General features: G+C 69.4%; 47 protein-coding genes and 1 tRNA gene (1 of these 48 cut by a window edge). 34 read left to right on the top strand and 14 right to left on the bottom strand.

The features are described 5' to 3' along the window. Positions 1-57 precede the first annotated feature (57 nt). Positions 58-1476 (top strand): efflux transporter outer membrane subunit, encoded by a 1419-nt coding sequence (locus SAOR_RS04785; RefSeq protein WP_123630435.1) that lies wholly within the window; start codon positions 58-60, stop codon positions 1474-1476. Positions 1477-1672: 196 nt separating this feature from the next. Next, positions 1673-2362 (top strand): ferritin-like domain-containing protein, encoded by a 690-nt coding sequence (locus tag SAOR_RS04780; RefSeq protein WP_123630434.1) that lies wholly within the window; start codon positions 1673-1675, stop codon positions 2360-2362. Positions 2363-2482: 120 nt separating this feature from the next. Here SAOR_RS04780 and SAOR_RS04775 read toward each other — a convergent pair whose 3' ends face one another. From SAOR_RS04775 to SAOR_RS04740, 8 genes are all read right to left on the bottom strand, one after another. Continuing rightward, entirely contained in the window at positions 2483-3037 is a 555-nt protein-coding gene (locus tag SAOR_RS04775; protein WP_185015551.1) for an NUDIX domain-containing protein, read from the bottom strand. Between the two features lie 2 nt (positions 3038-3039). Continuing rightward, positions 3040-5043 carry a transglutaminase TgpA family protein gene (locus SAOR_RS04770; protein ID WP_123630433.1) on the bottom strand — a complete coding sequence of 668 codons (2004 nt, stop codon included), beginning with the start codon at positions 5041-5043 and terminating at the stop codon, positions 3040-3042. After that, a complete protein-coding gene (locus SAOR_RS04765) occupies positions 5040-6002 on the bottom strand; it encodes a DUF58 domain-containing protein (RefSeq protein ID WP_185015550.1) in 963 nt (320 codons plus the stop codon). Before SAOR_RS04765 ends, SAOR_RS04770 begins: the two co-directional genes overlap by 4 nt. Beyond that, entirely contained in the window at positions 5999-6952 is a 954-nt protein-coding gene (locus tag SAOR_RS04760) for an AAA family ATPase (protein ID WP_123630431.1), read from the bottom strand. The genes SAOR_RS04765 and SAOR_RS04760 overlap by 4 nt, the downstream gene beginning before the upstream one ends. Positions 6953-7983: 1031 nt before the next feature. After that, a complete protein-coding gene (locus SAOR_RS04755) occupies positions 7984-8493 on the bottom strand; it encodes an FxsA family protein (RefSeq protein ID WP_123589641.1) in 510 nt (169 codons plus the stop codon). Between the two features lie 28 nt (positions 8494-8521). After that, positions 8522-11464, bottom strand: coding sequence for a valine--tRNA ligase (locus SAOR_RS04750; protein WP_185015553.1), 2943 nt, complete (start codon positions 11462-11464; stop codon positions 8522-8524). 69 nt (positions 11465-11533) lie between these two features. Next, positions 11534-11968 carry a DNA polymerase III subunit chi gene (locus tag SAOR_RS04745; RefSeq protein ID WP_123630429.1) on the bottom strand — a complete coding sequence of 145 codons (435 nt, stop codon included), beginning with the start codon at positions 11966-11968 and terminating at the stop codon, positions 11534-11536. A 10-nt stretch (positions 11969-11978) separates the two neighbouring features. Then, positions 11979-13484, bottom strand: a complete 1506-nt coding sequence (locus SAOR_RS04740; RefSeq protein WP_123589681.1) for a leucyl aminopeptidase — start codon at positions 13482-13484, stop codon at positions 11979-11981. Between the two features lie 200 nt (positions 13485-13684). Here SAOR_RS04740 and lptF point away from each other — a divergent pair, with 200 nt between their 5' ends. Further along, positions 13685-14785: an LPS export ABC transporter permease LptF gene (lptF, locus tag SAOR_RS04735; protein ID WP_123630428.1), complete on the top strand. Its 1101-nt coding sequence runs from the start codon at positions 13685-13687 to the stop codon at positions 14783-14785. Beyond that, positions 14782-15846, top strand: a complete 1065-nt coding sequence (lptG, locus tag SAOR_RS04730; RefSeq protein ID WP_123630427.1) for an LPS export ABC transporter permease LptG — start codon at positions 14782-14784, stop codon at positions 15844-15846. Before lptF ends, lptG begins: the two co-directional genes overlap by 4 nt. Before the next feature lie 6 nt (positions 15847-15852). Here lptG and SAOR_RS04725 read toward each other — a convergent pair whose 3' ends face one another. Both SAOR_RS04725 and SAOR_RS04720 read right to left on the bottom strand, forming a co-directional pair. After that, positions 15853-16278: an RDD family protein gene (locus SAOR_RS04725; RefSeq protein WP_123589636.1), complete on the bottom strand. Its 426-nt coding sequence runs from the start codon at positions 16276-16278 to the stop codon at positions 15853-15855. Next, on the bottom strand, positions 16275-17774 hold the full coding sequence (locus SAOR_RS04720; protein WP_123630426.1) for an amidase: 1500 nt from the start codon (positions 17772-17774) through the stop codon (positions 16275-16277). The genes SAOR_RS04725 and SAOR_RS04720 overlap by 4 nt, the downstream gene beginning before the upstream one ends. Before the next feature lie 122 nt (positions 17775-17896). Between SAOR_RS04720 and pcnB the strand changes: the two genes are divergently transcribed. From pcnB to SAOR_RS04660, 12 genes are all read left to right on the top strand, one after another. Beyond that, on the top strand, positions 17897-19195 hold the full coding sequence (pcnB, locus tag SAOR_RS04715; RefSeq protein ID WP_342782567.1) for a polynucleotide adenylyltransferase PcnB: 1299 nt from the start codon (positions 17897-17899) through the stop codon (positions 19193-19195). 13 nt (positions 19196-19208) lie between these two features. Continuing rightward, positions 19209-19721, top strand: coding sequence for a 2-amino-4-hydroxy-6-hydroxymethyldihydropteridine diphosphokinase (gene folK / locus SAOR_RS04710; RefSeq protein WP_123630424.1), 513 nt, complete (start codon positions 19209-19211; stop codon positions 19719-19721). Beyond that, complete coding sequence (locus tag SAOR_RS04705; RefSeq protein WP_123630423.1) at positions 19718-20365, top strand: deoxynucleoside kinase; 648 nt, start codon at positions 19718-19720, stop codon at positions 20363-20365. Before folK ends, SAOR_RS04705 begins: the two co-directional genes overlap by 4 nt. 17 nt (positions 20366-20382) lie before the next feature. Then, a complete protein-coding gene (gene panB / locus SAOR_RS04700) occupies positions 20383-21216 on the top strand; it encodes a 3-methyl-2-oxobutanoate hydroxymethyltransferase (RefSeq protein ID WP_123589632.1) in 834 nt (277 codons plus the stop codon). Between the two features lie 10 nt (positions 21217-21226). After that, a complete protein-coding gene (gene panC, locus SAOR_RS04695; protein ID WP_123630422.1) occupies positions 21227-22072 on the top strand; it encodes a pantoate--beta-alanine ligase in 846 nt (281 codons plus the stop codon). A 532-nt stretch (positions 22073-22604) separates the two neighbouring features. Then, a complete protein-coding gene (gene panD, locus SAOR_RS04690) occupies positions 22605-22985 on the top strand; it encodes an aspartate 1-decarboxylase (RefSeq protein WP_123630421.1) in 381 nt (126 codons plus the stop codon). After that, positions 22982-24616, top strand: coding sequence for a glucose-6-phosphate isomerase (gene pgi / locus SAOR_RS04685; RefSeq protein WP_123630420.1), 1635 nt, complete (start codon positions 22982-22984; stop codon positions 24614-24616). The genes panD and pgi overlap by 4 nt, the downstream gene beginning before the upstream one ends. Positions 24617-24875: 259 nt before the next feature. Continuing rightward, complete coding sequence (locus SAOR_RS04680) at positions 24876-26381, top strand: NAD(P)H-hydrate dehydratase (protein ID WP_123589628.1); 1506 nt, start codon at positions 24876-24878, stop codon at positions 26379-26381. Next, complete coding sequence (gene tsaE, locus SAOR_RS04675) at positions 26378-26842, top strand: tRNA (adenosine(37)-N6)-threonylcarbamoyltransferase complex ATPase subunit type 1 TsaE (protein ID WP_123589627.1); 465 nt, start codon at positions 26378-26380, stop codon at positions 26840-26842. Before SAOR_RS04680 ends, tsaE begins: the two co-directional genes overlap by 4 nt. A gap of 143 nt (positions 26843-26985) precedes the next feature. After that, positions 26986-28473 (top strand): N-acetylmuramoyl-L-alanine amidase, encoded by a 1488-nt coding sequence (locus tag SAOR_RS04670; RefSeq protein ID WP_221177774.1) that lies wholly within the window; start codon positions 26986-26988, stop codon positions 28471-28473. 380 nt (positions 28474-28853) lie between these two features. Continuing rightward, positions 28854-29651: a TSUP family transporter gene (locus tag SAOR_RS04665; protein WP_123630419.1), complete on the top strand. Its 798-nt coding sequence runs from the start codon at positions 28854-28856 to the stop codon at positions 29649-29651. Continuing rightward, positions 29642-30772, top strand: a complete 1131-nt coding sequence (locus SAOR_RS04660) for an NAD(P)/FAD-dependent oxidoreductase (RefSeq protein ID WP_123630418.1) — start codon at positions 29642-29644, stop codon at positions 30770-30772. The genes SAOR_RS04665 and SAOR_RS04660 overlap by 10 nt, the downstream gene beginning before the upstream one ends. Before the next feature lie 236 nt (positions 30773-31008). On the opposite strand, the gene SAOR_RS04655 is transcribed toward SAOR_RS04660, so the two are convergent. Continuing rightward, positions 31009-32466 (bottom strand): catalase, encoded by a 1458-nt coding sequence (locus tag SAOR_RS04655; RefSeq protein WP_123630417.1) that lies wholly within the window; start codon positions 32464-32466, stop codon positions 31009-31011. Between the two features lie 61 nt (positions 32467-32527). Further along, complete coding sequence (locus SAOR_RS04650; RefSeq protein WP_123630437.1) at positions 32528-32977, bottom strand: Fur family transcriptional regulator; 450 nt, start codon at positions 32975-32977, stop codon at positions 32528-32530. A 331-nt stretch (positions 32978-33308) separates the two neighbouring features. Between SAOR_RS04650 and mutL the strand changes: the two genes are divergently transcribed. The 9 genes from mutL to SAOR_RS04605 all read left to right on the top strand — a co-directional run bounded on the left by mutL (position 33309) and on the right by SAOR_RS04605 (position 42812). Further along, positions 33309-35117 carry a DNA mismatch repair endonuclease MutL gene (mutL, locus tag SAOR_RS04645; protein WP_123630416.1) on the top strand — a complete coding sequence of 603 codons (1809 nt, stop codon included), beginning with the start codon at positions 33309-33311 and terminating at the stop codon, positions 35115-35117. Beyond that, positions 35114-36046 carry a tRNA (adenosine(37)-N6)-dimethylallyltransferase MiaA gene (miaA, locus tag SAOR_RS04640; protein ID WP_123630415.1) on the top strand — a complete coding sequence of 311 codons (933 nt, stop codon included), beginning with the start codon at positions 35114-35116 and terminating at the stop codon, positions 36044-36046. The genes mutL and miaA overlap by 4 nt, the downstream gene beginning before the upstream one ends. 62 nt (positions 36047-36108) lie before the next feature. Beyond that, positions 36109-36369, top strand: coding sequence for an RNA chaperone Hfq (hfq, locus tag SAOR_RS04635; RefSeq protein WP_123589619.1), 261 nt, complete (start codon positions 36109-36111; stop codon positions 36367-36369). Positions 36370-36395: 26 nt separating this feature from the next. Next, on the top strand, positions 36396-37733 hold the full coding sequence (gene hflX / locus SAOR_RS04630; protein WP_123630414.1) for a ribosome rescue GTPase HflX: 1338 nt from the start codon (positions 36396-36398) through the stop codon (positions 37731-37733). 122 nt (positions 37734-37855) lie between these two features. Beyond that, positions 37856-39211, top strand: coding sequence for a protease modulator HflK (gene hflK / locus SAOR_RS04625; RefSeq protein ID WP_185015549.1), 1356 nt, complete (start codon positions 37856-37858; stop codon positions 39209-39211). Then, positions 39208-40089 (top strand): protease modulator HflC, encoded by an 882-nt coding sequence (gene hflC, locus SAOR_RS04620; protein WP_123630412.1) that lies wholly within the window; start codon positions 39208-39210, stop codon positions 40087-40089. Before hflK ends, hflC begins: the two co-directional genes overlap by 4 nt. A gap of 8 nt (positions 40090-40097) precedes the next feature. After that, positions 40098-40283, top strand: coding sequence for a DUF2065 domain-containing protein (locus SAOR_RS04615; RefSeq protein ID WP_123630411.1), 186 nt, complete (start codon positions 40098-40100; stop codon positions 40281-40283). Between the two features lie 23 nt (positions 40284-40306). Next, a complete protein-coding gene (locus tag SAOR_RS04610; RefSeq protein ID WP_123630410.1) occupies positions 40307-41485 on the top strand; it encodes an ATP phosphoribosyltransferase regulatory subunit in 1179 nt (392 codons plus the stop codon). A 31-nt stretch (positions 41486-41516) separates the two neighbouring features. Beyond that, a complete protein-coding gene (locus SAOR_RS04605) occupies positions 41517-42812 on the top strand; it encodes an adenylosuccinate synthase (RefSeq protein WP_123630409.1) in 1296 nt (431 codons plus the stop codon). A 95-nt stretch (positions 42813-42907) separates the two neighbouring features. On the opposite strand, the gene SAOR_RS04600 is transcribed toward SAOR_RS04605, so the two are convergent. Continuing rightward, positions 42908-42994, bottom strand: a tRNA-Leu gene (locus SAOR_RS04600). Between the two features lie 95 nt (positions 42995-43089). On the opposite strand from SAOR_RS04600, the gene rnr reads away from it, so the two are divergent. The 8 genes from rnr (at position 43090) to alr (ending at position 51123) form a co-directional block, all read left to right on the top strand. Next, positions 43090-45348, top strand: a complete 2259-nt coding sequence (gene rnr / locus SAOR_RS04595; RefSeq protein ID WP_123630408.1) for a ribonuclease R — start codon at positions 43090-43092, stop codon at positions 45346-45348. After that, on the top strand, positions 45345-46052 hold the full coding sequence (locus SAOR_RS04590) for a YiaD family glycine zipper/OmpA-like lipoprotein (protein WP_123589611.1): 708 nt from the start codon (positions 45345-45347) through the stop codon (positions 46050-46052). The genes rnr and SAOR_RS04590 overlap by 4 nt, the downstream gene beginning before the upstream one ends. A gap of 47 nt (positions 46053-46099) precedes the next feature. Then, positions 46100-46864: a 23S rRNA (guanosine(2251)-2'-O)-methyltransferase RlmB gene (gene rlmB / locus SAOR_RS04585; RefSeq protein WP_123630407.1), complete on the top strand. Its 765-nt coding sequence runs from the start codon at positions 46100-46102 to the stop codon at positions 46862-46864. Between the two features lie 500 nt (positions 46865-47364). Continuing rightward, entirely contained in the window at positions 47365-47727 is a 363-nt protein-coding gene (gene rpsF, locus SAOR_RS04580) for a 30S ribosomal protein S6 (RefSeq protein WP_123589609.1), read from the top strand. Between the two features lie 18 nt (positions 47728-47745). After that, positions 47746-47976, top strand: a complete 231-nt coding sequence (gene rpsR / locus SAOR_RS04575) for a 30S ribosomal protein S18 (protein ID WP_006914321.1) — start codon at positions 47746-47748, stop codon at positions 47974-47976. A gap of 9 nt (positions 47977-47985) precedes the next feature. Continuing rightward, the gene (rplI, locus tag SAOR_RS04570; protein ID WP_123630406.1) at positions 47986-48597 is read left to right on the top strand and encodes a 50S ribosomal protein L9; all 612 of its coding nucleotides are present in this window, start codon (positions 47986-47988) and stop codon (positions 48595-48597) included. A 109-nt stretch (positions 48598-48706) separates the two neighbouring features. Beyond that, positions 48707-50059, top strand: a complete 1353-nt coding sequence (gene dnaB / locus SAOR_RS04565) for a replicative DNA helicase (protein ID WP_123589607.1) — start codon at positions 48707-48709, stop codon at positions 50057-50059. Continuing rightward, positions 50056-51123 (top strand): alanine racemase, encoded by a 1068-nt coding sequence (gene alr, locus SAOR_RS04560; RefSeq protein ID WP_123630405.1) that lies wholly within the window; start codon positions 50056-50058, stop codon positions 51121-51123. Before dnaB ends, alr begins: the two co-directional genes overlap by 4 nt. A gap of 413 nt (positions 51124-51536) precedes the next feature. Here alr and SAOR_RS04555 read toward each other — a convergent pair whose 3' ends face one another. Next, the gene (locus tag SAOR_RS04555) at positions 51537-52526 is read right to left on the bottom strand and encodes an alpha/beta hydrolase (RefSeq protein WP_123630404.1); all 990 of its coding nucleotides are present in this window, start codon (positions 52524-52526) and stop codon (positions 51537-51539) included. 221 nt (positions 52527-52747) lie between these two features. Here SAOR_RS04555 and radA point away from each other — a divergent pair, with 221 nt between their 5' ends. Beyond that, positions 52748-52980, top strand: the beginning of a protein-coding gene (gene radA, locus SAOR_RS04550; protein WP_123630403.1) for a DNA repair protein RadA. Its footprint extends 1135 nt past the window's final position; 233 of the gene's 1368 nt are visible here — the first part of the coding sequence; it begins with the start codon at positions 52748-52750; the stop codon falls past the right edge of the window.

Below are 52980 nucleotides of genomic sequence, written 5' to 3'. Positions count from 1 at the left end.
GGCCGGGCCCCCCCCCCCCCCCGCCGATCGGCTGGCGCCGCCCGCCGGGGATAACCCATGAAGCATTACGTTCTGACGATCGTGATGTCGCTGTTGCTGGCCGCCTGTGCGGTCGGCCCCGACTATGCGCCGCCCGCCACGCCGCCGGCCGAGTTGCAGGCGGTCGAGCAGGGCGAATTCGTGGCCACCAGTCCCGAAGCGGCCTGGTGGAGCCAGTTCGACGACGCCGAGCTCGATTCGCTGGTCACGCGCGCGCTCGGCGCCAACCTCGATCTGCAAGTGGCGCTGAGTCGTGTCCGCACGGCCCGTGCCGTGTTCACCGGCGAGAAGTACGACTACGCGCCGCACGTGCCGCTCGGCGCGAGCTATACGCGTAGCGACCGCCAACAGCTCGGCTTGGGCGACCGCCCGATCGACACCGAGCAGTACAGCCTCGGCTTCGATGCGAGCTGGGAGATCGATCTGTTCGGCCATGTGCGCCGCTCGGTCGAAGCCGCCGGCGCGGACCTGGGCGCCGAGCAAGCCGCGCTGCGCGCCGCCGAGGTGACGGTCGCGGCCGAAGTGGCGCGCAACTACTTCGAGCTGCGCGGCGCCCAGCGGCGTATCGCCGTGGCCCGGGCCAACCTCGAAAACGCCGGCCAAACGCTGGATCAGACAAGCGTGCGCTACGAGATCGGCACGATTTCGCAGGTCGACGTCTACCGCAGCCGGGCCCAGTTCAAGGCGATCGAGGCCGCGATCCCGCCGTTGCAGGCCAGCGAGCGCCGGGCAGCATTTCGTCTCGCCGTCCTGCTGGGCCAGCGCCCCGGCGCGCTGGACGATGAACTCCGTCCAGCGCGTATCGCGACCTATGCGAAAGCACTGCCGATCGGCGATACGAGCGATCTGCTGCGTCGGCGTCCCGACGTACGTGCCGCCGAACGCCGTCTGGCCGCAGCGACCGCGCGGGTGGGCGTGGCCACGGCCGATCTGTTTCCCCGGGTCAGCGTGACCGGGTTCGTGGGCTTCATATCGGGCGATTCCGCGGACCTGTTCAACTTCAGCGCCGACGGCGCGCGTGCCTGGTCGGTCACGCCCACCGTCAGCTGGGCCGCCTTCGACTTCGGTTCGCTGCGCGCGCGCCTCAAGGCCCGCGAGGCGCAGGCCGAGGGCGCGCTCGCGGACTATCAGAAAGCCGTGCTCATAGCCCTCGAAGACACCGAGAACAGCCTGACCGCTTACGCCAAACAGCAGAGCCGACTCTACAGCCTGGTCGAACAGGCGCAGGCGGCCGGCCACGCCGCCGACCTGGCCGCCGTGCAATACCGCACCGGCAGCCTCGATTTCCTCGACTTGCTCGATGCACAACGCGAGCGGCTGGCGGCCGACGACGCGGTCGCTGCCGCGCAGACCGCGGTCAACGTCAGCGTGGCCGGCATCTACAAGGCGCTGGGCGGCGTCGGCCAGCCGGAGAACACCTACGTCATGAGCCGGTGATGAAGTCGGGCCGGTTCCTAAGACGCGCGGCCACGGCGTTGTTCGAGTATGGCCACGCGGCGCTGGACGAGCCGCTAACCGGTCGGTGGCTCGCGCGCCCGCAAGCGCGCGGCGCCCGCGCTGACCGACACCCGAAACCCGTTATTCGAAGCCCTGATCCGTACCCCTGTCTTTTCCCAACCGCTCGGAGATCGCCATGAAGCACCAACCCGCCCACACGCCCGCACCGCACCCCGGTGCCGAGGCGTTTCGCGCCGACACCAATCCGCTATCGGCTGCATCGCCGATCGGCCAGCGCCTGAAACGCGACATGGACCGCCTATTCGGTCGCGGCGAGCTGCGTATTCTCAGCCGCGGGGCTGACGAACCCGATGGTTCGTACGCCCTGGAAGGACCGCACGCTGCGCGATCGAGGCTGAATGCCCGCGCCGGCCGCATACTCAATCAGAGCATCGCGGATTGCCTGGATATGCAGAGCCAATGCCGGCAGGCCGGTTGGATGCTCGCCGACCCGGGGTACGCGTCGGAGCGTGTGCTGCTCACGAAGGCCATAGCGCTCATCGAGCGCCAGGTGGACCGTCTGGGGCGGCGTGTCGTCGAGCTCGGCGGCGCGGTCGAGGGCAGCGTCCGACAGGTCGCCGCTCGCTCCGGGCTGAACGAATACCCGGCCGGGGCCGACGATCTGCATGGGCATTTCGACGCGCTGGTGCTGGCGTTCGGCCTGGTCAGCGGGGCCATGCGCGAAGACTGCGGCGAACTGTCCGCACTGGGCGACGAGGCCAGTGGCGAAGTGCTCGGCCGTACGGCGGTACTGCTCACGCAATACCACGAACGGCTGGAAACGCTGCTGCCGGCTGCCGCCGCGATCGACGTGCTCGAGCGCTGACGGTCGCGCGGTCGGGCTGGCCGCATGGATCGCTCGTTCGAGCGGCGGGGCGGCGGTCGCGCTGTCCCGCCCGGCCGACGCCGTATCGGGTGGCGTCGTGTCCGAGGCGCCGTGGCGGCGCTAATCCATATCGACCGGCGCCTTCATCCACGCTTTCACCGCCTCCGGCAGTTCGCGCGGCTGCGGGTCGTAGCCCTGGCCGCGCAGCCAGTCGCGCACCGCGAGCCCGGTGCCGCCCGGCCAGTATTCGGCCTCCGAGCGGGCGACGTGGTGGTATTCGGCCAGTTCCTCGTTGAGCTGGATCTCGCCTTCGCCGACGAGGTGATAGGCCAGCAGCAGCTGATTCTTGCGCGCGAAACCGTAGGCGCCGACGAAGGATTCGATGCGCGCGTCCAGGCTCAGCTCCTCGGCGACCTCACGCACCACGGCGTCCTCGGGCGCCTCGCGCGGTTCGAGAAAACCGGTGACCAGGCCGTACATGCCGGCCGGCCAGAGTGCGTTGCGGGCGAACACCAGGGCGCCCTCGTGCTCGACGATGCCGGCGACCACCGGAATGGGGTTGTCCCAGAAGACATAGCCGCAGTCCGGGTCGGGGCACAGCGCGCGCTCGTGGTCGGCCAGCACGCGGCGTTCGAGCGGGCGGGCGCAGACGGGGCAGTAGCGGCGATTGTCCATGATCAGTCTCGGGGCTTGCGTGGGCGACGCGGATCGAAGGCGGCCGCGCGGGCGACGAACGCCTGCGTATCCGCCGAACCGGGATTGGCTGCATAACACAGCCGTATATAGCCTGCCACGATCGCACCCAGTTCGTCCGCGAGATCGGGGCGGGCACGCGCCACGCGCGCACCGTAGGCCTGCGGGCCCTCGTGGCGCGCCCGCGGGTAGCCTATGGCCGCCAGGCGATCGCAGACGCGCTGCCACTGCCGGGTCACCGGATCGGCGGCGCGCCGTTGACGCATCCGCCAGCCGAGCCAGAGCGCGAGCAGGCCGAGCAGCACCGCGACACCGAACGTCAGCGCGACGAGCGCGCCGCGCAGCCCGCCCAGACCGATACGCTCGAGCAGTCGCTGCTGCTGTTGCGGACCGTAGGCCAGGAACCAGCGGTTCCAGGCAGCGTTGACCCCGTCCCAGAGCATCTGCATCCGGTACCAGGCGCCCTCGTCGGCGCGCGCCATATAGGGCAGGGCCTGGCTGTCGGACAGCGAGCCCGCCACGCCGGCCTCGATGCGGCCGGGTGCGACCGCGGCCGTGGGATCCACCCGCACCCAGCCCCGGCCGTCCAGCCACACCTCGCTCCAGGCGTGGGCATCGGAGTTGCGCACCACCCAGTAGTCGCCGACCAGTGCGCGCTCTCCGCCCTGATAGCCGGTCACCACGCGCGCCGGCACGCCGGCCGCGCGCATCAGGAAGGTGAACGCCCCGGCGTAGTGCTCGCAGAACCCTTCGCGGGTCTCGAACAGAAAATCGTCGATGCTGCTGTCGCGGCCGGTGCGCGCCGGGCTGAGGGTGTAATGGAAAGGGTGTTCGCGAAAATGCGTCAGCGCGCGGTCGACGATCCCCTGCGGCGCGTCGGCCTGCGTGCGCCAGCGTCGGGCGGTGGCACGGGCCCGGGGGTTGCCGCCGGCGGGCAGCCGTGTGGCCCGTTCGCGTGCCGCCGCACCCAGCCGTGGATCGAGGCGGTAGGCCAGCGCCGAGCGGGCGTGATACCGAATGCGCTCGTCGATATCGTCCTCGGCGTACAGCGTCGCCCCGGGCGACATGCGGCTGCGGTGATCCGTACCCAGCGGCACGTCGAGCGCGATCAGCCAGGGGTGGCGGGTGGCCTCCAGCGTGATGTCGGCGCGTACGATCGCGTCCGCCACGGGCCGAATGTCCGCGGCGGGCAGGGCATCGGCTGCGGGGCTGCCGCGCCAGGTGCCGTCGTCGAAATCCCAGAACACCGGCCCGCGCCAGTAGCGCGCCGGCGCCGGGGGCATGTCGCCGGCGGGAAAGCGCACGCGCAGGGCCACGGCGTCCGAGGTCGCCAGCGACGAGATGCTGCCGGGTGACATGCGCTCCGACAGCCCGGTCGTCGCGCGGGCGCCGGCATCCGACGGCAGCCCCCAGAGCGGGCCCGGCACCCGCGGGAAGAGGACGAACAGCAATGCCGCCACCGGCAGCGCCTGAAGCAGCAGCCGTGCACTATGGGTGAACGCGCCGGTCGGCGCGATCTCGCTGCTGACATCGATGAACGCCGCGGTGATCAGCCACGTGCCGATCACCAGATAGACCGCCATCGCCAGACTCTGGGAGAACAGGAACTGCGTGATCAGCAGAAAGGCGGTCAGCGACAGGAACACCATGGCATCCCGGTGGCTCCGTATCTCGCAGAGCTTGAGCGCGAGGAGCATCACCAGCAGCGAGACGCCGGCTTCCTGGCCGCTGATGCGTCCGAAGCCGGCGAGCACGCTGCCGAGCGCCGCCGCGGCCAGGGCGAACCGGATCAGGCGGCCGGGCAGCGGCCGCGACCGCCAGGCCGCCTGGGCCTGCCAGACGAGCAGGGTCGCCGCGATCGCGCTCACCCAGGGCGGCAGGTGAAACAGATGCGGCAGCGCCACCAGCGCCAGACAGCCCGTCAGCCGCAGACGCTGGCCCCGTGCGGGCGCTGGTGGCCAGCTCGCGGTCGTCGCCGCCCGGCTCACAGCAGGGCCAGCGCGCGCAGACAGGCCTCGCGGTGGCCGCGGCCGGCATCGGGCGCCAGCGCGGTCCCGGGCAGACGCAGGCCGTAGGTCAGGCCGTCGCGCTCCGCGTCGAGCACCCAGCGCGCGAGCTGCGACAGCCGTGCCTCCGGGTCGCGGGCGCCGGCGTGCGCGTAGTCGAGCCAGAGGGTGTTAGCGCTGCGCCGTGTGTGCTCGTGGACGAGCAAGCCGTCGGTGCGGGCGCTGGCCTTCCAGTCGATCTCCCGGAGCGAATCGCCGCGGATATACGGCCGATGACCCAGAAACTCGTCGTTGCCGCGGGCCGGGGCCGGCGTGGCGGCGTCACCGTCGTCGGCCGGTGCGGGTCTGGGCCGAGGGCCCGCGGGCTGGGGATAGACCAGGGTCTGCGCGCTCGGCGCGAGCCAGCTCCAGGCCCGGAACAGTCCGAGCGGCACGATCGTCTCCACCCGCAGCCGCGGACACGCCAGGTGACCGCGGCGGGCGGCCGGCACGCTCAGCTGGAGATCGACCCGGCCGCCCGGCGCGATCACCGCGGCCAGATCCTCGCCCTCGATGCCGGGCGCGCTGATCCGGACGCCGCGACGCGCGCGCCGGGCCGTGTTGTCCAGGGTGATCTTGAAGCGTGCGTGACCGCCGGCGAAGACCGGTGCGGCGCTGACCCGCGTCAGCACCAGCCCGAGCAGATTGCGATGGGCGTGATGCATGGAGACGAGCGCGATCGCGGCCAGCCAGAACGTCAGCGCGAAGCCGAGACTGTTGCTGTAGTTGGTGGCGCCCAGCAGCATCACCACCAGCAGGACGGCGAATATCGCGCCGCTGCGGGTCGGGAGGATGTAGAGCCGTCGTCGGCCGATCGTCATGGGTGTCGATCGGGTCGGGGTGCGGCGGCGGATGAAGCCGGCGATCATGGCCTCGATGCGGCGGCTGAACACGCCCGTCATCCGGCGATCGCGTCCACCTGCTCCAGCAGGATCGTCGAGGGCGTGCGATCGCCGCCGTCGGTGGCGGTGAGCCGGTGATCGACGACCGCCGGCAGCACCGCCTGCACGTCCTCGGGCAGCACGAAGTCGCGCGCCGACAGCAGCGCCCACGCCTGGGCGGCGCGCCGCAGCGCCAGCCCGGCGCGCGGCGACAGACCCTGGACGAACACGCCCTCCCGGCGGCTGAAGCGCAGCAGTCGCAGCAGGTAATCGAGCACCGCGTCCCGCGTGGTGACCGCGGCGACCGCGCGCTGCCACTGCGCCAGCACGGCGGCATCGATGACCGGCGCCAACGGTTCGGCTCGCTCGGTTCGCCCGGCCAGCAGGCGCTTTTCCTCGCCCAGCGGCGGATAGCCGAGCGTGATCCGCATGAGGAAACGATCCAGCTGCGAATCCGGCAGGTTGAACGTGCCGCTCTGGTCGACGGGATTCTGGGTCGCGATCACGGTGAAGGGGCGGCCGAGGTCGCGGGTGCGGCCCTCGATCGTGACCTGGCCTTCGGCCATGGCCTCGAGCAGGGCGCTCTGGGTGCGCGGACTAGCGCGGTTGATCTCGTCGGCGAGGACCATCTGGGCGAAGATCGGCCCCGGCGTGAAGCGGAAATCCGCGGCGTTGCGGTCGAACACGGAGACCCCGAGGATATCGCTGGGCAGCAGATCGCTGGTGAACTGCACGCGCGAGAACGACAGGCCCAGCGCCTGAGCGAGGCCGTGCGCCAGCGTCGTCTTGCCCACGCCCGGGACGTCCTCGATGAGCAGATGGCCCTCGGCGAGTACGCAGGCCAGCGCCTGATCGATCTGGCGCGGCTTGCCCAGCACCCGTGTCGCCAGCGCTTCGCGCACGCGCTGGAGGCCGTCGGTGGTGGCGTCGTCGCGTTGGGCGGCACGCGCGGCCGTGTCTCCTGCGCTCATCGGCCGGTGCGTGCCGGACCGGTGAGGCCGAACGTGTCGCAGGGTGCGTGGGCAGTGGGCGCGCTTTCGTGGGCGAGGCCGGTTCCGAAGATGATTGCTGGCATGGCGGGCAAGCGCACGTCATCGCGTGCGGGCGGCGGATGTCATCACAGGTTATCGGCGAGTCGCGGCCTTCGCGCCATGCCTGTGCGCGTGTTTTTTTACCGGGCTCGGGTCGAGGACGCGGTCCGGGGGCGGGCGCCCGCGCTCGGCTGCAACGAACCCGCCGGCACGCGCCTCGGGGATTGACCTGGCGGCCCGGTATGTGAATGCCGTGCAAGACCGATCGACGGGCCGCGGCGTGTGACCCGGCGATCCTGATCTCGAGGTCGTGGGCCCGGCCCACTCCGGCGTTGGCGTTGGCGTTGGCGATGACGTGCCGCGTCGTGGCGAGCACTCCGACACACGGGCTCGCGAGCGCTGGAGCGTGTTCGGGGTTTTCTGCACGAGCGGCGCGGCGTTTCAATCGGCGCTGGTCGTCGTTACCCGGCGGCTGGGCCGTTGTCGATTATTGGCGTACCGTCCGGTAAACGCGGTCCGGACGCCCGGCGCGCGCTCAGGACGGTGCGCGGGTGCGCTCGAGCGAAAGGCTTGGGGTGTCTCGGGAGGCGGCCTCGTTCATCGTTATGCCAGCTTCGGGAGCGGGCCGGGGCCGTCCGGCTTGAGGCCGCCGGTGTGAGCGTTCCGGCATCGGGCTCGGACAGGCCTCGCGACGCCGGGCGCGAATAGCTGCCGGCGAGCCCGCAGCTGCGATATCGGGCGCAGGGCACGGTTCGGCGGCAGCGGCCGCAGCGAAGATCGCCTCGTGGACGAATCCGGGCGTCGCCACGCTAGCGCGGTGGGCGGTCGCCCGCGGTGGCGGCCGGGCCGCGCCTGTCCGCTGCGATGGGTATTGCCGGCCGGCGTGCCGGTCGCGCAGCGCGTGGCGTCGTACGCGCTCACGGGAAGCACGGCATATGGCGTCTCCGGTCGCCGTGCAGGGCGCGAGCGGCTCAGTCGTCGCGGTCGCGCGGGCCGGATCCGTCGCCGGATGCGGTGTCGTCGCCGCCGCGCCGGTAATCGCCCTCGAGCACCGACGGTCGATCGCGCCGGGCCTCGCCGTGGCCGGCGTAGCGTTCGTTGGTTGCGGTGCCGGCGCCGGGCTGGACGATCACGACCCGCGCCAGCAGCCGCCGTGCGATGCGCTCGCGCAGGCCCGGCACGAGCAGCAGAAAACCGAAGATGTCGGACACGAACCCCGGCGTGAGCAGCATGAAGCCCGCGAGCAGCAGAGCCGCGCCCTCAAGCAGCGGCAGGGCCGGGGCTTCGCCGCGCGCCTGGCTCGCACGGACGCGTTCGAGCGCGGCCAGGCCCTGACGGCGTACGAGCTGGCTGCCGACGAGCGCGGTCAGCACGACCAGCGCGATCGTGGGCAGCACGCCGATCGCGCCGCCGATCTTGATGAGCAGCCACAGCTCCAGAATCGGCAGGGCGATGAACAGAATGAGTAGTTTGACCGCCATGGCGGGGCCTCGTGGTGTCGGTGTCTGTCTATAGGGCCGCGATGCGCCGGCGTTGTTCCGCCAGTTCGGCGGCCTCGCGCTCGGCGGTGGCCTGCTGATCCCGCGCCTTGGCGACGACATCGGCCGGCGCCTTGGCCACGAACGACTCGCTGGCCAGCCGGCCGCGGATGCCGGCCAGGTCCTTCTCCAGCTTGGCGATGCGCTTGTCCAGCCGTGCCAGCTCCGCGGCCTGGTCGATCAGGCCGGCCAGCGGCACCCGCAGCTGCATGTCGCCGACCAGCGCGGTCGCCGACTCCGGCGTGTCCGCGGCCGCGATCTCCTCGATCGAGGCCACCCCGGCGAGAAAGTCGATCGCCGCGCGATGGCGGGCGAGGCGCGCCCGGTCGGTCTCCGAGGCGCCCACGGCCATGACCGGGATGGTCTGCTTGGGCGCGATGTCCATTTCGCCGCGAATCTGGCGCAGACCGCTGATGGCGCTCTGCAGCCACTGGATCTCGGCTTCGGCATCGGCGTCCATGCGGTTCGGGTCGGCCTGCGGGAAGGGTTGCGTCGAGATGCTCTCGCCGGCGGGGTCCAGCGCGGCGCCGCGGGCCAGCGGGGCGACCCGCTGCCAGATCTCTTCGGTGATGAAGGGCATCAGCGGGTGGAGCAGCCGCAGCGTGGCCTCCAGCACGCGCACCAGCGTGCGCCGGGTGCCGGCCTTGGCCGCGGCGCTGGCGTCGCCGGCGAGCACCGGCTTGACCAGTTCGAGATACCAGTCGCAGAAGCCGTGCCAGACGAAGTCGTGTATCGCCTTGCTGGCCAGATCGAAGCGGTACTGGTCGAACTGGGCCGTGACCTCCGCCTCGGTGGCCTGCAGCCGCGAGACGATCCAGCGGTCGGCCATGGACAGCTCCACGGCATCGTCTGCGGCCGGCACGAAGTCGTCGTCGACCTGCATGAGCGCGAAGCGCGCCGCGTTCCACAGCTTGTTGCAGAAGTTGCGATAGCCCTCGACACGGCCGAGGTCGAAGCGGATGTCGCGCCCCGGCGAGGCTAGGGCGGCGAAGGTGAAGCGCAGGGCGTCGGCGCCGTAAGCGGCGATGCCCTCGGGGAAGGCCGCGCGCGTGACCTTCTCGATCGCCTTGGCCTTCTGGGGCTGCATCATGTTCGCGGTGCGCTTGGCGACCAGCGATTCCAGGTCGATGCCGTCGATCAGGTCGATCGGGTCGAGCACGTTGCCCTTGGACTTGGACATCTTGGCGCCGTCGGAGTCGCGCACGAGCCCGTGCACGTAGACCTCGCGAAACGGCACGTCGTCCATGAACTCCAGGCCCATCATGATCATCCGGGCGACCCAGAAGAAGATGATGTCGAAGCCGGTGACCAGCACGGACGTGGGGTAGAAGGTCTCCAGCGCCCGGGTCTTCTCCGGCCAGCCGAGGGTGGAGAACGGCCACAGCCCGGAGGAGTACCAGGTGTCGAGCACGTCGGCGTCCTGGGTCAGCGGCACATCGTCGGCCAGGCCGTTGCGCGCGCGCGCGTCGGCCTCGTTCTTGCCCACATAGATGCGGCCGGCCTCGTCGTACCAGGCGGGGATGCGATGGCCCCACCAGAGCTGGCGCGAGATGCACCAGTCCTGGATGTTGCGCATCCATTCGTAGTAGGTCTTGTCCCAGTTGCCGGGCACGAAGCGGATGCGGCCGGATTCGACCGCCTCGATGGCGGGCCGGGCGAGCGTCCTGGCGTCGACGAACCACTGGTTGGTCAGCATCGGTTCGATGACGTCGCCGGAGCGATCGCCGTAGGGCTGCATGAGGGTCTTGTCCTCGACCGTGATCATCAGCCCTTCGGCGTCGATGGCCTCCACGATGCGCCGGCGCGCCTCGAAGCGGTCCAGGCCGCGGTAGGCGTCGGGCACCAGGTTGATGGCGTCGACCGTCATCGCCGCCGGCGTCTCGCCGGCGGCCACAATCCGCGCCGCCTCGGCGGCGGCCTCCGCGTAGGGGGCGCCGTCGTCGCGCAGATTCGCGCGCGAATCCATCAGCCGGTACATGGGGATGTCGTTGCGCTCGGCGACCGCGTAGTCGTTGAAGTCGTGCGCGCCGGTGATCTTGACCGCGCCGGAGCCGAAATCCGGGTCCGGGTAGTCGTCGGTGATGATCGGGATCAGCCGCCGCTGGGCCTTCGGCCCGACCGGGATCTCGCATTTCAGGCCGACGATCGGGGCGTAGCGGGCGTCGTCCGGGTGCACGGCGATGGCGCCGTCGCCGAGCATGGTTTCGGGCCGCGTGGTGGCGATCGAGATGTAGTCGCGGGTTTCGCGGAAGGTTTCGTTGCCGTCGTCGTCGGTCTCGATGTACTCGTAGGTCGCGCCGTTTTCCAGCGGGTACTTGAAGTGCCACATGTGGCCGGCGACCTCGAGATTCTCGACCTCGAGATCGGAGATCGCGGTGTCGAGCACCGGGTCCCAGTTGACCAGCCGCTGGCCGCGGTAGATCAGGCCCTTGTCGTAGAGCGCGATGAAGGTGTCGCGCACGGCCTCGGACAGGCCGTCGTCCATGGTGAAGCGTTCGCGCGACCAGTCCACGGAGGTGCCGAGCCGGCGCATCTGGCGGGTGATGTGGCCGCCGGATTCGGCCTTCCAGTCCCAGACGCGATCCACGAAGGTCTCGCGGCCGAGTGCGGCGCGGGACTCGCCTTCGGCTTCGATCTTGCGTTCGACCAGCATCTGGGTGGCGATGCCGGCGTGGTCGGTGCCCGGCTGCCAGAGCGTCGGGTCGCCGCGCATGCGGTGATAGCGGGTCAGCGCATCCATGAGTGTGTGCTGGAACGCGTGGCCCATATGCAGGCTGCCGGTGACGTTGGGCGGCGGCAGCATGATGCAGTAGGGCTCGCCCGGGGCATCGAAATCGGGTTTGAAGCAGCCGCGCTCCTCCCAGACGGGATACCAGCGCGCCTCGATGGTATGGGGGTCGAAGGTCTTGTCCATTTCCGCCATCGAAAAAAGCCTTTTACGGCCCGCCGAACGGGCCCGCGATTGGTTGAAGGGGGCGAGGCGCTAGCGCGCCGCGATCCGGTGCGTGGTCAGCGCGTAGCCGCGATCCTTGTAGAAACGATACAGCGAACGCGCCGCCGCGACATCGGCCGGCGCGACGATCTCGTTGTGACGCGCGAATCGCGAGAAGAACGTCCCCACGTCGCCGCCCAGGTTGACCAGCACGTCGTCGAAGCCGGCCGGCGGCTCGCCGGTGCCGATCACGACCGGCGTGAGGTCGTCGTCGGCCTCCAGCGCCGCCACCGTCGCATGCGGCACGAAGCTGCCCTGGCGGAACTGCCAGAGCAGGTCGTCGAGGTCCTCGGCCTGACGCGCGTCGGCCACATGCAGATAGACACGATGGCCCGCTGCATGCGCCTTCTCGGTCAGGCGGCAGGCGAAACGGGCGCTCGCATCCGCGGCTTCGTCCGCCAGTATGTAGAAGAAGACCTCGGTCATCGGCCGGGCGTCAGGCCTGCTGCGCGCGCTCGATCAGATACTGCACGAGCAGGCCCACCGGACGGCCGGTCGCACCCTTGTCCTTGCCGGTCTTCCAGGCCACGCCGGCGATGTCCAGATGCGCCCAGCGCAGCTTGCGCGCGAAGCGATGCAGGAAGCTCGCCGCGGTCACCGAGCCGGCGGCCTTGCCGCCCACGTTGGCCATGTCCGCGAAGTTGGAGTCCAGCTGGGACTGGTATTCCTCCCACAGCGGCATCGGCCAGGCGCGGTCGCCGACGTATTCGCCCGCGTCGCGCAGGGAGCGCCGCAGCGGGCTGTTGTTGGCGTACAGCCCCGCCGCGTGGGCGCCGAGCGCGATCACGGCCGCACCGGTGAGCGTGGCCATGTCGACGACGGCGTCGCTGTCGTAGTTCCGCTCGACGTAGGTCAGCGCGTCGGCCAGGGCCAGGCGGCCCTCGGCGTCGGTGTTGAGGATCTCGATCGTCTGGCCGGACATGCTGGTCAGGATGTCGCCGGGCTTGTAGGCGTCGCCGTCGGGCAGGTTCTCGGTCGCGGCCACCACGCCGACGACGTTGATCGGCAGTTCCAGCTCGGCGGCGGCCTGCACCGCACCGAACACGCTGGCGGCACCGCCCATGTCGTATTTCATCTCGTCCATGGCCGCGCCCGGCTTGATGCTGATGCCGCCCGAGTCGAAGGTCACGCCCTTGCCGACCAGGACCGTCGGCTTGGCGTTCTTCGGGCCGTTCATGTATTCCATGACGATCAGCTTGGCCGGCTGCCGCGAGCCCCGGGAGACCGCCAGCAGCGCGCCCATGCCTAGGGCCTCCATGTCGGCCTCCTCGAGCACGTTGGTCTTGACCTTGGCCTGGCGCTCGGCCAGCGCGCCCGCCTGCTCGGCGAGGTAGGTCGGCGTGCAGATGTTGCCCGGCATGTTGCCGAGATCCTTGGCCAGCTTGACGCCGTTGGCGGTCGCCACGCCTTCGGAGACGCCTTTTTCGGCGGCCGGCAGGTCGGAGCGGCGCGGCACCTGGAAGACCAGGCGCGCGAGCTTGCGGCTGTGCTTCTCGTAGCCCACGCCGCGGCAGGCTTCGAAGCGATAGAAGGTCTCCTCGACCGTCATCAGCGCCTGCTTGACCGACCAGCGGAAATCGTCCCGGCCCTTGACGTTGAGCTCGGTGAGATAGAACGCGGCGTCGACGCCGCCCATGCCGTCGAGCTCGGCGGCCGCGGCCCGGCAGGCGCGCTGATAGGCGCGCTGGTTGAAATCCCGCTCCTTGCCGCAGCCGACGAGCAGGATGCGATCGCAGAACAGATTATCGAGCCCGTGCAGTACGGTGGTCTGTCCGAGCTTGCCGTCCATGTCACCGCGCCGCATGACCGAGGCGATCAGGCCGCCGCTGGCGGTGTCCAGGGCCTCGGCTTGCGTCGAGGGCTTGCGGCGATCGAAGATACCGACCACCACGCAGCCCACCCGCTGCTTCTCCGGACTGCCGCTCTTGACGAGATATTCCATGAACTGCTCCTGCAATACGTGTTGTGGCGCTCGTCTCGCGATGCGGGGCGAACCGCCGCGAGCCGTCACGCCGTGATCGATTGTTCAATAGACCGCTCGGGGACGCGGCAGTTTACCGAAAATTGCAGAAAAATCATCCCCGGTCTTCCTCGGCGCATCATAAATGAACTATTCGCGTTTTACAGATGTCCCGGTAACCGATGACTAGGGTCATATTCCGATATTTGTTCGCGGAGGCGCTGCGCACCTGGCTCGTGGTCACCGGCGTGCTGTTGTTTCTGACGCTTGGCCTGGGGCTGTCGCGATTCATCGGCGATGCCGCGGCCGGCGAACTGCCGGTGGACACGGTGCTCTCGCTGGCGGCCTTCAGCACCGTCGAAAACTTGGAAATCGTGCTCCCTGTCTCGGTGTTGCTGGGCGTGCTGCTGACGCTTGGCCGCCTGTGCCGCGATAACGAGATGTCCGCGCTGTTCGCCGGCGGTGCGGGCCTGGGGACGGTCTATCGTCCGTTCATGACGCTGGCGCTGATCGTCGCCCTGATCGCGGGCGCGCTCTCGCTGTTCGCCGCGCCCCGCGCCGAACGGGCGATGGAGACCCTGGGCGCGGCGACCGCGACCAGCGCGATCGAGTCGCTGTCGCCCGGGCGTTTCCGCACCTTTCTGGACGGCGACGCGGCGTTCTACGCCGAGCGCCGCGACGACGAAGGCAACCTGCGCAACGTGTTCATCCGGGTGGAGCGCGACGGCGAGGACGGCGAGCCGACCGAGACCGTCATCACCGCCGACCGCGCCCGCCAGCAGCGCGACGAGGACACCCGGCGGGTGACGCTGGTGCTGGACGACGGCTGGCGCTACGAGGGCCGGCCGGGGCGCGCGGACTACCGTGCCGTGCAGTTCGCCGAGCACGGGGTCGAGGTGGCGCCGCCGGCACCGGAAGTCTCGGGCGATGTCGAGACCATGTCGGTGCCCGTGCTGCTCGCCCGGGACGGCCCCGAGGCGGCGGCCGAATGGCAGACCCGGGTCTCGGTGCCGATATCGATCGTAATCCTCGCGCTGCTGGCCCTGCCGATCGGTCGCGTGCCGCCGCGCGCCGGGCGCTACGCGCGGGTGATCGCCGGCATCCTGTTCTATGTCATCTACGTCAATGCGGTGCATCTGGTGGCGGTCAGCGTCGGGGAGGGGCGGCTGCCGGCGCTGCTCGGCGTGTGGTGGGTGCACGCCGCCGTGTTCGCGGTGGCGGTGGGGCTGGTGATGCGCGAGCAGGGTGTCTTCGCGCGGCGGCACCGGAGGGCGCGGGCATGAACATCATCGACCGCTACATCGGGCGCTCGATCCTGGCCGCGACCGCCACCGTGGCCCTGGTGGTGGCCGCGCTGGTCATGCTCTCGACGTTCATCGGCGAAGCCGACAACATCGGCGACGGCGGCTACGGCGTCGCCCAGGTGCTAGCCTACATGGCGTTGCGGCTGCCGGGCCACCTGAATCTGGTGATGCCCGTGGTCGCACTGCTCGGCGCGCTGCTCGCGCTCGGCGCATTGGCGGCCGGCAGCGAACTGGTGGTAATCCGCGCTGCCGGCGTGTCGATGAAGCGCCTGGCGCTCTCGGTCAGCGTGGCCGGGGTCGTGCTGGCGCTGCTTTCCGTGGCCATGAACGAGTATCTGGGCCCCGCCGGCACGCGCAGCGGCGATGCCCTGCGCGACACCGCGCGCCACGGCGAGTCGGTCGAGTCCATCGACGACGGTCTGTGGCTGCGCCAGGGCGACACGCTCGTGCGCATCGACGGCACGCTGCCGGACGGGCGCATCGCCGATCTGACCGTTTACGAGCTGACCGACGGCGGCCGGCTCTCGCGTGCGCTGCACGCCGACTACGCCCGCCTCGAGGACGGGCGGCTTGTCGCGGAGCAGCCGCGGCTGACCCGGATCTTCGAGGATCACACCGAGACGCAGGCGCCGGCGTCGCTGACGCTGGATATCGAGATCGAGCCCGATGTGCTGGAACTCGCTGTCACCCAGCCCGACGAACTCTCCACACCGGGTCTCTGGCGCTACATTGACTATCTGCAGCGCAACGACATCAACGCCGACGACTACCGGCTGGCGCTGTGGCGCAACATCGTCGGCCCGATCACGGTGTGGGTGCTGGTGGTCTTCGCGCTGCCGTTCGCCTTCGGCGCGCTGCGCAGCGCGGGTGCGGGGCAGCGCCTGTTCATGGGCGGACTGCTGGGACTGGTCTTCTTTCTGGTCAACGAGATCGTGGCCTCGACGGCGCCGGTCTATGGCCTGGCGCCCTGGCTGGCGGCGAGCCTGCCGACCGCGCTGCTGGCGTTCGCGACCCTCGTCTGGCTGCGACGTCTTGACTGAGTCGGTTCAGTCCTCGCGCGGATAGACGATGACCTCGGTACCGCTGACGATGTCCTGCAGGCAGCGGCGCTGGGCGTCGACCAGACACCACAGCATGCCCACGATCGACAGCCACGAGACCCAGGCGCCGGCGTAGCGGCGTACGGCGTGATGCCATTCGACCGGCCCGCCATCGGCCGCCCGGACCTGCATGCGCCAGGCCCGCATGCCGAGCGTCTGCCCGCCGCGTGTCCAGAACCACGAGAAGAACAGATACGGCACGAACAGGAAATACAGCCGCACCAGCGGATTGTGGCCGTCGACCGCTTCACCGCCGTGAAAGGGCAGCAGGGCCAGCCCCGCGATCAGCCAGAGGGCGACCAGCAGAAACAGGTCGTAGACCGCGGCGGCCAGGCGACGAAGCAGGCCGGCGGGGTAGGGCGAGAGACTCATGGGCGTTCGATATCGTCGGTCGGCGGCGCGTCGAACCAGGGCGCGGCCGCCTCCAGCTCGGCCGCCAGGCGCAGCAGCAGCGTCTCGCCGCCGGGCGGAGCCACGAACTGGCTGCCGAGCGGCAGGCCCGCGGCCGTGGTGTGCAACGGCACCGACATGGCCGGCGTGCCGGTGAGATTGGCCAGCTGGGTGAAAGGCACGTGGCGGAGATTGTCGCGCGCCATCTGCTCGACGATGCCGGAGCGGATCAGTGCGCGGGCGCTGGGCAGACGCAGCAGCGGCCGCAGGGCGAGCTGCTGCCAGCGCGGCGTCGCGAGGGCGCCGATCCGCGGCGGCGGCCCGGCCAGGGTGGGCGTGAGCAGCAGATCGTAGTCGGTGTGGAAGTCGGCCAGCGCGTGCCGATAGCCCTGCCAGCGGTTGTAGGCGGTCACGTATTCGCTGGCCGCGAGCGCGCGGCCGACGTGCGCCATCGCCCGGGTGTCGAGTTCGAAGGCCTCGACGCCGGCGCCGGTGCGACGACGGACGTCGTCCACGGCCACCGCCATCTGCGTGAACCACATCGTCAGGAAGTCCTGGCCCAGCTGAAGCCCGTCGATGGCGGGCGCCGCGCGTTCGACGTGGTGGCCGAGCGATTCCAGCAGCGTGCCGGTCGTCGCGAGCGCGGCCTCGGCCTCGGCGTGCAGCGGCAGGCCGAGGGGCGATTCGTCCAGCATGCCGATGCGCAGCCCCGCGGGCGGCCGCGAGAGGGCGTCGAGATAGCTGTGGGTGGGTGCTTCGATCCGTGCGACCGCGCCGGGCTCGTACCCGGCGGTCGCATCGAGCATGGCCGCGCTGTCCCGCACCGATCGGGTCAGCACGTGATCGGCGTTGGCGCCGTGCATCGTGTCGCTGCGTTCCGGGCCGCCGGGCACGCGGGCGCGGCCGGGCTTGAGGCCGAACAGGCCGCAACAGGCCGCCGGGATGCGGATCGAGCCGCCGCCGTCGTTGGCCCCGGCCATGGGCACGATGCCGGCCGCCACCGCCGCGGCGGAGCCGCCCGAGGAACCGCCCGGCGTATGTTCGTGGTGCCACGGATTGCGGGTGGGGCCGAAGGCCGCGGGTTCGGTCACGCCCTTGGCGCCGAACTCGGGCGTGTTGGTCTTGCCGAAGACGTTGACGCCGCTGGCCAGAAAACGTCGGGTGATCTCGGCGTGCGCCGACGGCGCCCAGCCGGCATCGCGCAGAGCGCGGTTGCCGCTGGCGCCGGGCACGCCGGCGTAGTCCTGAAACAGGTCCTTGAGCAGGAAAGGCACGCCGGCGAACGGGCCGGTCACGTCGTCGTCCGCGCGGGCCTCGGCGATCGCGTCCATGCGGTGGATGACGGCGCCGAGCCGGCCGTTGACCGCATCGCAGCGGGCGCGGGCGGCGGCCAGGGCCTCGGCCGCGGTGATTTCGCCGGCGGCGATCAACCCGGCGAGACCGAGCGCGTCGCGGGCGGCGTATTCAGCGTGCTTCATGCCGGGACCGGTTGCCCAAAAATCCCGAGTCTAGAGCCTGCACGGGGGCGGTGCACGCGCCGCGAAGGCCTTACGTTGTAAACTAGCGCGCTCATACAGGCTTTCAGTGCAATCGGTACGTCATCATCAACGAGTTACGTGTCATCGAGCCGGGCGAGCACGGTATCGCCCCGAACCGGATCAGCGGCGCCGCCCGCCAGGTGCTGGAGGGACTGCAGGCGGAAGGTTTCCGGGCCTGCGTCGTGGGCGGCGCCGTGCGCGATCTGCTGCTCGGCGTCGATCCCAAGGATTTCGACGTCGCCACCGACGCCGAGCCCGAAGACGTGGTCGACGTGTTCGGGCGCAAGGCGCGGCTGATCGGGCGCCGTTTCCGTATCGCCCACGTGCGCTTCGGCCGCGAGATCATCGAGGTCTCGACCTTCCGCGCGGACCCGGGCGAGGACAGCGACAGCGTCGATACGCGCGAACTCGACGATTCCGGCCGGGTGCTGCGCGACAACGTGTTCGGCTCCATCGCCGAGGATGCGCGCCGGCGCGATTTCGCCATCAACGGGCTCTATTACGACGGCGCCGACGACTGCGTCTACGACTACGTCGGCGGCATGGCGGACGTCGACGCGCGCCGCCTGCGACTGATCGGCGACCCGCAGGTGCGCTACCGCGAGGACCCGGTGCGCATGCTTCGCGCCGTGCGCATCGCCGCCAAGCTGGATCTGACCATCGATCCGGCGGCGCGGCCGCCGGCCGCGCTGGTGCCGCTGCTGGCCGACGTGCCGGCGGCGCGCATGTTCGAGGAGGTGCTCAAGCTGCTCATGACCTCGGCGGCGCCGAAGGTCTACGCGGCACTGCGCGACTACGGGCTGCTCGATCCGCTGTTCGACCAGACCGCCGCCGTGCTGGATTCGCCGGCGGGGGCGGCCAGCGAGGCCCTGATCGGCAAGGCGATAGCCAACACCGCGGCGCGCATCGATGCCGGCAAGCCGGTCACGCCCGCCTTCATCTTCGCCGCGCTGCTCTGGCCGGCGGTGCGTGAGCGCGCCGCGGTGCTGGAGGGCGAGGGCATGCCGCCGATGCCGGCGCTGGCCAGTGCCCAGGCCCAGGTGGTTTCCCACCAGGTCCAGCGGGTCGCGATCCCGAAACGCTTCGGCGTGCCGATGCGCGAGATCTGGCAGCTGCAGCCGCGCTTTCACAAACGGCGCGGCAAGCAGCCCAACCGGCTGCTCACGCATCCGCGCTTTCGCGCCGCCTACGACTTCCTCCTGTTGCGGGCCGAGGTCGGTGAGGTCGATGACGAACTCGCCGAGTGGTGGACCGCGATCCAGAACGATCCGTCCACGCCGGCGCCGGCATCGGCGGGGCCGCGAAAGGCGCGCAGCAAGCGTGGCGGTCGCCGGCGGCGGCGCAGCAGCGAAACCGCCTAGGCGGGTGGCGCGGGTGCACGACCCGGCAGCCGCCCAGCCCCGGGTCGCGTGGATCGGCCTGGGCAGCAATCTCGAACGGCCCGAACGCCAGGTGCGTGGCGCCGTCGAGGCGATCGCCGCGATCCCCGCGGTGCGTCTGCTGGCGGTGTCGCCGCGCTATCGCACCGCGCCGGTCGGCGGGCCCCCCGGGCAGCCGGATTTCTGCAACGCCTGCGCGGCCGTCGCCACCACGCGGACGCCGCTGTCGCTGCTCGATGCCCTGCAGGCGATCGAAGCCGACCACGGCCGCGTGCGCGATGTGCGCTGGGGCCCGCGCACGCTGGATCTCGACATGCTGGCCTTCGACGAGCGCCGCCGCGCCGGCCCGCGTCTCGAGCTGCCCCATCCGCGCGCCCGCGAGCGCGCCTTCGTGCTGGTGCCGCTGGCCGACATCGCGCCGACGTTGACGCTGGGTTCGGCCGGCCGTGTGGTCGACCTGCTGGCCGGGCTCGACACCGCCGACGTGCGGCCCTGGGGCGCGGCGTGAAACCCGGCGGCTATATCGCCGTCGAGGGGCCGATCGGCGTTGGCAAGAGCACGCTCGCCGCGCGTCTGGCCACGGATCTCGACGCCCGTCTGCTGCCCGAGGCGCCGGAGGAGAACCCGTTTCTCGGCGATTTCTACGACAACCCGCGCGGGCACGCGCTATCGGCCCAGCTGTTCTTTCTGCTGCAGCGCGCACGCCAGATCGACGACCTGCGCCAGACCGACCTGTTCGGGCGCGGCTGCGTGGCCGATTTCATGTTCGACAAGGATCCGCTGTTCGCGCGGCTGACGCTCGACGGCGCCGAGCTCGCACTCTACGAGGACATCTACGCCCGCCTGGCGTGGCAGGCGCCGGTGCCCGACTGCGTGATCTATCTGCACGCCCCGGTGGACGTGCTCATGGCACGCATCGCCCACCGCGCCCGGGCCGCGGAGCGCGGCCTGGCCGCCGACTATCTGCAGCGGGTGGTCGCGGCCTACCGCGACTTCTTCGCCGCCTTCGCCGGCGCGCGCCTGATCCGCGTGGATGCCGCCGCCCTGGATCTGGTGGCGAGCGACAGCGACTACGCCGCGCTGCTCGAGGCCGTGCACGCGCGAACGCCCGTGGTACGGCTGGAGGCCGGGACTGGCCAGGCCCGACTATGATGCTATAGTCGCGCGCCATGAGCACCGACCCCTATCCGCATCTGCAGCAGCGCGACGCCCGTCCGGTGACCCTGTCGGACCTGGCGCGCATGAAGTCCGAGGGCGAGAAGATCGCCTGCCTGACCGCCTACGACGCCAGCTTCGCCGCGCTCGAGGACCGTGCCGGCGTGGACGTGGTGCTGGTCGGCGACTCGCTCGGCATGGTCGTCCAGGGCCATTCGAGCACGGTGCCGGTCACGGTCGACGACATGGTCTATCACAGCCGTATCACCGCGGCCGGCCTCGGCCGGGCCTTTCTGATGACGGATCTGCCCTTCCTGTCCTACGCGACCAAGCACGATGCCCTGGCCACGGCCCACCGGCTGATGGGCGAGGGCGCGGCTCAGATGGTCAAGTTCGAGGGCGGCGAGATCCAGGCCGACACGGTCGAGCATCTGTCGATGCGCGGGGTGCCGGTCTGTGCCCACATCGGCCTGCAGCCGCAGCTCGTGCACAAGCTGGGCGGGTTTCGGGTTCAGGGCCGCGGCGACGCCGCCGAGACCATGATCCGCGACGCCAAGCTCCTCGAGGAGGCCGGCGCGGACATGATCCTGCTGGAGTGCGTGCCGGCCGCGCTGGGCGCCGAGATCACCGCCAACGCGGGCGTGCCGGTGATCGGCATCGGCGCCGGGCCGGACACCGACGGCCAGATTCTGGTCGTCTACGACATCCTCGGTCTGTCGCCCGGCCGCAAGCCGCGATTCGTGAAGAACTTCATGGATGATGCGGGTACATTGGACGCGGCTGCGGCCGACTACGTCGCCGCGGTCAAGGACGGCCGCTACCCGGCGCCCGAACACGCCTTTTCCTGACACCGGCCGCATGCAGCGACTGACCACCGCGGACGCGCTGGCGGCCTGGCGCGACGACGCCGGCGGCCGCATCGGGCTGGTGCCGACCATGGGCAACCTGCACGCCGGCCACATGGCGCTCGTGGCCGCGGCCCGCGCGCGCTGCGATCGGGTGGTGACCAGTATCTTCGTCAACCCGCTCCAGTTCGGTCCCGGCGAGGATCTGGACAGCTATCCGCGCACGCTGGCGGCCGATCTCGCCGCGCTCGAGGCCGCGGGCGTCGACGTCGTGTTCACCCCCAGCGTCGAGACCATGTACCCGGACGGCGGACGCTCGGCGACACGGGTGCAGGTGGCCGGTGTCACCGACATTCTCTGCGGGGCGCGTCGGCCCGGCCACTTCGACGGCGTCGCCACGGTGGTGGCCAAGCTGTTCAATCTGGTGCGGCCGGACACGGCCTTCTTCGGCGAGAAGGACTATCAGCAGCTGGCCGTGATCCGGCAGATGGTCGCCGACCTGTGCATGAACATCGACATCGCCGGCGTGCCGATCGAGCGCGAGGCCGACGGCCTGGCGCTGTCCTCGCGCAACGGCTACCTGAGCGCGGCCGAACGCCGGCGCGCCCCGGCGCTGGCCGCCGCGCTGCGCGAATGCGTCGATCGGCTCGCGGCCGGCGAGCGCGATTTCGCCGCCCTCGAACGTCAGGGGACGGCGCGTCTGGCCGAGGCCGGTTTCGATCCGGATTATTTCGAGATCCGCAGCGCGGCGTTGACCCCGCCGGATCCCGGCACCCGCGTCTTCCGGGTACTCGCGGCCGGTCATCTCGGCCGCGCCCGGTTGATCGACAACATGGGGGTTTCGGCGCCCCCGCGCTGACCTGCGCGCGGAGAATCGCGTCGCGGATCGTGATAGGACGGTAGGGGCGCGCTTCCAGCTCGGTCCGCCAAGGGTTTGTCAGCGCGCCATGCGATTCCTCGCCGGGCGCTGTGCTGCTGCAAAACGCGCCGTCACTCCGCGCCCGCGTGTGCCAACGCTGGATTGCCGTATCTCGTGACCATCATGGATGCCCGGTCCATCGGCCCGGGCCGCCCATGAACCATTCATCATGGACGCCGTGCGACATGGCACGTCTTGATCGGGGCGCGCCACGAACGGCGGCTCGCGCCTTGCAGGACACGACGTGCGGTCGCCGCGAACGCGGCGTTCGCATGACGTGTTGAAGGCTGCTCGGGCGAGCCGGCCGACCGGCGTTCGTCCGCGTGGCGTGCCGGCACCCATGCATCGGCGGGCATCGGTCGCGTGGCCTCCCGCTCACCGGACGCGGGTCGATGGCCAGCCGCTGGTCCGATGGACGGATTTTGGTTACGATTTCGCCGAACCACCGTTTCGGTAACAACGGAATCACGCCATGCAAGTCACGCTTTTGAAAGCCAAACTCCACCGCGCCTGCACGACCCATGCGGAGCTCCACTACGAGGGTTCCTGCGCGATCGATTCCGATCTGCTCGATGCCGCCGGCATCTTTCCCTACGAGCAGATCGAGATCTACAACGTGACCAACGGCGAACGCTTCTCGACCTACGCCATCAGCGCCGAGGCCGGCTCGCGGGTCATTTCGGTCAACGGCGCGGCCGCGCACAAGGCCGGTGTGGGCGACCGGCTGATCATCTGCGCGTACGGCTGCATGCCCGAGGGCGAGGCCAGCGCGCACAAGCCCCGGCTGATCTATCTCGACGAGGCCAACCAGGTCACGCACACCCGCAACGCCATCCCCGTACAGGCCGCGTGACCGATCTCGACATCCGTCAGCAGCCGGCCTGGCGCGATCTGGGCCGGCTCGCGGCGCAGATGAGCCGGGCGCGCGTGGATTCCATGTTCGCGCACGATCCGGCACGCGCGGAGCGCTTCACGCTCTCGGCGGCGGGCATCACGCTCGACTATTCCAAGCAACGCGTCGACCAGGCGGTGATGCGCGCACTCGGCCGGCTGGCCGAGACCCAGGGATTCCACGCCGCGCGCACGGCCCTGTTCTCCGGCGCGCCGGTCAACAACAGCGAGGGGCGGGCGGCCTGGCACATGGCCCTGCGCCGGCCCGACGACGCGCCGCTGCACGACGAGGTCCACGCGGTGCGCGCGGCGATGGCCGAGTTCGTCGACGATGTCCGTCGCGGGCGCTGGCTCGGCTACACCGGCGCGCCGATCAGCGACGTCGTCAACATCGGCATCGGCGGCTCGGATCTCGGCCCGCGCCTGATCTGCGATGCGCTCGCCCAGCTGCGCCAGCGCATCCACTGTCACTTCGTGGCCAACGTGGACCCTGCGGATCTCGACGACACGCTGATCCGCATGGATCCCGAGCGCACGCTGTTCATCGTCACCTCCAAGTCGTTCGGCACCGCCGAGACGCTGGCCAATGCCCAGGTCGCGCGTCAGTGGCTGCTCGACAACGGCGCGTCGGAAGACGATATCGCGCGCCATTTCGTCGCCGTGTCCACCAATGAAGAGGCCGTGCGCGCGTTCGGCATCGAGCGCATGTTCGGCTTCTGGGACTGGGTGGGCGGTCGTTTCTCGCTATGGTCGGCGGTCGGCATTTCGATCGCCCTCGGCCTGGGCATGGAGACGTTCGACGCGCTGCTGGCCGGCGCCCATGCCATGGACAACCATTTCGAGACCGCGCCGCTGGAGACCAACCTGCCGGCGACGCTGGCGCTCGTCGGCGTGTGGAACAACAACTTTCTCGGGCTGCCGAGCCACGTCGTGGTGCCCTATGCGCAGCGCCTGGCCGCGATGCCGGCCTTCCTGCAGCAGCTGGAAATGGAATCCAACGGCAAGTCCGTGACCCGCGACGGCGAGGCGGTGCGGGTGGAGACCGTGCCCACGGTCTGGGGCAGCGTTGGTACCAACGCCCAGCACGCCTTCTTCCAGATGCTCCATCAGGGCGTGCTCGCCGCCGATGTGGATTTCGTGCTGCCGCTGTCGGACGCCGAGGCCGCCGCCGACGATCGCGAGCGCCAGCGCGTGGCCAACTGTCTCGCCCAGGCCGAGGCGCTCATGCGCGGGCGCGACACCGACGCCCTGGTCGACGAACTCACCCGCGAGGGCCTGTCCGGCTGGGCCCTGGAGCAGCGGCTGGCTGCACGCCGGTTCGACGGCAACCGCCCGAACTCGATGATCCTGATGGACCGCCTCGATGCCTGGCATCTAGGCGCACTGGTGGCCGCCTACGAACACAAGGTCTTCGTTCAGGGCGTGATCTGGAACATCAACAGCTTCGACCAGTGGGGCGTCGAGCTCGGCAAGACCATGGCCGGGCAGCTGCTGGGCGAGCTCGAGGGCAGCCGCGAACCGGCCGATCACGACGCGTCGACCGACGCCCTGATGGACCGCGTACGCCGCGCCTGGGGGCGCGCCGGCGGCTGAACGATACGGCCTCGCGCCCGGCGCGCTGGTCGCGATCCGGCCCGCGATGCCCCTTGCCGGACGAAGCCGGGGCGTGCGCGCGCAGGTCCAGCCTACAGGCCGCGGCGGAGCGCATTCTCCGACGTCCACTGCTCTCGACCACCGTGCCGTGTCGTCCCGTCCGGCGAGGGCGTGAGGCCCGGTATGGCCTCACGCTTTCCTTGCCGAGATGCCGTCGGCCCGATGCCACACGGGCCGCAACAGGTTCTAGAATGCAGTCATGAGAGATTCCAGCGATTATCTGCCGGAGGTCGTCTACGAGGCGTCGCAGGTGAGCGCGCTTGATGCGCGCTTCATCGACGACTTCGGCGTCGACGGTTACGAACTGATGCAGCGCGCCGCGCGCGCCGCCTTCGACGAGCTGGCCCATTACTGGGCGATGCCCGGACGTATGACCGTGCTCTGCGGGCCGGGTAACAACGGCGGCGACGGCTTCCTGGTTGCGTCCCTGGCGATGGCCGCGGGCTGGACGGTGACGCTGGAGAGCCTGGTCGATGCCGACGAGATCGGCGGCGACGCCGCCCGCGCGGTCAAGCGTTTCCGCGAAACCGGCGGCTTGGTCTCGCCGTTTGCCGATACGGCCATCGAGGCCGATGTCGTCGTCGATGCGCTGCTGGGTACCGGCGTGAACCGCGACGTCGAGGGCGACATAGCCCGCGCCATCGAGCGCATCAACGACGCTGGCGATCGCGGCGCCGGGGTGTTCGCGGTGGATATCCCTTCGGGCATCGATGCGACCACGGGGCATGTTTGGCGCCACGCGGTGCGTGCCGATGCCACCACGACCTTCATCGGCCTCAAGCTCGGCATGCTGACCGGCGAGGGCCCGGCGCACTGCGGCGAACTCGCCTTCTCGGCGCTCGACGCACCGGATGCCCTCTATCGAGACGCGCCCTATGTGGCACGACGGCTCACCCATCGCGCGCTGCGGCGGGCGCTGGTGCCGCGTTCGCGCAACGTGCACAAGGGCGACAACGGCCATGTGCTGTGCATCGGCGGCAATCGTGGCTTCGGTGGCGCCATCCGCATGACCGCGGAGGCCGCACTGCGCAGCGGCGCCGGGCTGGTGAGCGTGGCCTGCCACCCGGATCACGCCGGCGCCATGAGCCAGGCCCGGCCGGAGCTCATGTGCCGTGGCATCGCCCCGGACGAGCGGCCCGAGGCGCTGATCGCGGCCGCGGACGTGCTCGCGATCGGCCCCGGGCTCGGCGCCGACGACTGGGGCCGTGCGCTCTGGCAGGCGGCGATGGACAGCGACAAGCCGCTGGTGGTGGACGCCGATGCGCTCAATCAGCTCGCGCAGGCGCCGCGTGCCCGCGGCCGCTGGATTCTCACGCCGCATCCGGGCGAGGCGGGGCGGCTGCTCGGCTGTTCGACCGCCGAGGTCATGGACGATCGCGTGGGCACGGCCCAGGCGATCGCCCGGCGTTATGACGCCGTCACCGTGCTCAAGGGGGCCGGCAGCCTGATTGCCACGCCGGAGGAGCTCTGGCTGTGCACGGACGGCAATCCGGGCATGGCGGTCGGCGGCATGGGCGACCTGCTCACCGGCGTGATCGCGGCGTTGCATGGGCAGGGGCTGGACATCGGCACCGCTGCCGGCATGGGCGTCTATGTCCACGCCCGCGCGGGCGATGCCGCCGCCGATGCCGCCGGTCAGCGCGGTCTGCTGCCGATGGATCTGCTCGACTGGCTGCGGCACTACGTCAACCCCGCACGCACGTGATCGATCTGCCGGACCCGGACGCCACGGCGACGCTGGGCGCGCGCATCGGCGCTGTCCTGGCGCGAAGTGAGGGCGGCATGGCGATCGCGCTGTCCGGCGAGCTGGGCGCGGGCAAGACAGCACTCGCGCGGGCGGTGCTGCGGGCGCTGGGCCACACCGGTGCCGTGGCCTCGCCGAGCTACACGCTCGTCGAGCCGTATGCGGTGGCGGGACGCATGTTTCACCATCTCGATCTCTATCGGCTCGGCGATCCCGAGGAGCTGGAATTCCTCGGTATTCGGGAGATCGATCCGGCGCGCGACTGGCTCTGCGTGGAATGGGCCGACCGCGGCGCCGGCTTTCTGCCGTCGATGGATGCCACCATCGAACTGCAGTATCACGAGCCTGGCCGGCGAGCGCGTGTCAGCGCCCACTCCGCGGCCGGCGAGCGCCTGCTGGCGGCGCTTGAAAATGCCACATAGGTCAATTCTTTCAAGTGGATAGAAAAGAGGACGCGCCTGAGCGCTGTTTTGATTGGGAAAAAATGGTTGTCAGCCTTGAGAGGTGGCGATAGGCTCTAGTCGGGCGATTATTCTTCGGGGCCATCCGCACAGGGCGACCAATGATGCGCGCGAGCTTGCAATGGCTGGTTTTCGGACTGCTGCTGTGCCTGGCTACGGCGGCCACGGCCGATCGGGCGACGCTTAAGGATGTCCGCCTCTGGGCATCCGCAGACAAGACACGCGTGGTCTTCGACCTCGCCGGCGCGACCGAACCCGATCTGTTCATGCTCGACGACCCGTTGCGGCTGGTGGTGGATCTGCCGGACGCCCGTGCGGTATCCGCCGTGGGCGGTGATACGCGCGGCAGCGGCCTGATCAAACGGCTGCGCACCGGGGTTCGGAACGGTGACGATCTGCGGGTGGTCATCGACCTCGCCGAAGCCGTGTCGCCGAAGAGCTTTATGCTCGATCCGGATGAGTCGCATCCCTATCGTCTGGTCGTGGACCTCTACCGCGAAAACGGGGCACCGACGACACGCACCGCGGCGCGTGATGAATCGTCCGAAAAAGCTGCGGCCGGCGGCGAGCGGCCGGATTCGGACGTCGCTTCCGCCACCGGTGACCAGACCGCCGACGACACCGCCGCCGCGCTGGCGCAGGTGTCCGACGCCGAGGCGGACAAGCGCGGCTCGGGCCGCCAGCGCGCGGCGCGTACGCCGGAGCCGCCCTCCCGGGATATCGTGATCGTCATCGATGCCGGCCACGGCGGCAAGGATCCGGGGGCGCTCGGGCCGAGCGGCACGCACGAAAAGGATGTGGTACTGGAGATTGCGCGTCGGCTCAAGTCCATGGTCGACGCTCAGCCGAACATGCGTGGCGTGCTCACGCGCGACGGCGATTACTACATCGGCCTGCGCGAACGCATGGTCAAGGCGCGCGAAGCCAGGGCGGATCTGTTCGTCTCGATCCACGCCGACGCCGCACCCGGCGGCGCGCTGGCCAGCGGCGCCTCGGTCTATGCGCTGTCGCATCACGGCGCGACGAGCGAACATGCGCGGTGGCTGGCCCAGCGCGAAAACGCGTCCGATCTCGTCGGCGGTGTCAGTCTCAAGGGCAAGGACGACAGTCTGGCGTCGTTCATGCTCGACCTGTCGCAGAGCGCGAGCATCGAAGCGAGTCTGGATGCCGGCGGCCGCGTGCTCCGGGAACTCGACGACTTGGGCCAACTGCACAAGTCGAAGGTGCAGCAGGCGGGTTTCATGGTCCTGAAGTCGCCCGATATTCCGTCGTTTTTGGTCGAATCGGCCTTCATCTCGAACCCGCGCGAGGAACGCAAGCTGTTGAGCAGTGCTTACCAGAAGGATCTGGCGCGGGCGATGCTGCGCGGCATCAAGGGCTATTTCGCCAGCTATCGGCCATCGACGCTCATCGCCGAGAATCAGGTCCACAAGGTGCGCAGCGGCGAAACCCTGTCGGGCATCGCCCAGCAGTACGGTGTGAGCGTGGGTGACCTGCGCAGCGCGAACGGGTTGAGCGGCAGTACCATCCGCGTCGGCATGGAGCTCGAGATTCCCGCCGCCGGCGGACAGCAGGTCGCCGGCCTCAACTGAGCGGCGATACGGGCGCGCGATGTCGTATCGGCCGATGAACGAGCGCCGCGTTGGAGACCGCACATCGTGTGCGGCAAGGCGCGCGCAGCCGTTCGTGGCGAGCCGCGACTAGGGCTTGGAACACCGCAGCGCGCCCATAGTCGATCTGGCATGGCCGGCCGAACCGTCACAAGCGCCCATGGAATTAACAAGATGCGGCAATAAAGCGTATAGCACGCTTGTGCGGAATGACTGCATGGCGCGCACTACGGGGCGTCTTGCCGTGGAACAGCGCTAGGCTCGGACTCGTACGAAACGTTGACAGGCCCTAGACTGGGCGATCGTTTTCCCGTCATTCGTCGCTGCGGGCGCCGACGGACGGGCACCGTCGGGAGCGCTGATTGAGTCTTGTCTACGGCCTGCTCGCGGGGCTGGCTTTCGGTCTAACGACGCATACGGGGGCGTTCATCGGCCTGCCTCTGCTCGTGCTCTGCGCCGGGATGCAGCCCCAGGCGGCGCTGCCGGTGCTGCTCTTGGCGCTGGCGCTGTGCAGCGCGGTGGCCGCGGGCGATGCGGTGCGCGCACGCCAGTGCGATGCGCGCCGTGCGCTGCACCTGGCCGCGGCCGGCGTGCCGGTGACCCTCGCTGTAAGCGCCCTGGTGCAATGGCTGCCCGCTGCGATCCTCGTTACGATCGTCGCGACAGCGGCCTGCGCGTCGGCGATGGCGCTGTGGCGTCTGGCCGGAACATCCCGCGGTCACACCCCGGCCGCGCTCTGGCGCGGCGAGACGCGGTCCTTCGCGGCCGCCGCCGCCGAAGCCGATTATCCGGGCGCCGCGCTTCTGGCGGCCGGCGCGGTGATCGGAGCCGCGCTCGCGGCGGCGGCCGCGCCGGGGGCGGCCGGTGTACGCGCATTGCAGCGTCGCTTCGCGCCCGCCGACGAACCCGTCGAGCTCGGTTCGATGCTGTTGGCCGTGGCGCTGGTCGCTCTGGTGGCCGCGGGGTTTCAGTTCGTGCTCGCGCCCGCAGCGCCGGGCTATGTCTCCGGTCTGTATGTGCTGGGCGCGGTTGCGGGTGCGGGTTTCGCCCGCCGTGTCGAGCGCGAGCGGTGGCGGCCGTGGCTTGCCCGCGCGATCGCCTGCGGTGTGCTCGTCGGCATGCTGGCGCTTCTCGGCGTCGCGGTGGCGGGGTGGCTGTGAAGCGTGTCGTGCTCGTCGGCGGCGGGCATCGCCACATGGCGCTGCTGGCCGAGCACCGGCGCTTCGCCGATGCCGGCATCGCGGTCGCGCTCATCGATCCCGGCCGCTTCTGGCGGGGCAATCACGTCAGCGCGCTCATGGCGGGGCGGGTGACGCCCGAGGCGCTGCGGGCATCGCTGGGCAGGCGCTGTCGGGACGTGCGTTTCGACTATGCCGGGACACGGGCGATCGGCCTGGATGCGCGCCATCAGCGGGTCTGGGTCGCCGGCGGCGCGATGCACCGCTACGACGCGGTATCGATCGATGTCGGCCTCGAGCCCGATCTGGACGGCCTGGATGATCGCGGCGTGCGTGTGCAGGTCTGGCCGGCCCATTCGGTGGCGGCGCTGGCCCAATGCCGCGACGCGCTCGACCATGCGCCCACGGGGCGCCCGCCGCGCGTCGCGGTCTGCGGCGCCGATGCGCGCGCGGTCGAAGTGGCCGCCGGGCTGTCGCGGGCGCCGCGCCGTCTCTCGGTCGCGCTCTATGTGCCGGGGCCACGGCTGCTGCCGGAAGCGCCGCGGCGGGCGGTGCGTGCGCTCGTGCGCGAACTCGCCCGGCGTGGCGTGGATGTGGTGATGGATACCGCGATCAGCACGCTGGCGGAGGCGGCGGTGCTCAGTTCGGACGGCCGGGCCTTCGGTGCGGATCATCTGGTGACCAGTCATCGCGAACGCGGCAGCCGCTTCATCCATGCCGGCGGTCTGCCGACGCAGGCGGGGCGTCTATGTGTCAACGCGCGCCTGCATTCGACGGTCGACGATCGGGTGTTCGCGGCCGGCGGCTGCGCTCGTCTGCCCGGCGGGCAGGTGCCGGCGCCGATGGACGTCGCGTGTCAGGCCCGGGTGCTGGCGCGCAATCTGCAGGCGCGTCTCACGCGTCGACCGCTGGGCCACTATCGCGCCGGTCCGGAGCGCGGCCTGATCGATCTCGCCGACGGCACGGCGCTGGGCTGGTGGGGCCGGTTCTGGTGGCGGGGTCGCTGGCTGGCGGACTACAAGCACGCACTCGACGGGCGCCTGGACGCGCGTCTGGCCGAGACTGCGCAGGCGCAGGGCGGCGCGGGGATCGCGGATCGGTGATTGATGATCGGCGGCGTCGGCCGCTGCGATCGGGGCGGCCGGTCGGCTGGTCGCTGTGACCGTGGTGGCCCGGGGCGCGGTAGATGTGGACTACCGGGTGGCGGCCGAAGGCGGAGCGGCGTTCGCGATACCAATGGTCCGGGCCATCGTCGAGTCGTTGATCCGCCGGACATGAAAAAGGGCGACGCGTCGATCGACGCGCCGCCCTTGTCGCACTCGGCGATGGGGTGGAGCGATCAGGTGTTCGCCCGCACGCCTTTTTCGATGCGCTCGCCGATGGTCTGATCGACGTTCTTCCAATACTCGAACGCGCGTTCGAGGATCGGCTCGCTGACGCCGCCGCTCAGATGGCCGACAACGTTGTTCACCAGGCGATCACGCTCCTCATCGTTCATGACCTTGTTGACGAGGTCGTTGGCCTGATTGAAGTCGCCGTCGTCCTTGCGCAGCGTGTAGGCGGCACGCACCATCTGGCCGTCGGCTTCCCAGACGTTGTTCGCCGGGTAGGCGGACGGGTTGGCGTGGGGGCCACCCTTGGTGTTGGGCGCGTACACCGGATCGGAGACGTTGTGCATGCGCATCGCGCCGCCCTTGGTGTAGCTGTTGACCGGCGATTTCGGCACGTTGACCGGAATCTGCCTGTAGTTCACACCCAGACGGGCGCGATGGGCGTCCGCATAGGAGATTGTACGGGCCAGCAGCATCTTGTCGGGCGACACGCCGGTGCCAGGCACCATGTTGTTGGGCTCGAACGCGGCCTGCTCGATCTCCGTATGGAAATCGGTCGGGTTGCGGTCCAGCTTCATGGTGCCGACCTTGTGCAGCGGATAGTCCTCGTGCGGCCAGATCTTGGTCAGGTCGAACGGGTTGATCCGGTAGGTCTTGGCGTCCTCGTACGGCATGATCTGGACGTACAGCGTCCAGGTCGGGAAGTCGCCGCGCTCGATCGCGTTGAACAGGTCGCGACGATGATAGTCGGCGTCCGAGCCGGCCATCTGGTCAGCCTGTTCCTGGGTCAGGCACTTGATGCCCTGATCGGTCTTGAAGTGGTACTTCACCCAGAAGCGCTCGCCTTCGGCGTTGACCCACATGTAGGTGTGGCTGGAGTAGCCGTTCATGTGGCGCCAGGTGGCGGGCACGCCGCGATCGCCCATCAGCCAGGTGACCTGATGCGCGGATTCCGGCGACTGCGTCCAGAAGTCCCACTGCATGTCGTGGTCGCGCAGGCCGTTGTCGGCGCGGCGCTTCTGCGAATGGATGAAGTGCTGGAACTTCATCGGGTCGCGCACGAAGAACACGGGGGTGTTGTTACCCACCATGTCGAAGTTGCCTTCGTCGGTGTAGAACTTCAGCGCGAAGCCGCGCGGATCACGCCAGGTGTCCGGGCTGCCGGATTCGCCGGCGACGGTGGAGAAGCGGGCGACCATGTTGGTCGTCGCACCCTTCTGCAGGAACGTCGCCTTGGTGTACTTGGACACGTCCTCGGTGACTTCGAACTGGCCGAAGGCGCCGCCGCCCTTGGCGTGCGGCTGGCGGTCCGGAATCATCTCCCGGTTGAAGGCCGCCATCTGCTCCATGAGGAAGTGATCGTGCATCACGATCGGGCCGTCGTTGCCGACGGTGAGCGAATGCTCGTCGCTCGGATACGGCTCGCCGCCGGTCGTCGTTTCGGTGTTGCGGATATCGTCTGTCAAGGTTCTGTCCTCCCGGTGGTTCGGCGCGTGACGCAGCGGGTCACGCCTTTCAAAGAATCGATCACACAGCCTGTTCGGCCGGGGTTGCATGCGAACGACAGTCCGCGCAGACGCCCCAGAACATCACCTCCGCTTCGTCGACGTCGAAATCGTGGTCATGGCCCGGCGAGAGGCAGGGCGCATCGCCGACCACGCAGTCGACATCGTCGATCTTGCCGCAGCCGCGGCAGATCAGGTGATGATGGTTGTCGCCGGTGCGACGCTCGAAGCGGGCGGGATGCCCGGCAGGCTTGATCTGGCGGACCAGATCGGCTTCCATGCAGGCCGACAGCACGTCGTACACGGCCTGTTTCGAGATGGCCCCGATCCGCGCGCCGACGCCGTCGTGCACCTGCTCGACGGTCGCATGCGGATGGTCGACCAGCCATTCGAGTACCGCGAAACGATGTGCGGTGACCCGCAGACCGTTGTCGCGCAGTTCCTGAACCGTGGTTGCTGTGTCTCGACTCATTGCAGAAGCATAATCATTTATTTTCTTGGATGAGTCAAGAAAAGAGCTGCCTGCTCCGAGCGGCGGCGCGTCGCAAATCGCCGGTTCGCACGCCCGCAAGGAAATACGGCCCACTCGCGCGCACCGAAATGGTGGCCTGACGCCGGGCTCGCTATGGCCAGTGGGCCCGGCTCGGGCGGGATCTTCCGGCACCGCCGGGGCGTGCCCGGCGATCGCGCAGGAGCGCCGGGTTTGTCGGCGCGGTACGGGCGTTACCGGTGCTGGTCGGCGTGGCGGCTGGTACCGGATTAGAATGGGGCGCCCGAGTCGACCCGGACGCCGTTTACCGCCCATGCCGATCCTGCCGCTAGACGACCAACTGATCAGCCAGATCGCCGCCGGCGAAGTCGTCGAACGGCCGGCTTCCATCGTCAAGGAACTGGTCGAGAACAGTCTCGACGCGGGCGCGGCGCATATCGAGGTCGAGGTGGAACAGGGTGGTCTGCGTCGCATCGTGGTCGACGATGACGGCGACGGCATCGCGCCGAGCGAGCTGCCGATGGCGGTGGCCCGGCACGCGACCAGCAAGATCAGCAGCCTGTCCCAGCTCGAGGCGGTCGCGAGTCTGGGCTTTCGCGGCGAGGCCCTGGCGAGCATCGCTTCGGTGGCCGAGCTGACCGTGGCCTCCTGCGGACCGGGCGCCGAGCACGGCTGGGCAGTATCCCCGGGCCGCCACGACGACGCGCGGCCGGCGCCGCAGAATCGCGGCACGCGTGTCGAAGTGCGGGAACTGTTCGCCCGGATCCCTGCGCGCCGCAAATTCCTGCGCGCGCCGGCGACCGAGCTTCGGCATCTGCGGCGCGCCTTCAACCAGCTGGCGTTGTCGCGCTTCGACATCGGGTTCGTACTGCGTCACGACGGCGTCGAACTTGCGCGGCTCGCCCCGGCGGCGGACACCGCGGCGCGCCTCGCCCGGGTGGTCCGGGTGCTGGGCAAGAGCTTCGACGAACACGCCGTGGCGGTGGACGAGGCCGCGGCCGGGCTGCGTCTGACCGGCTGGGTGGCGACGCCCGGATTCTCGCGCGGCCAGGCCGATCTGCAGTACAGCTATGTCAACGCGCGGCCCATCCGCGATCGGGTCTTCAACCACGCGGTGCGTCTGGCCTATCGCGATCTGCTGCACAATCAGCGGCATCCGGCCTATGTGCTCTATTTGGAGGTCGACCCGCGGCAGGTCGACGTCAATGCGCATCCGGCCAAGGCCGAGGTGCGATTCCGCCAGTCGCGTCTGGTGCACGATTTCGTATTCCGCAGCGTCGGTCGCGCGCTCGCGGCGGTGGAGGCCACCCCGCATCCCGCGCGGCACGTCGAGCTGCCGGTACGCGAGCCCGCAGCCGATACCGGGCCGGTCGCCGCGCCCGAGCCGCCCGCGGCCGCCGGACCGCAGCCGACCCGGGGGTTCGGGTTCGACACCCGGCCGGGGGTGGGCGACGTCGCGGCGGCCTATCGGTTCCAGGCGCCGCCCGAGCCCACGCCCGCGGCGGCCGCGGCGCCCGCGCCGGAACCCGACGACACCCCCGCGCTCGGCTATGCGATCGGCCAGCTGCACGATATCTACATCCTCGCCCAGAATCGCGACGGCCTGATCCTGGTCGACATGCACGCCGCGCACGAGCGCGTGCTTTACGAGCAGCTCAAGGCGGAGTATTCCTCGGGCGAGATCGCCGGCCGGTGCCTGCTGGTGCCGGAGACGCTCGCGCTCGCCGAGACCGAGGCCGCGGCCGTGGAACAGCACGGCGAGGCGTTGGCCGCGGTCGGCCTGGACATCAGCCGCAGCGGGCCGACGACGGCGCTGCTGCGCGGGGTGCCGGCGCTGCTTGCCGACGGCGACTACATCGCCCTGGCGCGGGACGTCATCGGTGAACTCGACGACGGGTTGCGCGGCGCCGACGGCGTGCGCGACGCCATCGACGACGTGCTGGCGGACATGGGCTGCAAGGCGGCGGTCAAGGCGGGGCGGCGGCTGACGCTCACCGAGATGAACGCGCTGCTGCGCGACATGGAGCACACCGATCGCGCCGGGCACTGCAATCACGGCCGCCCCAGCTGGATTCAGGTCGACATGGCCGGGCTCGACCGACTGTTCATGCGCGGCCAGTGAAGCCGCCCGTTCTCTTTCTTCTCGGGCCGACCGCCTCCGGCAAGACCGGACTCGCGGTGGATCTGGTCGAGCGCCTGAACGCCGAGATCGTCTCGGTCGACTCGGCGATGGTCTATCGCGGCATGGACATCGGCACGGCCAAGCCGGATGCGGCCACGCTGGCGCGCGCGCCGCATGCGCTCATCGACATCCGCGACCCGGCCGAGCCGTACTCCGCGGCCGAGTTCCGCGCCGATGCCGCCGCCGAGATCGCGCGCATCCACGCGGCCGGCCGCCTGCCGGTGCTCACCGGCGGCACCTCGCTGTATTTCCGCGCGCTCGAGCACGGCCTGGCGGACATGCCGCCCCGCGACGATGCGGTGCGCGCGCGGTTGACCGCCGAGGCGCAGGCCGACGGCTGGCACAACCTGCACGCCCGGCTGGCCGCGGTCGATCCGCCGTCGGCGGCGCGTATCCATCCGAATGATGCGCAGCGCATCCAGCGGGCGCTGGAGATCCATGCCCTGACCGGGACCGCGCCCAGCGAACTGCATGCGCGGCAGAACGAATCCGCGCTGCCGTGGTCCATCTGCAAGCTCGTCGTGGCACCGGCGACCCGGGCCGCGCTGCACGAACGGATCGCGCGACGATTCGAGATCATGCTGGAACAGGGGTTCGCCGCAGAGGTTGAAAAGCTTTATTCGCGTCCCGATCTCAATGTGACACTTCCGTCGATACGGGCGGTGGGCTATCGTCAACTCTGGCAGGTAATGGCCGGCGAAATGCGGATGGACGAGGGGGCGCGCCGCGCCGTGTTCGCCTCCCGCCAGCTGGCCAAGCGGCAGCTGACCTGGCTGCGCTCGCTGCAATCGGCCCGGTGGCTGGAAAGCGACGCCCCGGATCTGCGTGAGCAGGCGCAAAGTCATGTCAGTCAATGGTTTGGCCTCTAGTGCACGTGCTACGATAGCGTCATCGAAGATTTCTATTTGCTGCTTTTTCGGAGTCTGTCCCCATGGCAAAAGGCCAAACACTACAAGAACCATTCCTCAACGCCTTGCGCAAGGAGCGCGTGCCGGTGTCGATCTATCTGGTCAACGGCATCAAGCTGCAGGGTCAGATCGAGTCGTTCGACCAGTTCGTCGTGCTGCTGCGCAACGCCGTCAACCAGATGGTCTACAAGCACGCGATCTCCACCATCGTCCCGTCGCGCAACGTGCGCTCCGAGATGCGCGAAGAGATGGGCGAGAACGCCGGCGAGGTGGACGACGATTAGTTTCGATCCGGCCACCGTGTTGACGCATGTTTGAACGGCCGCCCAGCGGTCAGGCGGCCGTTATCGTGCACATCGCCTTCGGCGTCGACGAATACGCCGAGGCCGATCGCGAATTCCACGAGCTGGTGGAGTCCGCCGGCGCCGAGGTGCTCGACCACATCGGCGGCAGTCGCCGTTCGCCCGATCCGCGCTATTTCGTCGGCGGCGGCAAGGTGGACGAGATCGCCGCGGCCGTGGTGGACCGCAAGGCCGAGCTCGTGGTGTTCAACCACGACCTCTCGCCGAGCCAGGAGCGCAACCTCGAGAAGCGGCTGAACGCTCGCGTGCTCGATCGGGCCGGGCTGATTCTGGATATATTTGCCCGGCGGGCCCGCTCGCACGAGGGCAAGCTGCAGGTCGAGCTCGCCCAGCTCCAGCATCTGGCCACCCGTCTCGTGCGGGGTTGGTCGCATCTGGAGCGCCAGAAGGGCGGCATCGGCCTGCGCGGGCCGGGCGAGACCCAGCTCGAGACCGACCGGCGCCTGCTCAACGTGCGCATCAAGACACTGCGCGAGCGTCTGGAAAAGGTGCTCGCCCGACGCGAGCAGGGGCGGGCGTCGCGGCGGCGCGCGGAGACGCCGATCGTGTCGCTGGTCGGCTACACCAACGCCGGCAAGTCGACGCTGTTCAACCGGCTCACCGGCGAATCGATCTACGCCGCCGACCAGTTGTTCGCCACGCTCGATCCGACGCTGCGTCAACTCGAGGTGCCGGTCGGCGACCCGCTGATCGTGGCCGATACCGTGGGCTTCATTCGCGATCTGCCGCATGAGCTGGTCGCGGCCTTCCGGGCCACGCTCGAGGAGACGCGCGACGCCGACCTGCTGGTGCACGTCATCGACGCTGCCGACCCCGAGCGCCGTGCGCACGCCGCGCAGGTCAATCAGGTGCTGGCCGAGATCGGGGCCGGCGAAGTGCCCCAGATCGAGGTCTTCAACAAGGTCGACCTGCTCGACGACGAGACCGTGCGCATCGAGCGCGACGCCCACGGCGCGCCGGTACGCGTCTGGGTGTCGGCGATGACCGGCGCCGGCGTCGATGAACTGCGCGCCGTGCTGGCCGATATCTGCAACCCGGACATGGTCGCGGGCGTACTCCGGGTGCCGGCCACGGCCGGACGGCTGCGTTCGCGGCTGTTCGAGCTCGGGGTCGTCGACGACGAACGATACGAGAGCAACGGCGATGCGCTGCTGTCCGTGACCGCCTCCGAGAGTGATCTCGCACGGCTGATCGAGCGGGCGGGGCTGACGGTCGAGGACGTGCTCGTGCAGCGGCGTGCGGCGCGCATGTCCGTTCGCGAGACTTCGGGAACGCACATACACTGACATACCGGAACGCGTGAACAGCGGCCGGACCCGTTGTGCCCGTGCCGAACGCCGTGTGCGCGTTCGACAGGGGTCGGGCCGGTCGATAGAATCGCGGTTTCGCCAAAGGGATGATCATCAGCATGGCTTGGAACGAGCCTGGCAAGGGCCAGGATCCGTGGGGCGGCGGCAACAAGAACGGCGGCGGCCCCCCGGATCTGGAGCAAATATGGCGTCGCCTGCGTGCCCGCTTCTCCGGCCGCAAGAGCGGTGGCGGTGGCGACAACGGTAGTGGCGGCGGCATCGGCGGGCCGCCTCCGGCCATCTTTCTGCTGATCATCCCGCTGGCGCTGGTGATCTGGCTCGCCACCGGGCTGTATGTGGTCCAGCCCGGCGAGAAGGGCGTGGTGCTGCGCTTTGGCGACTACACCTCGACCGCCGGTCCAGGCTGGCACTGGCACATGCCGTATCCGGTGGATCGCGTCTACAAGGTCGACGTGCAGCAGGTGCGCCGGGCCGGCAACCGTGCGGTCATGCTCACCAAGGACGAGAACATCGTCGAGGTCGAGGTGGCGGTCCAGTACCGTATCTCGGACGCGATGAACTATCTCTTTCAGTTGCGCGAGCCGGATCAGACCGTCGAGCAGGTGCTGCGCTCGGCCGTGCGCGAGATCGTCGGCACGAGCCGCATGAACCAGGTCATCCAGGAGGGCGTTCAGGTCGAGGAGCTCGAGGATCGGGCCCTGGAGAACGTGGATTTGAAGGAGGGCTCCGGCCTGCCGGCCGAGCGCGATGCGCTGCAGGACGTCGACGAGAAGCTGGTCGACGAGATCAAGCAGCAGCAGCAGAGCTATCCGGAGATCGACGACCGTTCGCGGGCGATGCTGCCGGAGAACGTGCGCAAGATCGTGCAGACGACGCTGACGAGCTACGAGGCGGGCGTCGACGTCGTGGCGGTGAACGTGCAGTACTCGCAGCCGCCGGAGCAGGTGCAGAGCGCCTTCGAGGAGGCCATCAAGGCCCGAGAGGAAGAAGAGCGCAAGAAGAACATTGCCCGCGCCTATGCGCGTGACATCGTGGCCCGCGCCCAGGGTGAGAAAGCCCAGATACTGCTCGAGGCGCGCGGCTATAAGGAACAGAAGATTGCGCGTGCCGAGGGTGAGTCCTCGCGGTTCTCCGAACTGTTGACCCAGTACGAGAACGCCCCCGAGGTCACACGCGAGCGGCTCTATCTCGAGACCATGGGCGACGTGCTCTCGTCGGCCAACCTGATTCTGGCCGAGCAGGGCGGCGAGAACGGGCCGATGATGTATCTGCCGCTGGAGAAGATGCTCAACGAGTCGCGGCGCAACAAGGCCGCCGAACGGGCCGCCAACCAAGGCATGGATGGGGGCAGCGACGGTGGCGGTGACGGCGCGCAGACCACGCCATCCGATGGCGGCGCGTCCTCGTCGTCCAGCCGCACCGATAGTCTTCGCAGTCGGGATCGCAACTCATGAGTCCCAAGCACATTCTTCTCATCGTCATCGTGCTGGCGATCGGCTACGCTGCCTATGATTCGGCGTTCATCGTCGACGAACGCGAGCGTGTGGTCGTCGTGGAGCTCGGCGAGATCATCGGCCAGGATTACGATCCCGGACTTCATTTCAAGATTCCCTTCATCCAGAAGGTGCGTTCCTTCGATCGTCGCGTGATGACCTTCACCGAGGAGATCCAGCGCGTGCTGACCTCGGAGAACAAGAATCTCGCGGTCGATTTCTACGTCAAGTGGCGCATCCGCGACACCGTCGACTACTACCTGTCGACGCAGGGCGATGAGCAGCGCACCCGCAGCCTGCTCACGGAGATCGTGGAGAACGACCTGCTGGCCGAATTCTCCAAACGCACCATTCGCCAGGCGGTCGGCGACGAGCGCAACGAGATCGTGGCCGCCGTCCAGGTGCAGGCCAACCAGGATGCCAAGGAGCTCGGCGTCGAGATCACCGACGTACGGATCATGCGTCTGGACCTGCCCGAGGAGGTGAGTGAATCGGTCTACGAGCGCATGCGCTCCGAGCGCCAGGAGGTCATCCGCACCCTACGTGCCCAGGGCGATGCCGCGGCGCAGGAGATCCGTGCCGACGCCGAGCGTGAACGCACCATCATCCGCGCCACGGCCTATAGCCAGGCCCAGACGATCCGCGGCCAGGGCGATGCGCGAGCCGCCGAGATCTATGCGCAGGCCTATCAGCAGAATCCGACGTTCTACAGCTTCTACCGAAGCCTGGAGCTCTACCGGAACTCGCTGGGCAGCGACGATCTGCTGCTGCTGCGCCCGCAGGGCAAGCTGTTCCGGTACTTCAACCCGCAGGCGTCGGATAGTGCGCCGCAGCCCTGATCGGCCCGATGTGGGTCGATCTGCTGCGGGCGGTCGCGCTGGTGCTGGTCATCGAGGGGCTGCTGCCCTTCCTGGCCCCCGAGCGCTGGCGTGAGATGATGCTGCGGCTGTCCGACGTGGACGGCCGCAGCCTGCGGATCTTCGGCGGCGTGCTGATCGGCGTGGGTGCCGTGCTGCTTCAGTTCGTCCACTAGCAACGTTCTATTTTCGGACCGTCATGCAATCCAAACGCTGGCTGCTGCCCGAGGGCGTACAGGAAATGGTGCCGCCGGAGTCGTGGCGGCTCGAAGCCGCGCGCCGCGAGCTGCTCGATCTCTACTGGCGCTGGGGGTTCGATCTCATTCGGCCGCCGCTGATCGAGTATCTCGACTCGCTGTTCACCGGCGCGGGACACGAACTCGACCTGCAGACGTTCAAGCTCACCGATCAGCTCAACGGCCGGATGATGGGCGTGCGCTCGGACATGACCACCCAGGCGACGCGCATCGATGCACATCGCCTGGCGGCGCGTGGGCCGGCGCGCTACTGCTATATCGGCTCCATCCTGCGCACCCGGCCCGAAGAGCCGGGCGGTTCGCGCTCGCCCCTGCAGGTCGGCGCGGAAAAGTTCGGCGACGCCCATATCGACAGCGACCTCGAGATCGTCTCCCTCATGCTGGAGACTTTGACGTTGATGGGCGTCGACAACGCCTGTCTCGATCTCGGTCATGTCGCGATCTATCGGCGCCTGGTCGCGATCGCGGGCATCGACGCCAATCTGGAACCGCTGCTGTTCGACATTGTCCAGCGCAAGTCGCGTCCCGATCTCGACGCACTGGCCACGGACGGGCGGCTGGATGCGGGATCACACGCGCGCTTCGCGCGCCTCATCGAGCTCAACGGCCCGCCCGCGGTGCTTACGGCGGCGCGCGAGGCGCTGGCCGGGGTCGACGACGCCATCGACGCGGCGCTGGCCTGCCTGGACGACATGATCGGCCTGCTGGCGCGCCATTATCCGGAGGTGCCGGTCTATCTCGACCTCGCCGAGCTGCGCGGCTATCGCTACAAGACCGGTCTGCTCTATGCCGCGTTCGCGCCGGGCCTCGGGCGCGAGCTCGCCCGCGGCGGGCGCTACGACGATGTCGGCGCGTCCTTCGGCCGGCCGCGGCCGGCGACCGGTTTCTCCGCCGACCTGAATCTGCTCGCAGCCCTCGGGCGTTTCGACTGTGCCACGCGCGGCGGCGGGATCGAGGCGCCGGCGGGCAGCGATCCGGAGCTACTGGCCTGCGTGCGCCGGCTGCGGGCGGCGGGCGAGCGCGTGGTCGTCGCCACGCCCGGCGCCGCCGAGTCGGGCGAGAACGGCTGCGATCGCCGGCTCGAGCATGTCGACGGCCGCTGGCAGGTTCGTCCGCACTAACCGAATTTCCTTTCGATCCGAGAGCACACTCATGGGTAAACGCGTCATCGTCATCGGCAGCCAGTGGGGCGACGAAGGCAAGGGCAAGATCGTCGATCTGCTGACCGACCGCACGCAGCACGTGGTGCGTTTCCAGGGCGGCCACAACGCCGGCCACACGCTGGTCATCAACGGCGAGAAGACCGTGCTGCACCTCATCCCCTCGGGCATCCTGCACGACGGCGTCACCTGTCACATCGGCAACGGCGTGGTTCTGGCCCCCGACGCGCTCATCGAGGAGATGGCTGCGCTCGAGGCCCGCGGCGTGCCGGTCCGCAGCCGCCTGCGCATCAGTCCGGCCTGTCCGCTGATCCTGCCCAGCCACGTGGCGCTTGACAAGGCGCGGGAACTGGCCCGCGGCAAGACCGCGATCGGCACCACCGGCCGCGGCATCGGTCCGGCCTATGAGGACAAGGTCGCGCGCCGCGCGGTGCGGGTCGGCGATCTGTACCGGCGCGAGATGCTGGCGGCCAAGCTCGGCGAGGCCCTGGATTTCCACAACTTCGTGCTCAAGAACTACTTCGGCACCACGCCCGTGGACTTCCAGGAGACCCTCGACGGCTGTCTGGCGCACGCGGAGGAGATGGCGCCCATGGTGTCGGACGTGGCCGAGCTCCTGCGCCGGGCCTACGTCGCCGACGAGTCGATCCTGTTCGAGGGCGCCCAGGGCGCGCTGCTGGACGTCGACCACGGCACCTATCCCTACGTCACTTCGTCGAACACCACCGCCGGCGGCGCGGCCACCGGTACCGGCGTGGGGCCGACCTATTTCGACTACGTACTGGGCGTGGTCAAGGCGTACACCACCCGCGTCGGCTCGGGCCCGTTCCCCACGGAACTGGACGACCATTTCGGCCGTCACCTGGCCTCCAAGGGTGCGGAGTTCGGCGCAACCACGGGCCGGGCGCGTCGCTGCGGCTGGTTCGACGCCGTGGGTCTGCGCCGGGCCGCGTTCAACAACAGCCTCTCGGGGCTGTGCATCACCAAGCTGGATGTTCTGGACGGCCTGGAAGGCATCCGGCTGTGCACCGGCTATCGCTGCGATAACGAGACCATCACCGTGCCGCCGCTGGGCGCCGATGCGCTGGCCCGCTGCGAGCCGGTCTACGAAGAGATGGACGGCTGGAGCGAGTCGACCTCCGGGGTGCGCGACTACGACAAGCTGCCGCGTGCTGCGCGCGACTATCTCGATCGGCTGGCGGAGATCACCGGCACACCGATCGACGTCGTCTCGACCGGCCCCGACCGTGCGGACACGATCGTGCTGCGGGACCCGTTCGCGGTCTGACGACCGCAACGGCGCATCGCGCGCGTCATAACGTCTGGCATATCGGGAACAAGAGGCCCGGCGCCGCGCCGGGCCATCTCTTCGGAGAGAAGAGATGGTGCCGAGGAGAGGACTTGAACCTCCACGAGCGTTAGCTCACTAGCACCTGAAGCTAGCGCGTCTACCAATTCCGCCACCTCGGCGTGGAGGCGCGCAATGTAGACATTGCGGGCGCGCTTGTCAACGTTGTTTCTGGACGATTCGTTATCCGGTATCTTGAGTGCCATGGAGCGACATCTTGACTAAATCCGATACGCCCGCGGGCGACTGGCAATCCCGCGATCCCGAGTACGCACGCGAGAAGAACGCGTACGCCGAACCCGTGCCGAGCCGCCAGCTCGTGCTCAACGATCTGATGGAGCAGTCGCGGCCGATGACGCGCGGCGAACTCATCGAGTTCTACGCGCTGGCCGACGACAAGGCGCTCGAGGCCTTCGACCACCGTCTGCGCGCGATGCTGCGCGACGGCCAGCTGCTCGAGAACCGGCGCGGCGCGCTGGGGCCCATCGACAAGATGGACCTCGTGCGCGGCCGTGTGCAGGGCCACCGCGACGGCTTCGGCTTCCTCATCCCCGACAACGGCGACGAGGACGACGTCTTTCTCAATCCGCGCCAGATGCGCCTGCTGATGCACGGCGATCGTGCGGTGGTGCGCATCGTCGGCCGGGACAACCGCGGCCGCCGCGAGGGTCGCGTGGCCGAGGTGCTGGAGCGCGCCAACGAGGCGGTGGTGGGCCGCTTCGTCGAGGAGCGCGGCACCTATCATGTGGTGCCCGACAACGCGCGCATCGCCCATGACATCCGCGTGCCCGACAACGCCCGCGGCGAGGCGACGCACGATCAGGTGGTGACCGTGCGCATCGTCCAACCGCCGTCCAAGCGCGCCCAGCCGATTGGCGAGGTCGTCGAGGTGCTGGGTGATCGCATGGCGCCGGGCATGGAGATCGACGTGGCGCTGCGCGCGCACGGCATCCCGTTCGCCTGGCCCGACGACGTGCTCGCCGAGGCCGAATCCTTCGGCGATGCGGTCGCCGAGGCCGACAAGGCCGACCGCGTGGACCTGCGCGATCTGCCGCTGGTGACCATCGACGGCGCGGACGCGCGCGATTTCGACGACGCCGTCTATGCCCGCGCGACGATGCGTGGCTGGAAGCTGTGGGTGGCCATCGCCGACGTGTCGGCCTACGTCAAGCCGGGTTCCGCGCTGGACGCCGAGGCCCAGAAGCGGGCGACGTCGGTGTACTTCCCGGACAACGTCGTGCCGATGCTGCCCGAGGCGCTGTCCAACGGCCTGTGCTCGCTTAACCCCGAAGTCGATCGGCTGGCCGTGGTCTGCGAGATGCGCATCGACCGCCAGGGCCGCACCCGCGCCAGCAAGTTCTATTCGGCGGTCATCCGTTCGCATGCACGCCTGCTCTACGAACAGGTCGCGGACTGGCTGGAGAATCCGCAGAACATGCCCGAGCGCCACCAGGCGCTGAAAAAGCCGCTCGATGATCTCAAGGGCGTCTACGACGCGCTCATGACCGAGCGGCGCGAACGCGGCGCGATCGAGTTCGAGACCACCGACACGCAGATCGTGTTCAACGACGATCGCAAGATCGAACGCATCGTGCCCTACGAGCGCAACGTCGCGCACAAGATCATCGAGGAATGCATGATCGCGGCGAACGTGGCCACGGCCACGCATCTGTCGAAGAAGCGCATGCCGCTGCTCTATCGCGTGCACAGCGGTCCGGCCGCGGATGCGCTCGACGACCTGCGTTCCTTTCTGGCCGAGCGCGGGCTGTCGCTGCCCGGCGGCAGCGATCCGCAGGCCGCGGACTACGCCAGTGTCCTGGCGACCGTCGCCGACCGCAGCGATGCGCATCTGATCCAGACGGTGATGCTGCGCAGTCTGTCGCGGGCGGTCTATACCCCGCACAACGATGGCCACTTCGGCCTGGCGCTGGAGTACTACGCCCACTACACGTCGCCGATCCGCCGCTATCCCGACCTGCTGGTCCACCGCGCGATCAAGCATCTGGAAGCGCGCCGCAAGCCGGTGAACTTCGACTACGACGTGCCGGCCATGGAGGCGCTGGGCACCCAGTGCTCGGAAGCCGAGAAGCGCGCCGACGAGGCCACGCGCGATGTCGACGACTGGCTCAAGTGCGAGTTCATGAGCGACTCGCTGGGCGAGACCTTCGAGGGCACGGTCACCGGCGTGACCTCCTTCGGCCTGTTCGTCGAGCTCGACGGCATCCATGCCACCGGGCTCGTGCATGTCTCGAGCCTGTCCAACGACTACTATCACTTCGACGCCCAGTCGCGGTGTCTGCGCGGCGAGCGCTCCGGCGCGGTGCATCGTCTGGCCGACAAGCTCAAGGTGCGTGTGGCGCGCGTGGATCTGGACGAGCGCAAGATCGACTTCGAACTCGTCGAGCCCGACCAGGCCGCGGCCAAACGCAGCAAGCCGAAACGCTCATCCCGCAAAGGACGAGGTAAACGCCAATGACCGTCAAGCATTCCACGAAAGTCCTGCTCGCCGTGCTGTGCACGGCGCTGTTCGTCACCGCCTGTGCCGGCGACCCGAACCGCAAGACCAAGATCGGCGCCGGCGTGGGCGCCGTACTCGGCGGCCTGACCGGCTCGCAGCTCGGCGATGAGTCCGGCACCAATGTCGCCATCGGCGCGGCGCTGGGCGCGCTGGCCGGCGGCGCGACCGGCCGCTACATGGACAACCAGCAGCAGGAACTCAACGAGAAGCTGGCGGCGGAGCAGGCCCGGGATGTGCTCGACATCACCCGCCTCGATAGCGACGCCCTCAAGATCGGCGTGGCCAGCGACGCCTCTTTCGCGGTCGACAGCTCGACGCTCAGCCAGAACGCGCAGAGCACCTTCAACAAGATCGCCAACGTCCTCAAGGACTACGAGAAGACCGCGATTCACGTCGTCGGCCATACCGACAGCACCGGCAGCGAGCAGCACAACCTCGAGCTCTCGCAGAAGCGGGCGCAGTCGGTGGCCGGCTTTCTGACCGGCCGTGGCGTGGACTCGCAGCGCGTGCTGACCTGGGGGCGCGGCGAATCGGAACCGATCGCCAGCAACGACACCGAGGCCGGCCGGGCGGAGAATCGCCGCGTCGACATCGTCATCAAGCCCATCGTCGAGGGTCAGGAGAAGCAGGCGTTCTCCGAGCCGCCGAATCTCGGCTCCTGAGCTAGGCGCGCGTTGAACCTGCTTGCCCGGCGGCCGGCCGCCGACACATGACGGAAGCCGGACAGGCCTGCATCGGCGGCTTCCACGCCGTGGAGGCCGCCCTTGGCAATGCTCCGACGCTGCGGCGCATCTGGTTGGCCGAGGGCCGCGACGATGCCCGGGCCCGCGGCGTCGCCGACGAGGCGGCGCGGCAGGGCGTGCCGGTCGAGCGGGCGCCCATGGCCCGGCTCGACAAACTCCTGCCGGAGGTGCGCCACCAGGGTTGCGTGGCCGAGTGCGAGATCGCCCAGCCGCGCCGGGATTCCGAACTGCCGGCGATTCTCGAGGCGGTCGAGCGGCCCTGGGTCCTCGCGCTCGATCAGGTCCAGGACCCGCACAACCTCGGCGCCTGTCTGCGCACCGCCGCGGCGGCCGGCGTCTCCGCGGTGATCGCACCGCGCAAGCGCGCGGCCGGCCTGTCGCCGGCGGTGCGCAAGGTCGCGGCCGGGGCCGCCGAGCGGGTGCCGTTCGTGCCCGTGACCAATCTCGCACGAGCGCTGGGCCGGCTCCAGACCGACGGCTATTGGGTGGTCGGTCTGGACGCGCAGGCGCCGGCGTCGCTTTACGATACGGCGCTGCCGGAACGCCTCGTGCTCGTGGCCGGAGGTGAGGCCGGCGGGCTGCGCGCGCTGACGCAGCGCCAGTGCGACGGCTGCGTCGCCATTCCGATGGCCGCCGATGTCGAGAGTCTGAACGTGTCGGTGGCGACCGGCATCACCCTGTTCGAGGCGGTTCGCCAGCGCGCCATGGCCGGGACGACGTCAACGGACTAGAACCTGTTGATCCTCGTCGTTCCTCGCGCCACGCGTCGTCCGACGGCATGCCAAGGCTTCGAGCGCGCCGCGCAGCCGCTGTCGCATCGGCATGCGGCAATGCCGGTGCGCATTAGCTCGTGAAATTTCCGGTGCGTCCGGCTCGTCCGGGCCGCCCCGTGTCTCATCCAACCCGGGTCTTGCGCCGTGGCGCGCCCGGCTTGTGGCGCACTACAAGCCGCGCTTGGAAGCTTGCGGGACATAATGTGCGGTCGCCCAAGCCGCGTTCGTGAGACATGTTGACAGGAGGAAGCCCTGGGGGCCCTGCCATCAAGCGACGCCCTCGCGATTCGCGGAATGAATATCAGTGGTGCGGCGGGCCTACCGGTGCCCGCGATCGCGGGTCGCAGCGGTTGCGTCGCTCCGGTGAACTGCCTAGAATGTCGCGCCTTGCGGCGCTCGCCGCAGTGCCTTGCTCCACGGCGTGTCTTGCCGGGGGCTTCAAACCGAAAGGACAACCGATGCGACATTACGAAATCGTGTTCCTGGTCCACCCGGACCAGAGCGAACAGGTGCCGGCGATGGTCGAGAAGTATCGCGGCATCGTCGAGGCCGACAACGGCCAGGTGCACCGCCACGAGGACTGGGGCCGGCGCCAGCTGGCGTACCCGATCAACAAGATCCACAAAGCGCACTACGTGCTGCTGAACGTGGAGTGCTCGCAGGCCGCCCGCGAGGAGATCGAGGACGCCTTCCGCTTCAACGACGCCGTGCTGCGTCACATGGTGGTGGCCCGTCACAAGGCCGACACCGACCCGTCCCCGCTCGCCAAGAACGCCGAGAAGTCCGAGGACCGCAAGTCCGAAGACCGCAGCCCGGCTTAACGCTCGAGGAGCACTCCCATGGCCCGTTTTTTCCGCCGCCGCCGTTTCTGCAAGTTCACCGCCGAAGGCGTTGAAGAGATCGATTACAAGGATATCGAGACGCTCAAGCAGTACGTCACCGAAACCGGCAAGATCGTTCCGTCCCGCATCACCGGCACCGCCGCGCGCTATCAGCGCCAGCTGTCGACCGCGGTCAAGCGCGCCCGTTTCCTGGCGCTGCTGCCCTACACCGACCGTCACTCGTCCTAGGAGGCCGCCGTGGAAGTCATTCTGCTACAGAAAGTCCGCAATCTCGGCGACCTCGGCGACACCGTCAAGGTGCGCCCCGGCTACGGCCGCAATTTCCTGATGCCGCGCGGGATCGCGCTCCCGGCGACGAAGGCGAACCTCAGCGTGTTCGAGGAGCGTCGCTCCGAGCTGCAGGCCGCCTCGCAGGAGCGCGAGGATCGCGCCAAGGCGCGGGCCGAGAAGTTGCGCGGCCAGGAATACGTCATCGCCATGCGTGCCAGCGACGAAGGCAAGCTCTTCGGCTCGGTCGGTCCGCAGGAGATCTCGGACAAGATCACCGAGGAGACCGTCGAGGTCACCCCGCGTGAGGTCGGCCTGACCGAGGGCACGATTCGCCTGGTGGGCTACTACACCGCGCTGCTGCAGCTGCACGCCGAGGTCGAGGTCGAGGTCTCGATCGTGGTCGCCCAGCAGACCGACATGGGCGTGAACATGCCCAGCCGGGTCGAGGCGAACGCCGCCGAGCAGGACGACGTCGCCGCCACCGACGTCGAGGGCGAGCGCGTCGAGGAAGCCGGCGAGCCCGCCGACGAGACCGGGACCGAAGCCGATCCGCCCATCGACGAGCGCGAGAACGGCTAGCACGGGCGTCTGCGACGACCTGCCGACAACGCCGCCTCCGGGCGGCGTTTTTTTTGGTCCGTGCCTTGCGTAAACTTCGCGGACTCCCAGCCGCCGAGACGCGCCCCCGATGGCCGAAGCCAAGCTGCCGCCCCATTCGATCGAAGCCGAACAGTCCGTCATCGGCGGGCTGCTGCTGGCCGAAGAGGCCTGGGAACAGGTCGCCGACCGCATCAACGAGGACGACTTCTATCGAGAGGATCACCGGCTGCTGTTCCGCGGCCTCGCGGATCTGGCCAATACCGGACAGCCGCGCGATCTGGTCACGCTCACCGAGTGGCTGCGCAACAACGGCATTCTCGACAAGGCGGGCGGGGCGACCTATCTCGGCAATCTCGCGGCCGACATCCCCGGCGCGGCCAACATCAAGGCCTATGCGGACATCGTGCGCGAGCGCTCGATCATGCGTCAGCTCATCCGGGTCGGCGACTCGATCACGACCATGGGCTTCGATACCCAGGGCCAGAGCGCGGCGGATCTGCTCGAGGCCGCGGAGAAGGAGATCTTCGCGATCGCCGAGCGCGGCCGGCGCGGCGGCGAGGGGCCGAAGGGGCTCAATGCGCTGCTCAGCGACGTGGTCGACCGCATCGAGTCGCTCGTCGCCAGCGAGGGCTCGTTCTCCGGGACGCCGACCGGTCTCTACAATTTCGACAAGATGACCAACGGCCTGCAGCCGTCGGACCTGCTGATCCTCGCCGCCCGCCCGTCGATGGGCAAGACCAGTTTCGCGATGAATGTCGTGGAGAACGTCGCCATCAAGGAGAAGGTGCCGGTGGCGGTGTTCTCGCTGGAGATGTCCTCGGAGCAGATCGTCATGCGCATGATCTCCTCCTGGGGACGGGTCGACCAGACGCGGCTGCGCACGGGCCAGCTCACCGAGGACGACTGGCCCAAGATCACCTCCGCGATCGGCATCATGAACGAGAACGCGCGGTTGTTCATCGACGACACGCCGGCGCTGTCGCCCAGCGAACTGCGAGCCCGCGCCCGCCGGCTCAAGCGCGAGCACGACATCGGCCTGATCGTCGTCGACTATCTGCAGCTGATGCAGGTGCCGGGCACCAGCGAGAACCGCACCAACGAGATCTCCGAGATCTCGCGCTCGCTCAAGGCGCTGGCCAAGGAACTGGACCTGCCGGTGATCGCGCTGTCGCAGCTCAATCGCCAGGTCGAGCAGCGCGACAACAAGCGCCCGCGGATGTCAGACCTGCGCGAATCGGGCGGCATCGAGCAGGACGCGGACGTGATCATCTTCATCTACCGCGACGAGGTCTACAACGAGGACACCGAGGACAAGGGCGTGGCCGAGATCATCATCGGCAAGCAGCGCAACGGCCCGCTCGGCACGGCGCGTGTGGCCTTCCTGCCGCATCTGACCCGTTTCGAGAACCTCGCCGAGAACTACGACGACGATTTCGAATGAGGCGGGCGCTCGCCACCATCGATCGTGCGGCGCTGGCCCACAATCTCGCTCGGGTGCGGGCATTGGCGCCCGGGCGCCGCGTCTACGCCGCGGTCAAGGCCGACGGCTACGGCCACGGCGCCGCGACGGTGGCCCACGCCCTGGCCGACGCCGACGGATTCGCGGTCTCCAGTCTGGATGAAGCGCTGCAGCTGCGCTGGGCAGGCATCGACCGGCCGGTGCTCATGCTCTCGCAGATGCTCGACGCCACCGTCTGCGCCCAGGCCGCCGAGCAGGGCTTCGAGATCGTGCTCTTTCACGACGCCCAGCTGGACGCCCTGGCGGCGTACCGCGGCCCGCCGGTCACGGTCTGGATAAAGCTCGACTCCGGCATGCACCGATTGGGTTTCGCCTGCGAGCGGGCCGGCGAGATCGCCGCACGTGTCGATACGTGCCCGCAGGCAAGCCACGGCGGCTGGCTGACGCATCTGGCCTGTGCCGACGACGCCCGCAGCCCGCTGACCCGCCGCCAGCTCGCCGCGTTCGAGGCGGCCATCGTCGGCCGCGCGGGCCAGCGTTCGATCGCGAATTCGGCCGGCGTGCTCGACTGGCCGGAGAGCCACGCCGACACGGTGCGCCCGGGCATCATGCTCTACGGCAGTTCGCCCCTGCTGGCGCGCAGCGCGGCCGACTGCGATCTGCGGCCGGCGATGACGCTGAGCGCGCCGCTGATCGCCCGTCAGACGGTCGCCGCCGGTGAGCCGATCGGCTACGGGGCGATCTCGCGCACGCCCGAATCCATGCCCGTGGGCGTGATCGGCATCGGCTACGGCGACGGCTATCCGCGTCATGCACCGCCGGGTACGCCGGTGCTTCTCGACGGCGTGCGCGTGCCGCTGATCGGACGCGTCTCCATGGACATGATTACCGTGGACCTGCGCGCTGCGCCTGCCGCCCGTGTCGGCGACCGCGCCACGCTCTGGGGCGAAGACCTGCCCGCGGACGAGATTGCAGCGGCCGCGGGCACCATCGCCTATGAACTGTTCTGCCGCCTGACGCCGCGGGTGGCTTTCGAGATCGTATAGGACGGGCGCTGGGCTCGCGCGGCGGCTCGAATCGGCCCCGGTCGGGCAGCGGCGGCAGCGGCGCCGGTCTTCCTAGTGTCCGCGCGATCGCGCCCGCTCCCGATGCGTTGTCGTGCAAAGCGCCAGGCGACCGAAGCCGGGCGCGGTCGCTCACCGGCTTTATCGCGCGAGAGGCCGTGCTCGGGTCGACGAAGGCTGCTGCCGGTCTGCATCGGGCCGAGCGTCTGCGCTCAGCGCTCCTCGGCGCGGCGCACCGGTACGTCAACGGCGGTGCGCTGTCGCCCGGTCATGTCGAGATGATGGCGCGGCCGTCGGTGCCGGTCATCCGCCCATTAATCGGACGGCGCGCGGGGCCTTGCCGAAGACCCGATTGCCGAGAGCCGGCGCAGACGTCGGGCTGTACCGGCTGTGTATCAGCCGAGCCGGATGGGGCTGCGCCCGCGTTCCTCGCGTTCGCTGTGTTGGCGTTCGCGGCGACGCTGGTCGATCGCCTGCGGCGACAGATGTTCCGTGAAGAAGGCGAGCTGGTCGGCGCTCGATGCCCGGAAGCCGGCGTCGCGATAGATATCGAAGTGGCCGATGCGATAGTGCTTTTCCACCGCCCGGCCGCGCGAATGGGCCGCGGTCGCCTCCGCCGCCCAGGGCGGGGCGACGCTGTCCTCGTCGCAGATCTGGATCAGGGTCGGGCAGGGCAGCCGGTTCGCGCGCTTGCCGGGCCGGTAGAAGGCCAGAGAGAGCGCGAACCGCGCCGCGACTTCGTTACGCCAGTCCGGCGGCGCGATGGCGTGATAGCCGTCGTAGGCGTCCGCGGTGGCCATGGTGGCCACGCCGCCCGGCCGCGCGACGATCGGTATGTAGACTGGATCAGCCCCGGCGAGATCGCCGATGACGTCGCGGATGCCGGCCCAGCTCAGCCGCAGCAGCAGCGACAGGCCGCCGTAGGACACGGCGTTGGTCACGGCGGCCAGGCCGTCCATCATCGGGCCCTGGGCGGTCACGGCGGCGACCCGCCCGTCGGCGGCGGCGGCGGCGATCACATGGCCGCCGGAAAAGGAGCTGCCCCATAGCGCGATCCGCTCGGCGTCGATCTCGGGCAGGCTGCGGGCCACGCGGACGGCGGTGGCCCAGTCGCGGAGCTGGCGCCGTACGGACAGCAGCTGGCGCGGCTCGCCGTCGCTGGCGCCGAAATGACGATAGTCGAACAGCAGGACCGCGAGGCCGGCGTCGGCGAAGCGCTCGGCGTAGGGCTCGAGGCCGGCGTCGCGGGTGCCGCCGAGGCCGTGCGCCATGACCACGCAGGGGGTGCCGTCCGGGCCGCGAAACCCTTCGCTACGCGCGGGGTAGTACCAGCCGCGGCAGGTGGTGCCCCGACTGTTGAATTCGATGTCCTGGCGTTCGTGCATGGTGCTCCGGGGCCGTCTGGGCCGCGCGCCGCGCGCGTTTGGCGGCCGATGGACTGCGATTGTGCGGCGGGCCGCTTCGTTGTCGCGATGGCCGCGTCGACGGGTCGCGCGGACGCCGTGGACCCGGTGCCGCCGCCCGCGGCGCCCGGATGGACGCCGGTATCGCACGAAGGACCTACACGCTCTAGTATGCCGGTTTGTCCGTTTCAGGCGTAGTCCGCATGGCGCGCAGCAAGACCGTATTCGTGTGTGAATCCTGTGGCGCGAGCCACGCCAAATGGGCCGGTCAATGCGCCGACTGCGGCGCCTGGAACACGCTCACCGAAAGCGTGGCCGCGGCCCCGGCCAAGCCGGGCGCGGCGGCGCCGGCGAGCTTCGCGGACACGGCGCCGCGGGTGGAGCGGCTGGACGCCATCCGGCCGACCGAGACCGCGCGTACCGCCACGGGCATGTC

Origin of the sequence: Salinisphaera orenii subsp. orenii MK-B5 (genome assembly GCF_003788635.1) — a bacterium.
Classification (GTDB): Bacteria; Pseudomonadota; Gammaproteobacteria; order Nevskiales; family Salinisphaeraceae; genus Salinisphaera; species Salinisphaera orenii.
This window is presented reverse-complemented; position numbering and strand designations above follow the sequence as displayed.

Bases quoted from the DNA above. Each gene is read 5' to 3' on its own strand.
- SAOR_RS04785 (WP_123630435.1), top strand. From the start codon at position 58: ATGAAGCATTACGTTCTGACGATCGTGATGTCGCTGTTGCTGGCCGCC.
- SAOR_RS04780 (WP_123630434.1), top strand. From the start codon at position 1,673: ATGAAGCACCAACCCGCCCACACGCCCGCACCGCACCCCGGTGCCGAG.
- SAOR_RS04775 (WP_185015551.1), bottom strand. From the start codon at position 3,037: ATGGACAATCGCCGCTACTGCCCCGTCTGCGCCCGCCCGCTCGAACGC.
- SAOR_RS04765 (WP_185015550.1), bottom strand. From the start codon at position 6,002: ATGACGGGCGTGTTCAGCCGCCGCATCGAGGCCATGATCGCCGGCTTC.
- SAOR_RS04760 (WP_123630431.1), bottom strand. From the start codon at position 6,952: ATGAGCGCAGGAGACACGGCCGCGCGTGCCGCCCAACGCGACGACGCC.
- SAOR_RS04755 (WP_123589641.1), bottom strand. From the start codon at position 8,493: ATGGCGGTCAAACTACTCATTCTGTTCATCGCCCTGCCGATTCTGGAG.
- SAOR_RS04750 (WP_185015553.1), bottom strand. From the start codon at position 11,464: ATGGACAAGACCTTCGACCCCCATACCATCGAGGCGCGCTGGTATCCC.
- SAOR_RS04745 (WP_123630429.1), bottom strand. From the start codon at position 11,968: ATGACCGAGGTCTTCTTCTACATACTGGCGGACGAAGCCGCGGATGCG.
- SAOR_RS04740 (WP_123589681.1), bottom strand. From the start codon at position 13,484: ATGGAATATCTCGTCAAGAGCGGCAGTCCGGAGAAGCAGCGGGTGGGC.
- lptF (WP_123630428.1), top strand. From the start codon at position 13,685: ATGACTAGGGTCATATTCCGATATTTGTTCGCGGAGGCGCTGCGCACC.
- lptG (WP_123630427.1), top strand. From the start codon at position 14,782: ATGAACATCATCGACCGCTACATCGGGCGCTCGATCCTGGCCGCGACC.
- SAOR_RS04725 (WP_123589636.1), bottom strand. From the start codon at position 16,278: ATGAGTCTCTCGCCCTACCCCGCCGGCCTGCTTCGTCGCCTGGCCGCC.
- SAOR_RS04720 (WP_123630426.1), bottom strand. From the start codon at position 17,774: ATGAAGCACGCTGAATACGCCGCCCGCGACGCGCTCGGTCTCGCCGGG.
- panB (WP_123589632.1), top strand. From the start codon at position 20,383: ATGAGCACCGACCCCTATCCGCATCTGCAGCAGCGCGACGCCCGTCCG.
- panC (WP_123630422.1), top strand. From the start codon at position 21,227: ATGCAGCGACTGACCACCGCGGACGCGCTGGCGGCCTGGCGCGACGAC.
- panD (WP_123630421.1), top strand. From the start codon at position 22,605: ATGCAAGTCACGCTTTTGAAAGCCAAACTCCACCGCGCCTGCACGACC.
- SAOR_RS04680 (WP_123589628.1), top strand. From the start codon at position 24,876: ATGAGAGATTCCAGCGATTATCTGCCGGAGGTCGTCTACGAGGCGTCG.
- SAOR_RS04670 (WP_221177774.1), top strand. From the start codon at position 26,986: ATGCGCGCGAGCTTGCAATGGCTGGTTTTCGGACTGCTGCTGTGCCTG.
- SAOR_RS04650 (WP_123630437.1), bottom strand. From the start codon at position 32,977: ATGAGTCGAGACACAGCAACCACGGTTCAGGAACTGCGCGACAACGGT.
- mutL (WP_123630416.1), top strand. From the start codon at position 33,309: ATGCCGATCCTGCCGCTAGACGACCAACTGATCAGCCAGATCGCCGCC.
- hfq (WP_123589619.1), top strand. From the start codon at position 36,109: ATGGCAAAAGGCCAAACACTACAAGAACCATTCCTCAACGCCTTGCGC.
- hflX (WP_123630414.1), top strand. From the start codon at position 36,396: ATGTTTGAACGGCCGCCCAGCGGTCAGGCGGCCGTTATCGTGCACATC.
- hflK (WP_185015549.1), top strand. From the start codon at position 37,856: ATGGCTTGGAACGAGCCTGGCAAGGGCCAGGATCCGTGGGGCGGCGGC.
- hflC (WP_123630412.1), top strand. From the start codon at position 39,208: ATGAGTCCCAAGCACATTCTTCTCATCGTCATCGTGCTGGCGATCGGC.
- SAOR_RS04615 (WP_123630411.1), top strand. From the start codon at position 40,098: ATGTGGGTCGATCTGCTGCGGGCGGTCGCGCTGGTGCTGGTCATCGAG.
- SAOR_RS04610 (WP_123630410.1), top strand. From the start codon at position 40,307: ATGCAATCCAAACGCTGGCTGCTGCCCGAGGGCGTACAGGAAATGGTG.
- SAOR_RS04605 (WP_123630409.1), top strand. From the start codon at position 41,517: ATGGGTAAACGCGTCATCGTCATCGGCAGCCAGTGGGGCGACGAAGGC.
- SAOR_RS04590 (WP_123589611.1), top strand. From the start codon at position 45,345: ATGACCGTCAAGCATTCCACGAAAGTCCTGCTCGCCGTGCTGTGCACG.
- rlmB (WP_123630407.1), top strand. From the start codon at position 46,100: ATGACGGAAGCCGGACAGGCCTGCATCGGCGGCTTCCACGCCGTGGAG.
- rpsF (WP_123589609.1), top strand. From the start codon at position 47,365: ATGCGACATTACGAAATCGTGTTCCTGGTCCACCCGGACCAGAGCGAA.
- rpsR (WP_006914321.1), top strand. From the start codon at position 47,746: ATGGCCCGTTTTTTCCGCCGCCGCCGTTTCTGCAAGTTCACCGCCGAA.
- dnaB (WP_123589607.1), top strand. From the start codon at position 48,707: ATGGCCGAAGCCAAGCTGCCGCCCCATTCGATCGAAGCCGAACAGTCC.
- alr (WP_123630405.1), top strand. From the start codon at position 50,056: ATGAGGCGGGCGCTCGCCACCATCGATCGTGCGGCGCTGGCCCACAAT.
- SAOR_RS04555 (WP_123630404.1), bottom strand. From the start codon at position 52,526: ATGCACGAACGCCAGGACATCGAATTCAACAGTCGGGGCACCACCTGC.